The sequence below is a fragment of the Bradyrhizobium sp. BR13661 genome (genome assembly GCF_029892425.1).
Lineage (GTDB): Bacteria > Pseudomonadota > Alphaproteobacteria > Rhizobiales > Xanthobacteraceae > Bradyrhizobium.
In genome coordinates this window covers 1-44082 of record NZ_JARXWB010000049.1, presented here as the reverse complement: position 1 = coordinate 44082, position 44082 = coordinate 1, and the positions used below count along the sequence as shown (strand labels likewise).

The 44082-nt window shown below is 64.6% G+C and carries 39 protein-coding genes; 18 read left to right on the top strand and 21 right to left on the bottom strand.

The window, feature by feature from the left end:
* Positions 1-217 precede the first annotated feature (217 nt).
* Entirely contained in the window at positions 218-2044 is a 1827-nt protein-coding gene (gene typA / locus M2427_RS40035) for a translational GTPase TypA (RefSeq protein ID WP_280712232.1), read from the bottom strand.
* A gap of 293 nt (positions 2045-2337) precedes the next feature.
* Positions 2338-3111, bottom strand: a complete 774-nt coding sequence (locus tag M2427_RS40030) for a helix-turn-helix domain-containing protein (protein WP_280712231.1) — start codon at positions 3109-3111, stop codon at positions 2338-2340.
* A 186-nt stretch (positions 3112-3297) separates the two neighbouring features.
* Here M2427_RS40030 and M2427_RS40025 point away from each other — a divergent pair, with 186 nt between their 5' ends.
* On the top strand, positions 3298-3681 hold the full coding sequence (locus M2427_RS40025) for a response regulator (protein ID WP_280712230.1): 384 nt from the start codon (positions 3298-3300) through the stop codon (positions 3679-3681).
* Positions 3682-3694: 13 nt separating this feature from the next.
* Here the strand turns inward: M2427_RS40025 and M2427_RS40020 are convergent, their stop codons facing one another.
* Together M2427_RS40020 and M2427_RS40015 are read right to left on the bottom strand one after the other, a co-directional pair.
* Positions 3695-5242, bottom strand: coding sequence for an alkaline phosphatase D family protein (locus tag M2427_RS40020; protein ID WP_280712229.1), 1548 nt, complete (start codon positions 5240-5242; stop codon positions 3695-3697).
* A 107-nt stretch (positions 5243-5349) separates the two neighbouring features.
* On the bottom strand, positions 5350-6795 hold the full coding sequence (locus M2427_RS40015; protein WP_280712228.1) for a TAXI family TRAP transporter solute-binding subunit: 1446 nt from the start codon (positions 6793-6795) through the stop codon (positions 5350-5352).
* Positions 6796-6948: 153 nt separating this feature from the next.
* On the opposite strand from M2427_RS40015, the gene M2427_RS40010 reads away from it, so the two are divergent.
* Both M2427_RS40010 and M2427_RS40005 read left to right on the top strand, forming a co-directional pair.
* Complete coding sequence (locus M2427_RS40010) at positions 6949-7251, top strand: 4a-hydroxytetrahydrobiopterin dehydratase (RefSeq protein WP_280712227.1); 303 nt, start codon at positions 6949-6951, stop codon at positions 7249-7251.
* A gap of 89 nt (positions 7252-7340) precedes the next feature.
* The gene (locus M2427_RS40005; protein WP_280712233.1) at positions 7341-7724 is read left to right on the top strand and encodes a YkvA family protein; all 384 of its coding nucleotides are present in this window, start codon (positions 7341-7343) and stop codon (positions 7722-7724) included.
* 15 nt (positions 7725-7739) lie between these two features.
* On the opposite strand, the gene M2427_RS40000 is transcribed toward M2427_RS40005, so the two are convergent.
* From M2427_RS40000 to M2427_RS39990, 3 genes are all read right to left on the bottom strand, one after another.
* Complete coding sequence (locus M2427_RS40000) at positions 7740-8894, bottom strand: TAXI family TRAP transporter solute-binding subunit (protein WP_280712226.1); 1155 nt, start codon at positions 8892-8894, stop codon at positions 7740-7742.
* A gap of 18 nt (positions 8895-8912) precedes the next feature.
* Positions 8913-9746 carry a hypothetical protein gene (locus M2427_RS39995; protein WP_280712225.1) on the bottom strand — a complete coding sequence of 278 codons (834 nt, stop codon included), beginning with the start codon at positions 9744-9746 and terminating at the stop codon, positions 8913-8915.
* A 299-nt stretch (positions 9747-10045) separates the two neighbouring features.
* A complete protein-coding gene (locus M2427_RS39990; protein WP_280712224.1) occupies positions 10046-11020 on the bottom strand; it encodes an NADPH:quinone oxidoreductase family protein in 975 nt (324 codons plus the stop codon).
* A 222-nt stretch (positions 11021-11242) separates the two neighbouring features.
* On the opposite strand from M2427_RS39990, the gene M2427_RS39985 reads away from it, so the two are divergent.
* The 7 genes from M2427_RS39985 (at position 11243) to M2427_RS39955 (ending at position 19600) form a co-directional block, all read left to right on the top strand.
* On the top strand, positions 11243-12082 hold the full coding sequence (locus M2427_RS39985; RefSeq protein ID WP_280712223.1) for an SDR family oxidoreductase: 840 nt from the start codon (positions 11243-11245) through the stop codon (positions 12080-12082).
* Between the two features lie 114 nt (positions 12083-12196).
* The gene (locus M2427_RS39980) at positions 12197-12835 is read left to right on the top strand and encodes an invasion associated locus B family protein (RefSeq protein WP_280712222.1); all 639 of its coding nucleotides are present in this window, start codon (positions 12197-12199) and stop codon (positions 12833-12835) included.
* 182 nt (positions 12836-13017) lie between these two features.
* Positions 13018-14220 carry a 23S rRNA (adenine(2503)-C(2))-methyltransferase RlmN gene (rlmN, locus tag M2427_RS39975; protein WP_280712221.1) on the top strand — a complete coding sequence of 401 codons (1203 nt, stop codon included), beginning with the start codon at positions 13018-13020 and terminating at the stop codon, positions 14218-14220.
* A gap of 166 nt (positions 14221-14386) precedes the next feature.
* Positions 14387-14881 carry a hypothetical protein gene (locus tag M2427_RS39970; protein ID WP_280712220.1) on the top strand — a complete coding sequence of 165 codons (495 nt, stop codon included), beginning with the start codon at positions 14387-14389 and terminating at the stop codon, positions 14879-14881.
* A gap of 222 nt (positions 14882-15103) precedes the next feature.
* Positions 15104-15880, top strand: a complete 777-nt coding sequence (locus M2427_RS39965; RefSeq protein ID WP_280712219.1) for a phosphatase PAP2 family protein — start codon at positions 15104-15106, stop codon at positions 15878-15880.
* Positions 15881-15973: 93 nt separating this feature from the next.
* Positions 15974-17311: an argininosuccinate synthase gene (argG, locus tag M2427_RS39960; RefSeq protein ID WP_280712218.1), complete on the top strand. Its 1338-nt coding sequence runs from the start codon at positions 15974-15976 to the stop codon at positions 17309-17311.
* A gap of 438 nt (positions 17312-17749) precedes the next feature.
* A complete protein-coding gene (locus M2427_RS39955; RefSeq protein ID WP_280712217.1) occupies positions 17750-19600 on the top strand; it encodes an FAD-binding oxidoreductase in 1851 nt (616 codons plus the stop codon).
* Positions 19601-19691: 91 nt separating this feature from the next.
* On the opposite strand, the gene M2427_RS39950 is transcribed toward M2427_RS39955, so the two are convergent.
* The 9 genes from M2427_RS39950 to sdhC form a co-directional block, all read right to left on the bottom strand.
* Positions 19692-21959 carry an OmpA family protein gene (locus tag M2427_RS39950; RefSeq protein ID WP_280712216.1) on the bottom strand — a complete coding sequence of 756 codons (2268 nt, stop codon included), beginning with the start codon at positions 21957-21959 and terminating at the stop codon, positions 19692-19694.
* A 170-nt stretch (positions 21960-22129) separates the two neighbouring features.
* The gene (locus tag M2427_RS39945) at positions 22130-22372 is read right to left on the bottom strand and encodes a hypothetical protein (protein ID WP_280712215.1); all 243 of its coding nucleotides are present in this window, start codon (positions 22370-22372) and stop codon (positions 22130-22132) included.
* A 152-nt stretch (positions 22373-22524) separates the two neighbouring features.
* Positions 22525-22911 carry a VOC family protein gene (locus M2427_RS39940; protein WP_280712214.1) on the bottom strand — a complete coding sequence of 129 codons (387 nt, stop codon included), beginning with the start codon at positions 22909-22911 and terminating at the stop codon, positions 22525-22527.
* Positions 22912-22932: 21 nt separating this feature from the next.
* Positions 22933-23757 carry an FkbM family methyltransferase gene (locus M2427_RS39935; protein WP_280712213.1) on the bottom strand — a complete coding sequence of 275 codons (825 nt, stop codon included), beginning with the start codon at positions 23755-23757 and terminating at the stop codon, positions 22933-22935.
* A gap of 77 nt (positions 23758-23834) precedes the next feature.
* Positions 23835-25988: an ATP-binding protein gene (locus tag M2427_RS39930; protein WP_280712212.1), complete on the bottom strand. Its 2154-nt coding sequence runs from the start codon at positions 25986-25988 to the stop codon at positions 23835-23837.
* A 226-nt stretch (positions 25989-26214) separates the two neighbouring features.
* Complete coding sequence (locus tag M2427_RS39925) at positions 26215-26997, bottom strand: succinate dehydrogenase iron-sulfur subunit (RefSeq protein ID WP_280712211.1); 783 nt, start codon at positions 26995-26997, stop codon at positions 26215-26217.
* Between the two features lie 24 nt (positions 26998-27021).
* Entirely contained in the window at positions 27022-28857 is a 1836-nt protein-coding gene (sdhA, locus tag M2427_RS39920; RefSeq protein ID WP_280712210.1) for a succinate dehydrogenase flavoprotein subunit, read from the bottom strand.
* 5 nt (positions 28858-28862) lie between these two features.
* Complete coding sequence (sdhD, locus tag M2427_RS39915) at positions 28863-29267, bottom strand: succinate dehydrogenase, hydrophobic membrane anchor protein (RefSeq protein ID WP_280712209.1); 405 nt, start codon at positions 29265-29267, stop codon at positions 28863-28865.
* Positions 29264-29665, bottom strand: coding sequence for a succinate dehydrogenase, cytochrome b556 subunit (sdhC, locus tag M2427_RS39910; RefSeq protein ID WP_280712208.1), 402 nt, complete (start codon positions 29663-29665; stop codon positions 29264-29266). Before sdhC ends, sdhD begins: the two co-directional genes overlap by 4 nt.
* A gap of 519 nt (positions 29666-30184) precedes the next feature.
* Between sdhC and M2427_RS39905 the strand changes: the two genes are divergently transcribed.
* Positions 30185-31045: a sulfite exporter TauE/SafE family protein gene (locus tag M2427_RS39905; RefSeq protein WP_280712207.1), complete on the top strand. Its 861-nt coding sequence runs from the start codon at positions 30185-30187 to the stop codon at positions 31043-31045.
* 103 nt (positions 31046-31148) lie between these two features.
* Here the strand turns inward: M2427_RS39905 and M2427_RS39900 are convergent, their stop codons facing one another.
* The gene (locus M2427_RS39900; RefSeq protein WP_280712206.1) at positions 31149-32678 is read right to left on the bottom strand and encodes a malonyl-CoA synthase; all 1530 of its coding nucleotides are present in this window, start codon (positions 32676-32678) and stop codon (positions 31149-31151) included.
* Between the two features lie 114 nt (positions 32679-32792).
* On the opposite strand from M2427_RS39900, the gene M2427_RS39895 reads away from it, so the two are divergent.
* From M2427_RS39895 to M2427_RS39880, 4 genes are all read left to right on the top strand, one after another.
* Positions 32793-33554 (top strand): SDR family oxidoreductase, encoded by a 762-nt coding sequence (locus M2427_RS39895; RefSeq protein WP_280712205.1) that lies wholly within the window; start codon positions 32793-32795, stop codon positions 33552-33554.
* Positions 33555-33834: 280 nt separating this feature from the next.
* Entirely contained in the window at positions 33835-34389 is a 555-nt protein-coding gene (locus tag M2427_RS39890) for a fasciclin domain-containing protein (protein WP_280712204.1), read from the top strand.
* Positions 34390-34563: 174 nt separating this feature from the next.
* The gene (locus tag M2427_RS39885; protein WP_280712203.1) at positions 34564-35193 is read left to right on the top strand and encodes a cytochrome b/b6 domain-containing protein; all 630 of its coding nucleotides are present in this window, start codon (positions 34564-34566) and stop codon (positions 35191-35193) included.
* A gap of 14 nt (positions 35194-35207) precedes the next feature.
* A complete protein-coding gene (locus tag M2427_RS39880) occupies positions 35208-35990 on the top strand; it encodes a molybdopterin-binding protein (protein ID WP_280712202.1) in 783 nt (260 codons plus the stop codon).
* A gap of 39 nt (positions 35991-36029) precedes the next feature.
* Here the strand turns inward: M2427_RS39880 and M2427_RS39875 are convergent, their stop codons facing one another.
* Both M2427_RS39875 and M2427_RS39870 read right to left on the bottom strand, forming a co-directional pair.
* Positions 36030-37940 (bottom strand): tetratricopeptide repeat protein, encoded by a 1911-nt coding sequence (locus M2427_RS39875; RefSeq protein ID WP_280712201.1) that lies wholly within the window; start codon positions 37938-37940, stop codon positions 36030-36032.
* A gap of 115 nt (positions 37941-38055) precedes the next feature.
* Positions 38056-39237: a YbfB/YjiJ family MFS transporter gene (locus M2427_RS39870; protein WP_280712200.1), complete on the bottom strand. Its 1182-nt coding sequence runs from the start codon at positions 39235-39237 to the stop codon at positions 38056-38058.
* Positions 39238-39485: 248 nt separating this feature from the next.
* Between M2427_RS39870 and leuB the strand changes: the two genes are divergently transcribed.
* A complete protein-coding gene (gene leuB, locus M2427_RS39865; RefSeq protein WP_280712199.1) occupies positions 39486-40598 on the top strand; it encodes a 3-isopropylmalate dehydrogenase in 1113 nt (370 codons plus the stop codon).
* Between the two features lie 87 nt (positions 40599-40685).
* A complete protein-coding gene (locus M2427_RS39860; protein ID WP_280712198.1) occupies positions 40686-41321 on the top strand; it encodes a DapH/DapD/GlmU-related protein in 636 nt (211 codons plus the stop codon).
* Positions 41322-41389: 68 nt separating this feature from the next.
* Here the strand turns inward: M2427_RS39860 and M2427_RS39855 are convergent, their stop codons facing one another.
* Together M2427_RS39855 and M2427_RS39850 are read right to left on the bottom strand one after the other, a co-directional pair.
* Positions 41390-41776, bottom strand: a complete 387-nt coding sequence (locus M2427_RS39855) for a hypothetical protein (RefSeq protein WP_280712197.1) — start codon at positions 41774-41776, stop codon at positions 41390-41392.
* Positions 41777-41934: 158 nt separating this feature from the next.
* The gene (locus M2427_RS39850; protein WP_280712196.1) at positions 41935-42723 is read right to left on the bottom strand and encodes a hypothetical protein; all 789 of its coding nucleotides are present in this window, start codon (positions 42721-42723) and stop codon (positions 41935-41937) included.
* A gap of 116 nt (positions 42724-42839) precedes the next feature.
* Between M2427_RS39850 and M2427_RS39845 the strand changes: the two genes are divergently transcribed.
* On the top strand, positions 42840-43874 hold the full coding sequence (locus tag M2427_RS39845; protein ID WP_280712195.1) for an aspartate-semialdehyde dehydrogenase: 1035 nt from the start codon (positions 42840-42842) through the stop codon (positions 43872-43874).
* Positions 43875-44082 lie beyond the last annotated feature (208 nt).

Genomic DNA, 44082 nt, shown 5'->3' with positions numbered 1-44082 from the left:
GGAGACCGGGCCGGATCACGGCGTCAAGCGCCAAGGACCCAACGGCTTCCCGCCCACCGCCATCATGACAGACTTTCCACACACAGGGACCCAGGGTGATGTGCGGAAGGTGAGAACGTCTGGGCCCCGGCTCAGCAGCGCATCACCATAGCGCGTCGAAGACGCGCGTGACCGCGCTTTTGGTGCTGCGCTGCGTCCGGGGCACGAGACGGCGGCCTTACGCCACCGCTTCCTTGGCCTTTTCCGCACGCTTGCGCTCGTTCGGATCGAGATGCTTCTTGCGCAGGCGGATCGACTTCGGGGTGACCTCGACGAGCTCGTCATCCTCGATATAGGCGAGCGCCTTTTCCAGCGTCATGCGGATCGGCGGGGTCAGGCGCACCGCTTCGTCCTTCGAGGTGGTGCGGATGTTGGTGAGCTGCTTGCCCTTGAGCACGTTGATCTCGAGATCGTTGTCGCGGGTGTGCTCGCCGACGATCATGCCCTTGTAGACCTTCCAGCCGGGCTCGATCATCATCGGGCCGCGGTCTTCCAGCTTGAACATGGCGTAGGCCACCGCCTCGCCCTGGTCGTTGGAGATCAGCACGCCGTTGCGGCGGCCCTGGATCTCGCCCTTGTACGGGGCATAGCCGTGGAACAGGCGGTTCATGATCGCGGTGCCGCGGGTGTCGGTGAGCAGTTCGCCCTGATAGCCGATCAGGCCACGGGTCGGCGCGTAGAACACCAGGCGCAGGCGGTTGCCGCCCGACGGCTTCATCTCGACCAGCTCGGACTTGCGCTCGCTCATCTTCTGCACGACGACGCCGGAATGCTCCTCGTCGACGTCGATCACGACCTCCTCGATCGGCTCCATGGCGCCGCCGGTGGCTTCGTCCTTCTGGAACACGACGCGCGGACGCGACACCGAGAGCTCAAAGCCCTCGCGGCGCATGGTCTCGATCAGGATTGCGAGCTGCAATTCGCCGCGGCCGGACACTTCCATCGCATCCTTGTCCGACGCTTCGACGACGCGCAGAGCGACGTTGCCCTCGGCTTCGCGCAGCAGACGGTCGCGGATCATGCGGCTCGTCACCTTGTCGCCTTCGGTGCCGGCGAGCGGCGAGTTGTTGACGATGAACGACATCGACACGGTCGGCGGATCGATCGGCTGGGCCGGCAGCGGCACCTCGACGGTCGGATCGCAGAAGGTGTCGGCGACGGTGCCCTTGGTCAGGCCCGCGATGGCGACGATGTCGCCGGCTTCGGCTTCCTCGAGCGGCGTGCGCTCGAGACCACGGAACGCCAGGATCTTGGTGATGCGCCCGGTTTCAACCAGCTTGCCGTCGGCATGCAGCACCTTGACCTGCTGGTTCGGCTTGAGCACGCCGGACGAGATGCGGCCGGTGATGATGCGGCCGAGATAGGGGTTGGCCTCGAGGATGGTGCCGATCATGCGGAACGGGCCTTCCTCGACCTTCGGCGGCGCGACGTGGCGCAGGACCAGGTCGAACAGCGGCTCCATGCCCTTGTCCTGCGGACCCTCGGGGCTCTCGGCCATCCAGCCCTGCTTGGCCGACCCGTAGAGGATCGGGAAGTCGAGCTGCTCTTCGCTGGCGTCGAGCGCCGCGAACAGGTCGAACACCTCGTTGATGACTTCGGTCGGGCGCGCGTCGGGGCGGTCGACCTTGTTGATGACGACGATCGGCTTGAGGCCGACCTTGAGCGCCTTGGAGACCACGAACTTGGTCTGCGGCAGCGGGCCTTCGGCGGCATCGACCAGCACCAGCGCGCCGTCCACCATGTTCAGGATGCGCTCGACCTCACCGCCGAAATCGGCGTGGCCGGGCGTGTCGACGATGTTGATGCGGGTGTCCTTCCACTGCACCGAGGCCGCCTTGGCCAGAATGGTAATGCCGCGCTCGCGCTCCAGATCGTTGGAGTCCATCGCGCGATCAGTCACCTTCTGGTTCTCGCGGAACGTACCGGACTGCTGGAGGAGCTTGTCGACGAGGGTCGTCTTGCCGTGGTCGACGTGAGCGATGATGGCGACGTTGCGGAGATTCATGAGTGAGCTTCTTTGCGGTCGGACAATGGGTTAAGCGCGATCTCGCCGGTCAAGCCGGGACCTCTTCACGGACAACGCTGGAAACGTGGAAAACGGGGCCTGCTACGCCCAAAAAGGAAACCCGGCCATATCGACCGGGTAGCCTATGCGTTTGCGCCGCAATATAGGGAAAAAACGCCAAAAAACAATGCGTTCTTTCGGGGTTGGTTGATTGAATTTTGCCCGGGAATCCCCGGGGCTTAGGCGTATCCCGGGCCAAACCGGTCCTTTGTTCGCCGGGCCAGCCGTCCCGATCAGCCCTGGACAGTGCGGCCCGGCTCCTCGGTCGGATAGACCCCGCGCAGCACCTCCTCGAAGTGCATTTTCACGGCATCGTTGCAGAGGCAGGCACGCAAGCGCAGGCCGTCATGATTACGGACCAGGATCGAGCCGCGGCGGGTATCGAGCACGCCTTCGGCCTTGAACGATTGCAGCACGCGGCTGGCATAGCTGCGCCCGACACCGAGCAAGGTGGCGAGCTGCTCATGCGTGAGCGGCACGCTGCTTTCGTCGCCGGTGCGCTCCATCGCCGCGATGATCCATTTCGCCGTGCGCTGCTCGATCGAGTGGATGGCGTTGCAGGCGGTCGACTGGAAAATCTGCGCCAGCATGCAGTCGGCGTAGCGGGCGAAGATGTTGCGCAGCGAGACCGAGCGCGCCTTGGCTGCGTCCAGCTTGCCGACGTGAATGCGCGCAAAAGGGCCGCCGAATTTCACGCAGATGCGGGTATAGGCCGGCAGAAATCCCTCGCTGACGATGCCGCCCACCGCGCCCTCGCGGCCGACCAGAATGGTCTCGACGTCGCGGCCGTCCTCATTCGGAACGAGAAACGTCGCCAGCGACGGCCCGCAGGGAAAGTGCACGACCTGGACATCGTCGCCGGGATTGTAGAGCAGATGACTGGCGCTGACGTCGTCGACGGCAATATGTGGCGCGATCAGCGCATAGTCCGCTGCATTCAAACGCCGCAGCAGATTGTTGGCGGGGCGGCTTTCGATCTCGCTTGTCTTGCTGGTACGCGCATCCATGGCAAACTCCCTGTCCTCCTCTCGACACTAGCCAGTCCCGTCCACGGGCTGTGTGCACAAGTGGACAGACGTCAAAACTGTTCTGTGGTGAGTTTCGTTCCGGGAACCCTCGGATGCGCTGGGCGCAGGCATCGGCATGAGGCTGTCCAGATCGGTATAGAAATGCAGCCCTCGATAGCCAGGATCATGATACCTGTTACCCCGGACGGCACAGCCGACATGCCTGCCGATGTGCTGATCGTCGAGGACGATCCGATCATCGCCATCGACTTCGAGGATCGTCTGCTCGGCTTTGGCGTGGGAAGCGTGCGCACGGTGGGGTCGGTGGCGCAGGCGCTGCAAGCGATCGCAAGGCGCGCGCCCGACTTCGCGCTGCTCGATGTCGAGCTGATCCGCGAAAAGAGCTTTGCGATCGCCGAGCGGCTCGCAGCACTGGAGATTCCGTTCGTCTTCGTCACCGGCTATGGCGCGGAGACCGGTATCCCTGCGCAATTTGCCGCGCGTCCGCGGCTGCAAAAGCCGTGCTCCAGCGATGCGCTGGAGGCGGCGTTGCAGACCCGCGGCGCGTGACGGCGTGTCAGCGTCAGGCGAATTTCGGATCGAGCGTGGTCGACCACAGTGCGACGTCGGCGCGGTCGCGCAGCGTCACCGTCATCTGGCCCGAGGCACCATCGATCTTGACGTGACCGAAGAACTGCATGCCTGCTGACGGCGGCAGGTTCTGCTTGTCGAGGCCGGGCGCCTTGATGAAGCGCACCTCGGGGCCGAACGTGTTGTCGAGCTCGTTCGGACCGAACGTGCCGGCGTGCAGCGGACCCGAGACGAATTCCCAGAACGGCTCGAATTCCTGGAATTGCGCCTTGTTCGGATCGTAGTAATGCGCGGCGGCGTAATGCACGTCGGCCGTCAGCCACACCGTGTTCTTGATCGGCGCCATCTTGATGAAGCGCAGGATGTCGGCGATCTCGAGCTCGCGGCCGCGCGCCGGGCCGTCGCCTTGCGCGAAGGCCTCCGAGCCCTTCTTGTTGGTCGCATCATCATAGACGATTAGGCTGAGCGGCATGTCGGAGGCGATCACCTTCCAGGTCGCGCGCGAATTGAGCAGGCCACGCTTCAGCCAGGCCATCTGCTCGGGCCCGAGGAAGTAGCTGGCCGGGCCGTACTCGGTCTCGAGGTTGGCGCCGTTCGGGCCGCGATAGCTGCGCTCGTCAAGCACGAACACGTCGAGATGCGGGCCGTAGGAGATCTTGCGATAGACCCGGCCCGGCTCGACGATGCTCTCGCGCATCGGATACATCTCGTGGAAGGCGCGGCCGGCGCGGGCCGCGAGCAGCGAGATGTCACGCACCTTGTAAGTCGAGGGCAGGTCCTTCGACAGCGACCAGTTGTTGGTCACCTCGTGATCGTCCCATTGCACGAAGATCGGCACCTCGGCGTTGAAGGCGCGGACGTTGTCGTCGGTGAAATTGTATTTGTGCGCGGCGCGGTACTCGTCCAGCGTCTCGGCGACCTTGGCCTTCTCGGGGATGGTGACGTTCTTCCAGATCTTGCCGTCGGCAAGCTTCACTTCGGACGGGATCACGCCGTCGGCGTAGATGGTGTCGCCGGAATGCAGCAGGAAATCCGGCCGGTGCTTGCGCATGGCGTCGAAGGTGACCATGCCGCCGTCATCGGGATTGATGCCCCAGCCCTGGCCGGCGACGTCGCCACCCCAGACGAAGCTGACGTCGCGGCGGTCGGCCGGCGCGGTGCGGAAGCGGCCGACCACCGGCTCGCCTTCGACCGCGGTGTGGGCGAGATCGCGGAAGCGGACGCGATAGAAGATGTCCTGTCCGCCGGGCAGATTGTCCACCAGCATCTTCGCGGTGAAATCGCTCTCCGGCAGCGCCGCGATCGGCGGCAGCTTGCGGGCATCCTTGAAGGTATCCGTCGTCGCCACCTCGACCAGCATCTGCGCGGGCCGGTCGGTGCGCGCCCACACCACGCCGCCGTCGACGGTGACGTCGCCGGATTGCACGCCATGGGTGACCGACGGCCGGTCGGCCGCGCGCGACAGATGCGGCATCGCGAGCGCGCCGAGCGCACCGGCGCCGGTGGTGAGGAAACGACGGCGGGAGAATTTGATCTTCATGGGGGAGCCTCGATTGGCGCGAGGGACGGTCGCCATGCGGCGACCGCTACGATGAAGTCAGACGCTATATTGAGACAATGTGACGCGGCAATTACGCGCACAAGCGCTTATGCGTTGCCGGCGGCCCGGAATTGCGCGCCGGTGCGCTGCAGGTTTTGCGGCAGGCTAAGCAGCACCGCCTTGCGGTCGGCGACCGCGGCGTGGAATTGATCGAGCGCGATATTGAAGGCGGCCAGCGCACCTTCCTCGATGGCGCCATGATCGAAGCAGCGCAGCGTGTCGCGCAGGATCTCGTCGGCCTCGGCCTGCATCTGGTCGAGCTCGTCGGCGGTCTCGCTCTTGCGCGCTGCGGCCAGCATGTCGAGCAGGCGTTCGCGTAAGTGGCTGTTGTTGTCGCGCTCGTCCTTTTTCAGATAGCCCGCGAACCACGCGCCGAGCGAGCCCGTGGCCGAGAGCGCCATCAGGCTCCACCAGATGTAATCGCTGTATTTGTCGAGGAAGGTCTTTTCCTCGCCGTCGACGAAGGCGGCCGCGCCGGGATGGACGGGGATGACCGCATCCTTGTCGGTGTCGGGCGTCTCGATCTTCGCAGCCTGCGGGAAGTCGGTCAGCAATTGCTGGCGCACGGCGAAGAGCTGCCGGGTGAAGGCCGCAACCGTGGTCTCGGACAGGCCTTTCCGCGCCACGATGTGGTGCGAGAAGCTGATGGTCTTGACCTCGTCGTCGGGACGATCGGGCGAGCCGCCATAGGTGCCGGCGGGAATTTCCGAGGCTTCATAGACCGGATGGTTCTGCGCAATCGCATCGGCCGAATCGATCGCGAGAAATGTCGGTGTGCCCCCATCCTTAGCGGTGGCGGCGATCGCATCCGCCGTGATCTTGCTGCTGACGGGGCCGGCCGCGAGATAGACGTCCGCCTTCTGGGCCTTGATCGCCTCGGCGACTTCGCTCGCCGGGAATTGCACGATGTCGACCTTGGCGGGATCGACGCCGTATTGCTGCAGGATCACCTTGAGCAGATTGACGTTGGCCGGCGTGCGGCCAACCACGCCGACGCGATGGCCGGCGAGCTGCGCGATCTTAGTGATCTTCGCGCCTTTCCTCTTGCCCTTGCCCGGCACCGACCAGATCACCACGACGTTCTTGCGCAGCGTTGCGACGGCTTGCGCGTTTTTGGGGACGTCGAGATCGCCGCGAACGATGGCGAGATCGGCCTTGCCTTCGGCGAGCAGATCGGCGCTGGCGGTGGCGCCGTCGGTCTGGATCGGGCGCAGCCGCACAGAGCCCTTGCTTTGCGCAAAGGCCTGCGTCAGCGTCTGCACCACCTTGACGTCGTCGCTGTTGGCGGGACCGACTGCGATCTTCAGCGTCACTGGTCGCATTGCGAAATAATAGCCACCCACCAAGGCGCCGACGACGGCCAGCACCAGCGCTAGGGACACGAGTGCCGTCTTCCGCGCCGCGGATCGCGGCGAAGGCGGAGAGGGCATCTCGGCCAGGTTGGATTCCCCGGTCATCGATCTCCCGAACAGTCGCTTCAGGCTCAGTTTCATCTTGGCCGGCGATTTACGCCCGCAACTGTAGCAAATTTCTTGCCCCGAGGGGTTACATCTCCGTCATGGTTAGCGGATCGGCCCAAATCCGGTCTGGATCCCACACCGTAAGCACGGTGTTAGGGTAAAGTTCCCCTGAAAACGGAGGCGATCATGGCTGAACTTCTATCGGCGGATGCACGCAAGCAGGCACTGGGCACCCTCCCGGGCTGGACCGAGCTCCAGGGCCGCGACGCCATCGGGAAAACCTTTGTCTTCAAGGATTTCAACGAGGCCTTCGGCTTCATGACCCGGGCGGCGCTGGTCGCGGAGAAGATGGATCACCACCCGGAATGGCGCAACGTCTACAAGACGGTCGAGGTGGTGCTGTCGACCCATGATGCCGGCGGCGTGACGAAGCTCGATATCGCGCTCGCCACGGTGATGAACACGATTGCCAAGCTGACGCAGGGATGACGTCTTGCGGGCCACCGCCAAATCCCCATCTTGTGATCGTCGTCGGATGCGGCCTTCTGCCGCGCCGCCTTGAGCGGGAGTTTGCAAAGATGGCTGCCGAACACAGTGTCGGCTTCGAGCCGGCCGATCGGCTCGCGGAAGATCGTGACAGCGTGCGCCGCCGCTTCTGGCGCAAGCTGAAGCGCGTCGTTGCGCACCTGCCGTTCGCCGAGGATCTGCTCGCCGCCTATTACTGCGCGTTCGATCGCCAGACGCCGCGCCACGTCCAGGCGTCGCTGCTGGGCGCGATCGCCTATTTCATCCTGCCGTTCGACTTCATTCCGGACGTGATGCCGGTGCTCGGCTTCACCGATGATGCCGCGGTGCTCGCCACCGCCATTCGCATGGTCGCCAGCCATATCACGTCGGATCATCGCGACGCCGCCCGCGCCGCGCTGAAGCGCGGGGTGGATGAGGCGGAAGCGGCGCAATAAGACGGAAGAGATTCGCTATCTCTTCTCCGCCCGCGCCTTTTCCGCATCCCACGCCTGGAATTGCTTGAACAGCGTTTCCCTGTCCGCGTCCGATACTTTCGCTGCCGCGGGACTCTGTTTCAGGAATGCCTCGAAGCGCTGCTGCGTCACCGGCTCGACGCCGTGCCGGTCGAGCCATTGCTGCGCCACCGGCAATCGGCTCCAGCCCGCCAGCGGAGCCGCGAGCGACACCTCTTTCCATTTGGGATGGAAGGGCGGGTTCTGAAGCGCCGGGAATTTCGTGAAGAAGGCGTCCACGAACAGCGCGAGCTTGCGATAGCGCTCGGTGTTGGGCGCCCAATTGTAGGCCGCGAGCACCGCAGGCACCGCGATCGTGTCCACGCTCTCGCCGTCCTTGATCAGGTTGGGATAGTCCTTCGCGGTCAGCGTCGCCGGCAGATAGTCGTTCTGGAGCGGCTTTGCGTAGTCGACCTTCGCGAGATGGAAGCGGCCATCATTGCTGAAACTCGAGACCGACTTGTACGGCTTGCCGCCGACGACGATCACGGCGTCGATCTCGCCGGCCTTCAGCTTCTCCATCGCGATGCGCTGCTCGACATAGACGAATTTGGCCTTGATCCCGAGCCGTTCGAACACGGTCAGCGCCGTGACGAAGGTGCCGCCGTTCGGCAGGTCGACGCTGACCGTTTTGCCTTCGAGGTCTTTCAGCGTCGCCACCGATTTCGGCGCGATCACCTGCATCTCCTCATTGTAGAGCTTGGTCACATAGGTGAACTGCCGCTTGATGTCCTTGGCAAAACCCTTGCGTTCGAGGTAGTCGAGCGTATCGGCGCGCACGACACCGAGGTCGACGCCTTGCAGGAACAGGATGTCGGCGACGCTCTGCACCGAGCCGCGGCCGACGATCGGCAGCACGCGGATCTTGTTGCCGTCGTCGAGGACGGAGGCAAGGTCGGCGCCGAACTGAACATAAGTGCCGCCGATCGTGCCGGTGATCAGCGTCACGGTGTTGGCGTTCAGCGCCTGCTTGGTCGAGCTCGAGCCGAACTGGAAGATGGCCTTCAGGCTGTCGGAGACCTTGGCCGGATCATATTCGGTCTGCTCGGCGCGGGCCGCGAAGGCACAGATCGTCGTGATGGCGACAAGCGCCATTTTCAAAGCGTAACGCATGATGTCCCCTGAAGAGTTCTAGTTCGATAGCTGAGCCAGGCGCTGCTGCGCCTCAGGCGATCCGAGAGTTGCAGCCTTCTGGTACCAGTCGCGTGCCGCGCTCGCGTCGGCATTGACGCTGCGCGTGTCCCTGGTGCCGAGCACGGCTGGATCATAGGTCCGCGCCAGCAGAAGTGCGGCTGTCGCATCGCCCGCGCTGGCGGCACGTTCGAGCAGCAGCCGCGCGGCGGCGATGTCGCCAACGCCGAGGAGGTTCTTTGCGCGCGTCATCAGCCCTGTCAGTGTCTCGGCGTCGAGTGTCTTGACCGGCGAAGGTGGAGGCGGGGCGGGCTGCATCACGGCAACGGGCACAGGCGTTTGGGCTTGCAACGCACTCTGATAGGCGGTCGCGATCGCCTCACGGCTGGGCGGCGACGGGACCGGCAGGTTCTGCAGGTCGGCGCTCGCCAGCGTCGTGTTGGTGACGCGAGCGGAGTCCTTGAGCGGGATCTGCCGCACAACTTGCGGAGTGGCCGGTGCCGCGGGCTGGTCGGGCGCTGCGCCGCTCGCGCTGGCCGCGACGAGGCCGCGCAGATCGGATTGATACAGCGCGCCCAGGATTGCCAGCGCCGATATCGCCAGAACGGCGAGAGCGCGCGGGACGATTTTGGGGCGCAGCACCTGCGGCGCAAATTCGCGCGGGTCCGGCTCACCGAGCGGGTCGGACAGGAAAAGAGGAATCGGATCGTCCCTTGAAAGATCGGCGCGCTCGGCACGCGCGCGAATGTAGGACGCGGTCGACGGAAGTGGCGTGACGAGATTGGAGTCGAGCGCCCTCGACCCCCTGGACGGACGGGATGCCGTCGTCTCCATGGTGATGCTCCCCATTACTGACGCAACGCGAGGGCCTTCCCGGCTTCAGTCTTCTTGTTGTTGTCCAGAAGCGCCCCGCAAACTGGAACCCGTAAATCGCAATTCGAATCAGCCCAAAAGACGACGGCCGTTGGCGCGATCAGGGAGATATTTGGGTTTGATTGGGGCGAGGCGGCGGAGTGCACCGCAATTTCAGCGCGAATGATTGAAGAGAGAACAACGAAAATGGCCGGGACGAGCCCGGCCATTGAAACGATTTGAAACGGCAGTCGCCGCCGCCATCGGCGCGCCTCAGTCGTTCACGGATGCAGGATCACCTTGCCCATGGCCTGGCGTCCAGCGAGCACCTTCAGTGCGTCGGCGGTTTGCGCCAGCGGGAAGGTGCGGTCGACATGCGAGGAGATCTTTCCTTCCGCCGTCCACTTCACCAGCTTCTCGAGATTGGCGCGGTTCTTGGCCGGGTTGAGCCGGGTCCAGGCGCCCCAGAACACGCCACGGATATCGCAGCCCTTCAGCAGCGCGAGGTTCAGCGGCATCTTGGGAATGTCGCCGGCGGCGAAACCGATGACGAGGAAGCGGCCCTCCCAGGCGATCGAGCGCAGCGCCGCTTCCGCATAGGCACCGCCCACGGGATCGAAGATGATGTCGACACCCTTGCCGCCGGTGAGCTTTTTCAAGCCTTCTTTCAAATCTTCCTTGCCGTAGTTCAGCGTCAGCTCGGCGCCGTGTGCCTTGGCGAATTCGAGCTTCTCCTCGGACGAGGCGCACGCGATCACCTTCAGCCCCATCAGCTTGCCGAGCTCGCAGGCGGCAAGGCCGGTGCCGCCGGCAGCGCCGAGCACCGCGAGCGTCTCGCCCGGCTTTGGGCTGGCGCGGTCTTCCAGCGCGTGCAGCGCGGTGCCGTAGATGATGATGATGCCGGCCGCGCGGTCGTAGTCGAGGTTATCAGGAATCTTCACGATCCCTGCCGCCGGCAGCGCGATCTTCTCGCGCGCGCCATTGTGGCCGCAGGAGGCGACCACGCGATCACCGACCTTGAGATCAGTGACGCCGGGACCGATGCTCTCGATCACGCCCGCAACTTCGGCGGCGGGCGAGAACGGGAACGGCGGCTTGATCTGGTACTTGCCCTGAATCATCAGGATGTCGAAGAAGTTCAGCGCCGCCGCCTTGATCGCGATCACGGCCTCGCCGGGACCAGCCACCGGATCCGGCACATCGGCGAGCACGAGATCGTCGGGCTGGCAATATTGCGAGCAGAGGATGGCTTTCATGGCGGCACCTTGGGGCGTTTCGAGGTGAAGTTATGGTTGGCCCGTTTCTGCCGGATTTACCGCGGCCGGACAATCCAGATTCTTTGCTAGACGTTATGTTCGGCCTATCCTCGTCATTGCGAGCGAAGCGAAGCAATCCAGACTATTTCCGCAGGACGGATTCTGGATTGCTTCGCTGCGCTCGCGATGACGGAGTGCGTGGAAACAGCGAGGATTCAAACGATGTTTGAAACAGGTCTGCTCAAGGGAAAGCGCATCCTCGTCACCGGCGGCGGCTCGGGCCTCGGTGCTGCGATGGGACGCCGATTCCTCGCGCTCGGCGCCGAGCTCGTGATCTGCGGCCGCAAGCTCGACCGGCTCGAAGCAACTGCGAGCGAGATGCGCAGGGAGACCGGCGGCAAGGTCACGACATCAGCCTGCGATGTTCGCGACGGCTCCGCCGTCGACGCGATGATGGATGCGATCTGGCGCGAGGCGCCGCTCGACATCCTCGTCAACAACGCGGCCGCGACCTTCATCGCGCAGAGCGAGCATCTGTCGTTTCGCGCGGCCGATGCGATCCTGGCGCCGACGCTGCATGGCGCGATGTATTGCACGCTCGCAGCCGGCAAGCGCTGGATCGACGGCAAGCACGATGGCGTCGTGCTCTCGATCCTGTCGACCTCGACCATCACCGGCCGCGCCTTCACCGTCCCCTCGGCGATGGCGAAATCCGCGGTGCTGGCGATGACCAAGAGCCTCGCGGTCGAGTGGGGCCCGAAGGGCATCCGCACCGTCGCGATCGCGCCGGGACCGTTCCCGACTGCAGGCGCATCGGGACAGCTCCGCCCCGAGGGCCGAGACGAAGGCTGGACCACCCGCAATCCGATGGGACGGGTCGGCGAGCATAGCGAGCTTGCCGACCTCGCCAGCTTCCTGGTCTCGGACCGCGCCGGGTACATCAATGGCGAGATGGTGGTGATCGACGGCGGCGCGCATTTGCGCAGTTCCGGCGCCGAGGATTTGCTCCGCTGGACTGATACGCAATGGGCCGAGCAGCGCGCCGCGAGGTCCAAAGCCTGACCGTGTTTCCCCGCTAACTGCCTTCCCAAATTGAACTTTCCCGGCTATCCCTGCGCGGGGACAAATCGCCGCCGGGCCATCTTCCAGTCACAATATTGAGGGAACCACACCAGCATGTGGCGGGCGCTCTTTTTGGCTTTGATGATTGGCGTGACGGCGTGGGGATTGAGTGATTCCGCGCTGGCACAGTCGGCGCAACCTGCGCCGAAGGCTGCTGCAAAGCCAGCCCCGGCGGCCGCCGCCAAGACGGCGGCCAAGCCCGAGAGCAAGCCGGTCGCTCCTGCCGCGGCAGTTGCGGGTGGCGCGGAGCCAACGTTGATTGGCCAGTTCGGCACCTGGGGCGCCTATTCGGCGACACCCAACGGCAAGAAGGTCTGCTTTGCGCTGGCCAAGCCCTCGTCGTCGAAGACCAATCCGCCGAACCGGCCGCGCGATCCCGCCTATGCTTTCGTCTCGACCCGGCCGGCCGAGAAGGTGAACAACGAAGTCTCGGTCATGATCGGCTACGCGCTGAAGCCGGGCTCGGAATCCTCGGTCGAGGTCGGCGGCGCTGCGTTCGCGATGTATACGCAAGGCGACGGCCTCTGGATCAAGAACGCGGCCGAGGAGGAGCGGATGGTCGAAGCCATGCGCAAATCCGCCGACCTCGTGGTCAAGGGCGTTTCGGCCAAGGGGACGGAGACGACCGACACCTTCTCGCTGAAGGGCCTCGCCCAGGCGCTCGACAAGATCGCCCAGGATTGCAGACGATAAGCTTGCCGGCGTTAAGGCTGCGGTCGATAAGGTCGCAATCGGCGGTTCCGGTTGCTATATAAGCCCGGTTCCAGATTTCTTCCGTCATTCCGGGGCGATGCGAGCATCGAACCCGGAATCTCGAGGTTCCGGGTTCAGCTCTTCGAGCTGACCCGGAACGACCACAGCAATTAGGCCTATCAATGCAACCGACGACCGAGCCGCGCGACGCAATCCTGGTGGAGAAAACTCCACTCGAAACCTATGTGCCGCCGGCGAAGCCATCGCTGATCGGCCTGTCGCGCACCGAGCTTGCCGATCGGCTCGGCGAGATCGGCGTCGCGCCGGCGCAGCGCAAGATGCGCGTGCAGCAACTGTGGCACTGGCTCTATTTCCGTGGCGCCCAGAGCTTCGACGACATGACCTCGATCTCGAAGGGCATTCGCGCCGAGCTCGCGCAGCATTTCACCGTCGATCGGCCCGAAGTCGTGGCCGAGCAGATCTCCAACGACGGCACCCGCAAATGGCTGCTGCGTCTGCCGAGCGGCGACAATGTCGAGCGCGCCCATGAAGTCGAGTGCGTCTACATTCCCGAGACCGACCGCGGCACTCTCTGCGTCTCCTCGCAGGTCGGCTGCACGCTCAACTGTTCTTTCTGCCACACCGGCACGCAACGCCTGGTGCGCAACCTCACTGCCGGCGAGATCGTGGGCCAGATCATGGTCGCGCGCGACCGCCTCAATGATTGGGCCGATCGCGAGGACGGCACGCGCCGGGTCACCAATGTCGTGATGATGGGCATGGGCGAGCCGCTCTACAATTTCGACGCGGTGCGCGATGCGCTCTTGATCGTCGGCGACAATGAAGGCATCGGCATCTCCCGCCGCCGCATCACGCTGTCGACCTCGGGCGTGGTGCCAAACATCGTGCGCGCCGGCGAGGAGATCGGCGTCATGCTGGCGATCTCGCTGCATGCCGTGCGCGACGAGCTGCGCAACGAGCTGGTGCCGCTCAACCGCAAATATCCGATCAAGGAGCTGCTGCAGGCCTGCCGCGATTATCCCGGCGCCTCGAACGCGCGCCGCATCACCTTCGAATATGTGATGCTCAAGGGCGTCAACGATTCGCTCGACGATGCAAAATTGCTGGTGAAGCTGCTCAAGGGCATTCACGCCAAGATCAATCTGATCCCGTTCAATCCCTGGCCCGGCACGGCCTACGAATGCTCGGATTGGGACCAGATCGAAAAGTTCTCCGAGTATATTTTCAACGCCGGCTATTCCTCGCCGGTGCGCACCCCGCGTGGCCGCGACATCCTCGCCGCCTGCGGTCAGCTCAAGTCGGAGACGGAGAAGCTCAGCGCGCGCGAGCGACAGGCGCTGCGCGCCATGGCGATGACGGATTGATCATGCGCACGGTCTCCGCGCGCGTCATGGCCGGGCTTGACCCGGCCATTTATGTTTTGAGTTCGTCATTCCGGGGCGCGCGAAGCGCGAACCCGGAATCTCGAGATTCCGGGTTCGGTGCTACGCACCGCCCCGGAATGACGGTGGGACTCAAAGGGGCTGCCAGATGTCCCTGATCGGCCGCCTCATCGTCATCTTCTTCGGCTTTCTCGCTGCCTGTTTCGTCGGCGGCATGATCGTCGTCGTCGCACTGCTGTTTCCGGAGTTCGCCGATCTCGGCGCGGGTCCTGTCGACCAGGGCACGATCGACATCCTGCTCGGCTTCGGCTTCATCTTCGTCTCGGGTTTCGCGCTGGTGCCGGCGGCGGTGATCGTTGCGATCACGGAAGCGCTCTACATCCGCAGCGCGCTGGCCTATGCCGTCGGTGGCGGCCTTGTTGGCCTCGCCTGCTATCTCGGGCTGATCCCGTTCCACCCTGACACGTTCCAGTTTGAAGGCATCGTGCGTCGGCATCTGGAGATCATGACCGGTGCGGGCATCGTCGCCGGCGCCGTCTACTGGCTGATCGCCGGCCGCAACGCCGGCGCCTGGCGCATCCCGTCACCCCCGCGCCGGCCGCCTCCGCCGCTGCCGTCGAACTCAAGGCCGGATGCGCGGTGACACTTTCTTACCCTCCCCTGGAGGGGGAGGGTCGCTTCACATTGAGCGTAGCGAAAATGTGAAGCGGGGTGGGGTGACGGTCTCTCCGCGTCGAACAGTCCCAGTGTTGAGAGATCACCCCACCTCGCTCGCGCTGCGCGCGATCGATCCTCCCCCTCCAGGGGAGGATGAGTACTTCCGATGGGGTTTCCATCCCCGTCCCACTCCGCTAAACCGCGCGCCATGAACCGGACCGGACTCTTCATCGCCCTGGCGCTGTGGCTCGTGATCGGCGTCGTTTTCGGCCTCTATCCCGAGCTCGATCTCAAGCTCGCGGCGCTGTTCTTCGATCCCGCGACCAAAACCTTTCCGATCAAGCTGAACGAATGGGCCGGCTTTGCGCGCGACGCTGCGATGTGGGTGTCCTGGGCCTTCGTGCTGCCGTCGCTGGTTGCGCTCGTGGTCAAGATGATCAGGCCCGATCGTCCCTTGATGGTGTCGGGCCGCGCGATCGTGTTCCTGCTGGTCACGATCATCCTGTCGGCCGGCATCCTCACCAACCTCACCTTCAAGACCTATTGGGGCCGGCCGCGGCCGGTGGTGGTGACCGAGTTTGCCGGCGACCAGCAATTCGTGCCGTGGTGGGATCCGCGCGGCGATTGTACGCGCAACTGCTCGTTCTTCTCCGGCGAAGGCGCCACCGCGTTCTGGACGCTGGCACCGGCCGCGCTCGCGCCGCCGCAGTGGCGGCCGCTCGCCTATGCCGGCGCGGTGGTGTTCGGCGCCGCGACCAGCGCCCTCCGCATGGCCTTTGGCGGGCACTTCTTCACGGATGTTGCGACCGCCGGCCTCGTCACCTTCGTGGTGATCTGGTTCGCTTTCGCGTTTGTCTACCGCTGGCCGCGGACCCGGTTCTCGGACGAGGCAGTCGATGCCGCCCTGACCCGGCTGAACATGCCGGCCTACCGGCTCCGCAAGCGCCTGTTCGGCCGCAAGACGGGCCCGGCGCCGTCGATCTGAGCCATTAAATGCGTGCCGAGGCCTGCGAAATTTGATATTCGCGCGGTCAAACCATCCCATCTGTCAGCCCCTTGAGACCCGATTGGAAGCGCCATGACCACGATCCTGAAGAGCCTGCCCAAGGGTGAGAAAGTCGGTATCGCTTTTTCGGGCGGTCTCGACACCTCGGCGGCACTGCTCTGGATGAAGCAGAAGGGCGCGCGCTGCTACGCCTATACCGCCAATCTCGGCCAGCCCGATGAGGCCGATTACAACGAGATCCCGCGCAAGGCGGAAGCGTTCGGCGCCGAGAAGGCCGTGCTGGTCGATTGCCGTATGCAGCTCGTCCACGAGGGCATTGCCGCGATTCAGTCCGGCGCCTTCCACATCTCGACCGGCGGCATCACCTATTTCAACACCACGCCGCTCGGGCGCGCTGTCACCGGCACGATGCTGGTCGCGGCGATGAAGGAAGACGGCGTCAACATCTGGGGCGACGGCTCGACCTTCAAGGGCAACGACATCGAGCGCTTCTATCGCTACGGCCTGCTGACCAATCCATCCTTGCGCATCTACAAGCCCTGGCTCGACCAGCAGTTCATCGACGAGCTCGGCGGCCGCGCCGAGATGTCGGCCTTCATGACCGCGCAAGGCTTCGCCTACAAGATGAGCGCCGAGAAGGCGTATTCGACCGACAGCAATCTGCTCGGTGCCACGCATGAGGCGAAGGATCTCGAAAGCCTCGACAGCGGCATCAAGATCGTCAACCCGATCATGGGCGTGCCGTTCTGGCGTGACGACTGCGTCGTGAAGGCCGAGACGGTCGTCGTGCGTTTCGAGGAAGGCCAGCCGGTCGCGCTCAATGGCAAGACCTTCTCTGATCCCGTCGCGCTGTTCCTCGAGGCCAATGCCATCGGTGGCCGCCATGGCCTCGGCATGAGCGACCAGATCGAGAACCGCATCATCGAGGCCAAGAGCCGCGGCATCTACGAGGCCCCCGGCATGGCGCTGTTGCACATCGCCTATGAGCGCCTCGTCACCGGCATCCACAACGAGGACACCATCGAGCAGTACCGCATCAGCGGCATGCGCCTCGGACGTCTGCTCTATCAGGGGCGCTGGTTCGACTCGCAGGCCCTGATGCTGCGCGAGACCGCGCAACGCTGGGTCGCGCGCGCCGTCACCGGCGAGGTGACGCTGGAGCTGCGCCGCGGCAACGACTATTCCATTCTCAACACCGAGAGCCCGAACCTCACCTATGCGCCTGAAAGACTCAGCATGGAGAAGGTCGAGGACGCGCCGTTCACGCCGGAGCACCGCATCGGCCAGCTCACCATGCGCAATCTCGACATCGCCGACACGCGCGCCAAGCTCGGTCTCTATGCGAAGACCGGACTTCTCTCGGGCAGCGAAGGCTCGCAGATCTTCCGGCTCGAGAGCGACAAGGACTGAGACGTCTCGTGTCCCGGACAAGCTGCAACGCGCAAGCGTTGCGGCGCCGAGCCGGGACCCAGGATCCATCCGCAGTTTCGCTTTGGCTTCTGGGCCCCGGCTCTGCAGCGCCTAAAGCGCGTTTACGCGCGTCTTCGACGCGCTATGGCGCTGCGTCCGGGGTACAAGAACATCAAACAAGAATGGCCGGGATCCCTCCCGACCATTTCGCATTTGTGGGTAGTCGCCTCAGCGCGGCGGCGCGGAGCCGGGACGCTGACGGCAGCGCATCATGGCGTGCTGTGGAGTGTCGGCGCGCGCGTCAGTCTTGCGTGTGTGATAAAAGTATGCAACCTTGGCGTCATTAGACTGGCAATGTCCTCGCGCAAAATCGCCCAAGGCAACGGCTGATCTTCCCGCGTGAGATGCGTCGGCGTCGACGAGCGAGGAGGGTTCACCATGGCGCTCCCTGTTTTCTCCTGCCCCGTTCATGTCATGGGGGATCTGTCCTACTGGTGGTATGTCTATCAGTACGCGACGACGTCGAACCCCGCTGCAAACATGTCACCTGCGGCCATCATCTGCCCGCAGCACCCCAACGCGGACACCGACGTCAAGAGAGCGATACAGTACGCCGCCGCCAACGGCATCGGGATCGCGGTGCGAACGGGCGGCCACGCCTATTCCGGAACTTCGTCGACATCCAGCAACAACATCCAGCTCGATCTGAGCGGAGCCTACAACGACTGGGATTACGACGCGCAGACTGGCCTGCTGCGCCTCGGCATCAGCTACTCGCTGCTGGAGTTCAACACCAGGCTGCGGCAAGCCGGCCTCTTCATGCCGACCGGCCAGTGCTACAACGTGCATGTCGGCGGTCATGTCCAGACCGGCGGCTACGGCCAACTGGCCCGCGCCTTCGGATTGTTCAGCGACCAAATCGTGTCGTTCGAGATATTCCTGGCCGACGGCACCAAGAAGACGGTTGCCGTCGACAGTGCCGTGCAAGCGGACAAGGATCTCTTCTTCGCAGTGCTCGGCGGCGGCCCCGGCAACTACGGCATAGTCACCCACGTCACGATCCGCCCGCGCAAGGATGCGGATCACAAATATTCGCGCGCGTACAAATACGTCATTCCGTACGATCCGAGCCTCGACCATGGCGTCCTCGTGCAACTGTTCGATCTGGTCCGGGAGTGGGAGAACGCGCCGGGCGACTATGATTTCTGCTTCACGGTCGCGTCCGCGGAGGACGAGTTCCTTGAGAACTTCCTGGGCGTCGCTTCGCGCGACGATTTCATGATCACGTATTTCGGGGGCAAGAACGCGCCGTCGCCCCTGAGTGCCCTGCTGGTCTATTTTCAGTACTCCAACATCGACAACAGATCCGACACCTATGACCCTTCGTGGTGCCAGAAGATCAAGACGATCCTCGCCAGCGCGAAACATGGTTCGACGGCCTGGGAGCGATTGAAGGAGTGGGCCGAACAGGAGCTCATCGATCTGTCGACCACGCTGCGCGATGACGGCGTCATCACACCGATCTCGCAAAGCGTCACCGAGCTCTGGACTTACCATGGCACGCGCGAATTCAACTATCCGTTCCTGAAGAATGGCCAGGTTACCGACAAAGTTGCCACGCCCGACTGGTCCGAATGGGCCGCGACCCGGATCGACAAGATGGTCGGACGCAGCGGCGATGGACTCATGGTGTTCGTCCAGTGCCAGAATTTTGGCGGCGCGAATTCAGCGGTCACGAAGAATGGCCAGCGTAAGCAAACGGCTTACGCATGGCGCGACACCACCATCGGCTACAATATGGACGTCTTCTTCAACACGAGCAGGAAGAACGCCTCGGAGCTCGCGGCGGAATGGCAGGACGCCAACATCTCCGAAGGCGTCGGGCCGAACGGCAAGTTCTCTGCGGACGATCACCGCTGGTTCTGGGCCAGCCACGGTGACCTCGACATGAGCAAGGTCTGGCCGTTCTACTATTCCAAGAGCGACTATGAGAAGTGTTGCAAGGTGAAGCAGACGGTCGACCCGAATGGCATTTTCACCGCCAACACCTTTGTTGTGGGCTACACGCACCAAACGGCGCCGAAGCATCTTGCCGCTTCGCCGGGTGATGCAGCCATCGCGCCCCAGGCCGGCGAGATACCGGACGACGAGACATACGCCAGGGCGCGCGCCGCCGCCGCCGTGTTGCGGGCCCGGGAAAAAGGCATCGCCACGATCCAGCTGCTGCGGCGCGGGGCCGGACGTCGAAGCGACAGGTCGTTGCCCGACGAAAGCCTGCCCCGGAGCTGATTCGGCGAGAGCACGCGGCTGGTGTCCGAAGCGACCGCAAACAAAAATGGCCGGGATTGCTCCCGGCCATTTTGCATTGGTGGATGTCGCCTCAGCGCGGCGGCGTGGTACCGGGCGGGGGCGGCGGCAGCGAGGCCGTACCACCGTTGAGCAGCGGCGTGATGCGGCGGATGGTGACGCGCCGGTTGATCCGGCTCGGGCCGTCGGTCTGCTCCTTCAGGTACTGCCTGCCGTAGCCCTGCGACGTCAGGTTCTCGGCGGGCACGCCGAATTGCTGGGTCAGCAATTCAGCCGCCGACTGCGCGCGGCGATCCGACAGCGACAGATTGTCGACGTCGTTGCCGACCGCGTCGGTGTGGCCCTCGATCAGGAACACCTCACGCGGGTTGGCCTGGATCGCACGGTTGAGGCCGTCGGCGATCGTCTGCAGCCGCGCCGCCTGGTCCGGCGGAATGGTCCACGATCCCGTCTCGAAGTTGATCGTGTTGACGTCGATGCTCGGCATCGTCATGCGGACATTCGGTGAGTAGCGGATCTCGTCGAGCGAGTAGCGCCGCTCGATCCGCTGCACCGGTGGGGCCCGCATCGTCTCGTAGATCACGTCAGGCGTGGCCTCCTGGGCGTCGACGATGTAGCGATCGTAGGGGATGCTCACGATCGGCGGCGGCACGTCGACATAGAAGCCGCCGACCGCGCGCGGATCGCGATAGCTGTTGTCGATGATGATGATCTCGCGCCCGCCGGGGTCCCTGCGGATGCGACGCAGCAGCGACCCGTCCGGGCCGACCACGGTGATCACCTCGCTGCCGTCAGGACGGATCACGACGGTGCGGGTCTCGCCGCCGATGGTCTCGGTGCGAATGTCGCGGGCGCCGTAGCGGAAGCGATAGAGATCGTTGCCGCGGACATATTCCTGCCCGCCCGGATCGCGGATGATGATGCGATCCGGCTCGGTGTAGACGGTGCGGCCGCCTTCGACGATCTCCTGCCGCTGATTGCGGTAGTCGGCGATGGTGGCACCGATCACGGCACCGGCCACCACGCCTGCACCGAACGCAAGCGGTGTCAGGTCACGCTGCTGCGGGCGCGGCGGCGGCGGCAGCGGCGTGGTGGTGGTAGGCGCGGCGCGGAAGGCCGGCGCAACGGTCGGCGGCGCGTACTGAGCCTTGTCGGCCGGCGGAGCTGCCGCCGGCGTGGCGGGCACGACAGTCGGCGCCGCGACACCGGGCGGAGGAGCCGGAGGACGCGGCACGGCACCCGCCTGTGGTGTGGTGGGCGGCGTTCCGGCAGCGGGCGCGCCGGCCGGCGGCGCTCCAGCAGCAGGCGCACCTGCAGGCGGCGTTCCACCCTGACGTCCGGGAGGTGTCGTTGTCGCGCCACCGGGCGCGGGCGTTGCCGACGGAGCCGGCGTTGGCGCCGGTGCTCCCGCAGCCGGCGGAGCGCCAGGACGTCCGGGAGGCGTGGCGCCGGGCGCCGGCGTTGCGGTCGGGGCAGGAGACGGAGACGGAGACGCCGTCGGGCGGGGCGACGGCGCAACGGGCGTCGGCGTCGGCGTTGCCGCCGGGGCCGGCGTTGGCGCCGGTGCTCCCGCAGCCGGCGGAGCGCCAGGACGTCCGGGAGGCGTGGCGCCGGGCGCCGGCGTTGCGGTCGGGGCAGGAGACGGAGACGGAGACGCCGTCGGGCGGGGCGACGGCGCAACGGGCGTCGGCATCGGCGTTGCCGCCGGGGCCGGCGTTGTCGTGGGCGCAGGCCGCACCGCAGGGGCTGCGGACGGCGGTGTGGCTGCGGCCGGCGGAGATGTCGGGGTGGGCGCCGGATGCGTCGGTGTTGCCGTGGGCGCCGGGAGGGGCGCTGTCGGAGCATGCTGCTGCGGAGCCGGCGGGGGTGGCGGAGGCGGTGTCGGCGCATGCTGCTGCGGGGCCGCGGCCGGAGGCGGCGTCGGCGCCTTGGGTGCGGCAGGCGGTGGAGGCGGCGGAGGTGCCTGATGGGTCGCGGGCGGCGGCGGAGGTGGAGGCGGCGGCGCCGGGTGTGTCGGCGCAGCAGCCGGAGGAGGCGGGGCGGGCGGATGCGGCGGCGCAGCCACAGGGGGCGGTGCGGCCGGTGCCTTGGGCGCAGCAGGTGGCGGCGGCGGCGGTGGCGGTGGTGGCGGTGGTGGCGCCGCCGGGCGCGCGGCGGGCGGCGCCGGCGGCGCCTTCGGCGCTTCCTTCGGAGGCTGCTTCGGTTTTCCGTCAGGGCCTAATTCTGGCTGGGCCTGCGCGACCACGAGCGGCGGCGCGCTTTGCGCGTGCGATGCGGAGCTTGCGAATTGCATCGCGGTCAGGGCCGTCGTGGCAAGCAGCACGAAACGAAGGTTGGTCATGTCGAGAAATTCCCCGGAAGGTTCTTTGACGAGTGAAGTGGGGTGATGAACAGCTACGCGTTAGGCCGGATTGTGGCGGGTGAAGACATTGCGTCGCGATTTATTTCTGCATGCAAATCATGTCACGCGAACAACGTTCATTGCGCATTCAGGCGTGAGTCGCAATCGCATCACATCTGATCCTGCGACGAATTGGCATCCGTCGCGGGGTTCGGTGCGACCGGACCGCTCGGTCCGCGCGATGGAATCTCCTCAGGCCCGCGCCCCGGCAATTCATCGGGCGGCGGTGATTCGCCGGGCTCGCGCACCGGCGGCGCAATCTCGGGCTGCGGATTGCCCGGCGGAATTCCGGGCGGCGGCTCGGTCGGCGTGCCCGGTGTCGATGGCGGTATCTCCGGCGGTTCGATCGGCATCGGCATCACCGCGACCAGTTGTCAGGAGAACAACAACGATGATCTTGCGCCGATGTTCCGAGAGCATGATCCGGAAAAGTGTGCAGTGGTTTTCCCTCCCGACAAACGCGGAACGCGTTTGCGCGGAGATCATGCTCAAACAACAACCGGCACTATTCCGGCGTGTGGCAGACCGCCTCGATGTTGTGGCCATCAGGATCCAGCACGAACGCGCCGTAATAATTCGCGTGATAATGCGGGCGAACGCCGGGCGGCCCGTTGTCGCGGCCACCTGCGGCCATCGCAGCCTTGTAGAACGCATCGACCGTCGCGCGGTTCTTTGCTGATATCGCGACATGCACCGGCTTGTTCATCGCGCCTTTGCCGTCGATCCAGAAATCCGGCTTGCCACCGGCGCCGAATCCGGCTGCCGCGGCGTGACCGGTCTGCGCTTCCGTGACTTCCATGATCAGGCTGTAATCGAGCGGCGCCAGTGCCTTGCTGTAGAACGCTTTCGCCGCCTCGTAGTCGGAGACGGAGAGGCCCAAATGATCGATCATCGCATCCTCCGTGGTTGGCCGTCAGCGCGACAGGAACGTGTTGCTTCTTGTCTTGCGCGCGACGGCGAAGCCGCGCGCGACCATGTCAGCGATACAATCCTGCTGCCATTCGTTTTGTGACAGATGCTCGATCACGACTGCGCGCGGCCACAGCGATGGCGGCGCGTCGCGAAAGAAGCCGATCAGCACGCGGTCCTCAAAGCCCTCGACGTCGATCTTGAGCGAATCGACCTGTGTGACACCGGCTTCATCGAGGATCCGCGTCAGCCGCAGCGACGGCACCTTGATGGCCTCCGCGCTAGCCGCGCCGGTAACGACATGCGTGGCGCCGAGATTGCCGCCGCCGCTTTCGATCATCAGCTCGCCGTCGGCATCGCCGGCGGCAGCCTGCACCAGGCGCACCTGCGTCGCCTTCGATGCGGCATGGTTGAATGACAGCCGCGCGAATGTGAGGGGATGCGGTTCGATCGCGACCACCTTGCCATTGGCGCCGACCTGCCGCGCCATCACCAGCGCGAAGGTGCCGACATTGGCGCCGACGTCGACGAACGTGCCGCCGGCCTGCGTGTGCTTGCGCAGGAAATCGAGCTCGTCGATGTTGTAGTCGGGGTTGAACAGCGCGCCGCGTTCGGTGGCGCTGCCCTGATGATAGAAGCGGAACGAGGCGCCCTGATATTGCACGTCAACAGGGCCGCCGCGCAGCAGATTGACCAACCGCGACATCCACGGACGGAATGCGCCGCGCTTAAGGCCCGATCCCTGCGCGAGGCGGATCATCGCGGCCTGCGCAGTGTTCGGTGCAAACGCACCGAATGGCGCGGTCGAAAGGTCGTTGTCGGGCGTCAAGCAGGCGGTCCTCGTTGCAGGCGGCGCATGCATAGCCGGTTTTGCCGGGGACTCCAACGCTGCGCCGCGCGAGAAATTTACTCCGCGGCGCCGTTGCGCACCCGCCGTGGCCGCGCAGCGTGATGCAGCACCCGCGACAGCTCCTCCATCGAATAGGGCTTTTGGACGAGCTCGAAGCCGGCGACACCGTCCTGCGACAGGGCCTGGCTGTAGCCGGTGGTCAGGACAACAGGGACGCCGATGCCGCGGTCGCGGATCGCCTGTGCGAGATCGAGTCCGGTCATGCCGGGCATCACGACGTCGGAGAACACCACGTCGAAGCGATCGGGATCGCCGAGAAGCTCGGCGAGCGCGTCGGTGGCATTGTCGACCAGCGTGATGCTGTAGCCGAGCTCGGTCAGCCCGTCGGCGGCGAAATTGCCGAGTTCGATATTGTCCTCGACGACCAGGACCGACATGCCGCTGCCGGCGACTGCGGGCGCCGTGGTTGGCGCCGGGCTCCGCGGCAACAGATCGGCCGGCACGCGCGGCAGATAGAGCGAGAAGGTGCTGCCCTGGCCAACCTCGCTCATGACCGTTACTTCGCCGCCGGATTGCCGGGCGAAGCCGAATACCTGCGACAGGCCGAGGCCCGTGCCCTGGCCGACCTGCTTGGTGGTGAAGAACGGCTCGAAGATCCGGCCCAATTGCGCGGCGGGAATGCCGATGCCGGTATCGCTGACGGCGACGCAGACGAATCCAAGATTCTTCAAGATCGGGCTGCCCGAGAGATGCGCGAGCGTGTCGGGGACGGTCGTCGCCGCGTGCACCGTAAAGACGATTCGGCCCCTGCCTTGCATGGCATCGCGCGCGTTGGTGGCCATGTTGATCAAGGCCGTCTCGAACTGGCCGGCATCGGCGCTGACGAGGCAAGGCTCTGCCGGCAATTGCATGACGATCTCGATCGCCGGGCCGAGCAGCGTGGCGAGCATGTCGCGCAGCGACTGCATGCGCTCGCCGACATCGAACACTTCCGGTTTCAAGGTCTGGCGCCGGGCAAAGGCCAGCAGTTGCGACGTCAGCTTGGCCGCGCGCGCGACCGCCTCCGCAATTGCGTTGGTGTAGCGCTTGCGCCGCTCCTCGCTCAGTTGCGGCCGGTTCAACAGATCGACCGACGCTCGGATCACGGTCAGGAGGTTGTTGAAATCATGCGCGACGCCGCCGGTGAGCTGGCCCAGCGCCTCCAGTCGCTGGCTGTGCTTGAGCGCCTCCTCGGCCTCGCGCCGCTTGGCAGCTTCGAGCTGGAGATGCTGGGTGCGCCGGAAGGCGAAGGCGAGCAGGATGAACAGCAGCGCGGTCGCGGGCAGGCCGAACACCAGGTGCTGGCTCATGGTGGCGAGCCAACGCGCGCGGATCGCCGAGGTCTCGAGGCCGGCGCTGACATAGATCGGATATTCGGCGACGCGCCGGTAGCCGATGCGCCGCTCGATGCCATCAGACGGCCAGGCGATGGTCATGAACCCATGGTCGGGATGAACCGAGATGCTCCGCCCGACCGGGCCGTTCGGATCGAGCTGGAACTCGCGGTTGAGCCGCGGGAAATGCGCCAGCAGCACGCCGTCGGTGCGCCCCATCGCGAAGAAGCTGCCGGGGTCGGTGCCGATCCTGGCATAAAAGCTCTCGAAATATTCCGGCAGCACGGAGGCCTGGATCACGCCGGTGAAACTGCCGTCGTCGGACCAGCGACGGCGGCTGACGCCGAAGAAGCGCGCGCCCTGGTAGGGCGGACGCGGCGTCAGCGAGGCGCCGATATAGGTGCCGATGGTCTGGTCGACATGGGCGTAGAAGTAATCGCGGTCGGCAAAAACCTGCTCCGGCGGTGGTGAGGCGAGACTGTTGACCAGCGATTTCCCGTTGGCATCGAAGATCCAGGCCGATTTGAGCTGCGGCAACGAATCGGCGAGCTGCTTCAGGCGCCGGTGCAGCGCAGGCTCCCGCGAGCGGATGACGTCGTCGGGAAGGTCGCGCACGACCTCGTTGAGCTCGGCGAGGCTCCGGTCGATGGTCTCGAACACCTTGAGCGCATGCTCATGCGCGATTTCGAGCGAGCGATCGATCTCGCGATCGGCGACGTCGAGCGTCGAATTGTAGGAGATCGTGGAAGCGAAGACGAACAGCGCGACCGGCAGCGTCAGGGATGCCGCCATCATCCACTGCAAGAGTCTCAGCGAGTTGCGTTGTGCGCCCTGCACGGTCGCTCCGGTCCCAGACCGGAGAGCTTACTTGAACTTCCCGCCGGGAAGGAAGCAGCTTGTGGCGTGAACCTTCGGTTGTATTTTGCCGGTTCGCCCGCGCCGCGGTTCGTGGCAAATTTGAGTCAACCCGAATTTGAGTCGAACCAAATTTGAGTTGAACCAGGGCTGTCGAGGGGAACGACGCCCCGGCCGGAGCGGCCGGGAACCGTCGCAGGACATCCGCCTAGATCTGGCGCTCGACCATCTTGAGCTTGAGCTCGGCGATGGCTTCGGCCGGGTTCAGGCCCTTCGGGCAGGCCTTGGCGCAGTTCATGATGGTATGGCAGCGATACAGCCGGAACGGGTCCTCGAGATTGTCGAGCCGCTCGCCGGTGGCCTCGTCGCGCGAATCGGAGACCCAGCGGTTGGCCTGGAGCAGGGCGGCCGGACCGAGATAGCGGTCGCTGTTCCACCAATAGCTCGGGCACGAGGTCGAGCAGCAGGCGCACAGGATGCACTCGTAGAGGCCGTCCAGCTTCTCGCGGTCCTCGTGGCTCTGGCGCCACTCCTTCTGCGGCGTCGGCGAGGTCGTCTTCAGCCACGGCTCGACCGAGGCGTATTGCGCGTAGAAATTGGTCAGGTCAGGGACGAGGTCCTTCACCACCGGCTGGTGCGGCAGCGGATTGATCTTCACCGCGCCGTCCTTCACGTCATGCATCGAGCGGGTGCAGGCCAGCGTGTTCTGGCCGTCGATGTTCATGGCGCAGGAACCGCAGACGCCTTCGCGGCAGGAGCGGCGGAAGGTCAGCGACGGGTCGATGTGGTTCTTGATCCAGATCAGGCCGTCCAGCACCATCGGACCGCAATCATTGGTGTCGACATAATAGGTGTCGACGCTCGGGTTCTTGCCGTCGTCGGGATTCCAGCGATAGACGCGGAATTCGCGAACGTCGGTCGCGCCCGCGGGCTTCGGCCAGGTCTTGCCGCCGGATATTTTCGAGTTCTTCGGAAGTGCGAATTCAACCATTCGATGAGGGCCTTCGCTGTTCGCTCAATACACGCGCGCTTTGGGCGGGATGTACTGCACGTCGTTGGTCATGGTGTAGTCGTGAACCGGGCGATACTCGATCCTGACCTTGCCCTTGTCGTCGAGCCAGGCCAGCGTGTGCTTCATCCAGTTCTTGTCGTCGCGCGCCGAGAAGTCCTCGCGGGCATGCGCGCCGCGGCTCTCGGTGCGGTTGGCGGCCGAGTTCATCGTCACCACCGCCTGCGAGATCAGATTGTCGAACTCGAGCGTCTCGACCAGGTCGGAATTCCACACCAGCGAGCGGTCGGACACCGCAATGTCGGTGATGCCGCTGTGGACCTTCGCGATCAGGTTCTGGCCTTCGCTCAGCACTTCGCCGGTGCGGAACACGGCGCAGTTGTTCTGCATCACGTGCTGCATGCCTTCGCGCAGCTTCGCGGTCGACGTGCCACCCGAGGCGTAGCGATAATGGTCGAGGCGGCCGAGCGCGAGATCGGCGGAGTTCGCCGGCAGCTCGGGCTGCTTGGCGTTCGGCGTCAGCTTTTCGGCAAGACGCAGCGCCGCGGCGCGGCCGAACACGACGAGGTCGATCAGCGAGTTGGAGCCGAGGCGGTTGGCGCCGTGCACGGAGACGCAGGCGGCTTCGCCGATCGCCATCAGGCCGGGGATGATGGCGTTGTCGTCGCCGTCCTTCTTGGTCAGCACTTCGCCGTGATAGTTCGTGGGGATGCCGCCCATGTTGTAGTGCACGGTCGGCACGATCGGGATCGGCTCGCGCGTCACGTCGACATTGGCGAAGATCTTGGCGGATTCGGAGATGCCCGGCAGGCGCTCGGCGAGCACGGCGGGATCGAGATGGTCGAGATGCAGGAAGATGTGGTCCTTCTTCTTGCCGACGCCGCGACCTTCGCGGATCTCGATGGTCATCGCCCGCGAGACGACGTCGCGCGAGGCGAGGTCCTTCGCCGACGGCGCGTAGCGCTCCATGAAGCGCTCGCCTTCGGAGTTGACGAGATAGCCGCCCTCGCCGCGGGCGCCCTCGGTGACGAGACAGCCCGAGCCGTAGATGCCGGTCGGGTGAAACTGCACGAACTCCATGTCCTGCAGCGGCAGGCCGGCGCGCAGCACCATGCCGCCGCCGTCGCCGGTGCAGGTATGGGCCGAGGTGCAGGAGGCGTAGGCGCGGCCATAGCCGCCGGTCGCCAGGATCACGGTCTGGGCGCGGAAGCGGTGCAGCGTTCCGTCGTCGAGCTTGAGCGCGATGACGCCGCGGCAGGTGCCCTGGTCGTCCATGATCAAATCGATGGCGAAGAATTCGATGAAGAACTCGGCCGCATGGCGAAGCGACTGGCCATACATCGTGTGCAGCATGGCGTGGCCGGTGCGGTCGGCGGCGGCGCAGGTGCGCTGCGCCTGGCCCTTGCCGAACTCCATGGTCATGCCGCCGAACGGACGCTGGTAGATCTTGCCGTCCTCGGTGCGCGAGAACGGCACGCCCCAATGCTCGAGCTCGTAGACCGCGTCGGGCGCGTTGCGCACCATGTATTCGATCGCGTCCTGGTCGCCGAGCCAGTCCGACCCCTTCACGGTGTCGTACATGTGCCAGCGCCAGTCGTCCTTGTGCATGTTGCCGAGCGAAGCGGAGATGCCGCCCTGCGCCGCGACCGTGTGCGAGCGGGTCGGAAACACCTTGGTGATGCAGGCCGTCTTCAGGCCGGCTTCGCTGCAGCCGACCACGGCGCGCAGACCCGCGCCGCCGGCACCGACCACGACGACGTCATAGGTGTGGTCTTCGATCGGATAGGCTTTGCCGTTGGTGGCGGGAGCGCCGTTGCCCTTGCCATTCGTCTCGTTGGCCATGGGGTTTACACTCCGGATGAGAGCTTGATGATCGCGTAGATCGAGGCGAGCGCCACGGCGATCGAGAAGAAGTTGTTGAGCATGATCGAGACGAGCTTCAGCTTCTCGTTATGGACGTAGTCCTCGATCACGACCTGCATGCCGATCTTCATGTGCCAGGTGCTGGCGACGATGAAGAGCAGCATGATCACCGCGATCGGCAACGAGCCGAGGATCACCTTGGCGCCGGCCTGGTTGCTGCCGAGCGTCATCATGATGATGACGATCACCGGGATCATCAGCAGCGTCATCGCGACGCCGGTGAGGCGCTGGCGCCAGAAATCGGAGGTGCCCGAATGCGCGGCGCCGAGATTGCGGACCCGGCCAAGCGGGGTGCGCATGCTGCGCTTCGGCGTATCTGACGCGCTCATCGTATACCTCCGATCGCGTAGGCGATGATCCAGATCAGGATCGTCAGCGCGATGCCGCCGATCAGGGCGGCCCAGGTCAGCGCTTCGCGTTCATTGGCCTTGAAGCCGAAGCCGAGGTCCCACACGAAGTGCCGGATGCCGCTCAACATATGGTGCATCAGCGCCCAGGTGTAGCCGAACACGATCAGGCGGCCGATGATGCTGCCGGTGAAGGCCTGCACGTTGGAATAGGCCGCGGCCGAGCCCGACGCCGCTGCGATCAGCCACCAGGCCAGCAGCAGGGTCCCGACGTAAAGCGCGATACCGGTGGCGCGATGGACGATGGACAGCGCCATCGTCAGCGTCCAGCGGTAGACTTGCATGTGTGGTGAAAGCGGTCGTTCGATCCGTGCGGTCATGGGCTTTTGATGTTTAAGGCGGCCCAGCAGGGGGCGCGCGGGGATCGCGAAAGGTCGGCTCTATTTACGGAGTCGATTTGCCCTGCGCAATCACCAAATCGCCATAAATCGAACCTGCGTTCAGCTCTAGACCCTTGATGAACCAAGCCCAATCAGGGGCTTGGTATACCAGCTCGGTGGTGCACCGACAAAGGATCGAATCTATATTCATCCATTGGCGCGATCCGCGAGGCGCATTGAAATTACTATTGGAACGGCTCTAACCCGCCGACCGGCCGCTCCGGTTCGAACTAGTCAGTTCATGACGCCAAAACCTATGGAGGCAGCCGAGTCGCCGCTTCAGATTTCCGCCCTGCGCATCGATTTTCCGCAAGACGGAGGATATGCGCGCGCTGCATTCCACCCCAGCCGGAAACTCCGGCGCGTCGACCGCGCAAATCGGATCACCTACAGGCTCAAAAGGCACCTCACTCCGAATGGCTGACTCGGAGAGAGCTTGCGGCCGAGGGGACAATCCGGGTGATCGCAGGTCTTGATATCAAGGAACTCGTGGAGCTCGCGCTCCTGCTGATCGCAGTCGGCGCGCTGTCTGGATTTCTGGCGGGCGTGTTCGGCATCGGTGGCGGGGCGATTCTTGTGCCGGTGTTTTACGAATGCTTCCGCATCGCCGGCGTGCCGCTGGACGTGCGCATGCCGCTTTGCGTCGGCACCTCGCTCGCGGTGATCATCCCGACCTCGATCCGTTCGTTCCAGGCGCATTACAAGCGCGGCGCCGTCGATATGACGATCCTGCGCGTGTGGTGGCTGCCAATCGTCATCGGCGTCGTCGCCGGCAGCGTGATCGCGCGCTACGCGCCGGAGCGGCTGTTCAAGATCGTGTTCGTCGCCGTCGCCTACTCCGCGTCCGCCCGTCTCATCTTCGGTCGTGACAGCTGGACGCTCGGCGACGACCTTCCGCAGGGCCCGCTGATGCGCATCTACGGCTTCTGCGTCGGCATTTTGTCGACGCTGATGGGCATCGGCGGCGGACTGTTCTCGAATCTCTTGATGACGTTCTACGGTCGTCCGATCCATCAGGCGGTGGCGACGTCATCGGCGCTGGCGGTGCTGATCTCGATCCCCGGCGCGCTCGGCTACATCTACGCCGGCTGGCCTGCGGCTGCGACGTATCCCGGCGTCTCAGCGCTGCAAATCCCGTTCGCGCTCGGCTACGTCTCGCTGATCGGCGCCGTGCTGGTGATGCCGATGAGCCTCGTCACCGCGCCGCTCGGCGTGCGAGCCGCGCACGCGATGTCGAAGCGGACGCTCGAGGTCGCGTTCGGGTGTTATCTGTTTCTCGTGGGAAGCCGGTTTGTGATGAGTTTGGCCGGCGGGCAATGAGCGTTGGCATCGTAGGGTGGGTTAGCCTTGCGATTGCGCGAAGCGCAATCCGCGGGGCTAACCCACCCTATGACTTCGTTCGCAAGAACTGCGAGCGATCCCCTCACTTCTCCGCGTAAATATCCTTGTACGTATCACGCAAGATGTTCTTCTGCACTTTGCCCATCGTATTGCGCGGCAGCTCGTCGACGACGAAGACGCGCTTGGGCATCTTGAATTTTGCCAAACGCCCGTCGAGTGCCTTCAGCACCGCGGCCTCGGTCACGTCGGCGCCTTTGTTGCAGACCAGCACGGCCGTGACGCCCTCGCCGAAATCGGCATGCGGCACGCCGATCACGGCGGACTCGATCACGCCGGGCATGGCGTCGATCTCGGTCTCGATTTCCTTCGGATAGACGTTGAAGCCGCCCGAGATCACCAGATCCTTGCCGCGGCCGAGGATGTGGACGTAGCCCTTGTCGTCGATCTTGCCGAGATCGCCGGTGATGAAAAAGCCGTCCGGCCGGAATTCCGACTTGGTCTTCTCAGGCATGCGCCAATAGCCTTTGAACACGTTCGGGCCCTTGACCTCGATCATGCCGATCTCCTCGCGCGGCAATTCCTTGCCTGTCTCGGGCTCGGTGACGCGCACGGTGACGCCGGGCAGCGGAAAGCCGACCGCGCCGGGGACGCGCTCGCCGTCGTAAGGATTTGACGTGTTCATGTTGGTTTCGGTCATGCCGTAGCGCTCGAGTACGGCGTGGCCGGTGCGATCAGACCATTCGCGGTGGGTCTCTGCGAGCAGCGGCGCCGAGCCCGAGATGAACAGGCGCATGTGCTTGGTCGTCTCCTTCGACAAAGCGGGATTCTGCAGGAGCCTCGTGTAAAAGGTCGGCACGCCCATCAGCACCGTGGCGCGCGACATCAGCTTGATGATCAGGTCCGGATCGAGCTTCGGCAGGAAGATCATCGAGGCCCGCGAGAACAGCGTCACGTTGGTCGCCACGAACAGGCCGTGCGTGTGGTAGATCGGCAGCGCGTGGATCAGCACGTCCTTGTCGGTGAAGCGCCAGTAGTCGACGAGCGAGAGCGAGTTCGACGCGAGATTGTCATGGCTGAGCATCGCGCCCTTGGAGCGGCCGGTCGTGCCCGAGGTGTAGAGGATCGCGGCGAGATCGTCGTTGGCCCGCAAGACGGTGGTGAATTCGCTGCTCGCCTTGTCGGCGGCTTCCGTCAGCGAGCCCTTGCCGTCAGCGCCTAGCGTCTCGACCCTGGCCTTTACCTTGGCGGCGATCGGGGCGAGGCCCTCGGCCTTCGCGGGATCGCACACCACCAGGGCCGGTTCGGCATCGCCGATGAAGTAATCGAGCTCGTTGAGCGTATAGGCGGTGTTGAGCGGCAGATAGACCGCGCCGGCCCTGACAGTGCCGAGATACAGCACGATATTGGCGACGGACTTTTCGACCTGCACCGCAACGCGGTCGCCGGGCTTCACGCCGCGCGCGACCAGCACATTCGCCATTTGGCCTGCCCGCGCGATCAGATCGCCGTAGCTGATATGGACGCCGTCCTGCGTCTCGATCGCGAGACGTTTGGGATCGTCGAGGCCGTCGAACAGGCGGGAAAACAGATTGGCGTTGGCAGCTGGGTTCATGCAAGATTTCCTCGACCGCAAGGCTTGTACGACACGGCTCGTACGACAAGGCCGGTCAAAACCGAGGGCTGGATTAGCAAAAACCGCCCCAATGAAGCAACGGAGACAGTTTGCATGACCAAATCTGGGAAACGCGTGGCCTGGGTCACCGGCGGCGGCAGCGGGATCGGGGAGGCCGGCGCCGAGGCGTTGGCGGCCGACGGCTGGACGGTGGTGATTTCCGGCCGGCGTAAGGACGCCCTGGATGCCGTGGTTGCGAAGATCGTCAAGGCCGGCGGGACCGCCGAGGCGATTGCGCTTGATGTGTCCAACGCGGACCAGGCCCAGAAGGCCGCCGATCAGATCGTCGCCAAGCACGGCCGCATCGACCTGCTGGTGAACAATGCCGGCATCAACGTCCCCAAGCGCAGCTGGAAGGACATGGAACTTGAGGGCTGGGACAAGCTCGTCCAGGTCAATCTCAACGGCGTGCTCTATTGCATGCGCGCGGTGCTGCCGACGATGCGCAAGCAGCAGGACGGCTCGATCATCAACGTCTCGTCCTGGGCCGGCCGCCACGTCTCGAAGATGCCGGGCCCGGCCTACACCACGACCAAGCATGCGGTGCTGGCGCTGACCCATTCCTTCAACATGGACGAATGCGTCAACGGCCTGCGCGCCTGCTGCCTGATGCCCGGCGAGGTGGCGACGCCGATCCTGAAGCTGCGCCCGGTGGTGCCGAGCGAGGAGGAGCAGGCGAAGATGCTGCAATCCGAGGATCTCGGCCGCACCATCGCGTTCATCGCGTCGATGCCGCCGCGCGTGTGCATCAACGAGCTGCTGATCAGCCCGACGCATAATCGCGGGTTCATCCAGACGCCGAACAACAGGGATTGAGTTGCTCCACCCGCGCCTCATCCACCGCTGTCGTCCCGGATCTGCGCTTCGCTTGTCCGGGACGACGGCGGAGTTCGTAGCGCGCTTGCGGACCCCACGGCCACCCCGCCCGATAGTTTCACCCATCACAAAGAATTTTTCCTCGAAACCCCTTCGCGCACCCTCCCGTAATTCGGTCCAACGACGCGCTGCTGCTTCACGCCAAACTGTCGCAGACGCCGTTGTTGCCCCAACGCAAACGCCGGCGAGTGCCGGTCACATCGAAATCGGGAGTTTCTCCATGTCGAAGCGCATTGCCTATCTCGCCGCCGCTGCCTTCAGCGCGCTGGCCATCACCGCGACCGTCATCGCGCCCGCCCGCGCCGAGGAAAAGACCGTCATGGTCGGCGGCGCCGCGATGTTCCCGTCCAAGAACATCGTCCAGAACGCCGTCAACTCGAAGGACCACACCACGCTGGTTGCGGCCGTGAAGGCGGCCGGTCTCGTCCCGACGCTGGAAGGCAAGGGCCCGTTCACGGTGTTCGCGCCGACCAATGCCGCGTTCGGCAAGCTGCCGGCCGGCACCGTCGACACCCTGGTCAAGCCCGAGAACAAGGCGACCCTGACCAAGATCCTCACCTACCATGTCGTGGCCGGCAAGCTCGAGGCCTCCGACCTCACCGACGGCAAGAAGCTCAAGACCGTCGAGGGCGAGGAGCTGACCGTCAAGAAGCAGGACGGCAAGGTCTGGATCGTCGACGCCAAGGGCGGCACCTCGATGGTGACGATCTCCAACGTTAACCAGTCGAACGGCGTGATCCATGTGGTCGACACCGTGCTGATGCCGGCGACGTAACACTACACAGTCCTGTTTCATCCCCCACAGGATGTGGCGAAACAGCGAGCCGGGGAGACCCGGCTCGCTTTATTGTGACCGCCAGGGCAGGCGATTCGTTGTGGCGCCTGGCGTAACGAAGGCAGGCTATCAGGCGTATAATCATCGACACACGACGTTCAGGACGGAACCACCATGTCGAGCCTTACCGTGACCGACGAGCAGATCAGCGCCATCAAGCCCAAGGTGATCCAGCCGGTCTGGGTCCGGGTGATGCACTGGACCAACGCGTTCGCCATGATCCTGATGATCATGTCGGGCTGGCAGATCTACAACGCCTCGCCGCTGTTCGACTTCCGCTTCTCCCACGACATCACGCTGGGCGGCTGGCTCGGCGGCGGCCTGCTCTGGCATTTCGCGGCGATGTGGCTGTTGATGATCAACGGCCTCGCCTATCTCATCACCGGTTTTGCCTCGGGTCGCTTCCGCAAGAAGCTGCTGCCGATCACGCCGGCGGGCGTGCTCCACGACATCAGGGCGGCCCTGACCTTCAAGCTCAGCCATGACGATCTCAGCGTCTACAATTACGTGCAGCGCGCGCTCTATGCCGGCATCATCGTGGTTGGCGTGCTCATCGTGCTGTCCGGCCTGTCGATGTGGAAGCCGGTGCAATTGCATTGGCTGGTGACGCTGTTCGGCGACTATCCGACCGCGCGCTACGTCCATTTCTTCTGCATGGCCGCGATCTGCGCCTTCCTCGTCATTCACGTGTTGCTCGCGCTGCTGGTGCCGAAGAGCCTGCGCGCGATGATCATCGGTCGCTGAGAAGGAGCATCATCATGGCCAAGCGCTCATTCCTGATCCCCGGCGTCGACAAGCGATTGCTGATCAAGGATTCTCTCAAGGTGATGCCCGATCTCACCCGCCGCCGCTTCATCGCGGGTGGTGCCAGCCTCGGCGCGCTGACCTTGCTGACCGGATGCGACGTGGTCGATTCCTCTTCGGCCGATGCACTGCTGACGAGGATCTCGAAATTCAACGATGCCGTGCAGGATTTCATCTTCAATCCCGATGCGCTGGCGCCGACCTTCCCCGAGAGCGCGATTACAAAGCCGTTCCCGTTCAACGCCTATTACGATCTCGACGATGCGCCCGAGGTTGACGGCAAGGCCTGGAAGCTCGAGGTGCGCGGCCTCGTCGATGTCAAGAAGTCCTGGACGCTGGACGAGCTCTATAAGCTGCCGCAGTTCACGCAAGTGACCCGACATATCTGCGTCGAAGGCTGGAGCGCGATCGGCAGCTGGACCGGCACGCCGCTGCGCGATTTCCTGAAGCTTGTCGGCGCCGACACGCGCGCGAAATATGTCTGGTTCCAGTGCGCCGACAAGGATGGCTACAACTCACCGCTGGACATGCGCACCGCGCTGCATCCGCAGACGCAGATGACGTTCAAGTTCGGCAACGAGATTTTGCCCCGAGCCTACGGCTTTCCCATGAAGATCCGCGTGCCGACAAAGCTCGGCTTCAAGAACCCGAAATACGTGGTCTCGATGGAAGTCACCAACGACTACAAGGGCGGCTATTGGGAAGACCAGGGATATAATTCGTATAGCGGGAGTTAGATTTCCGCAGTGAAAGTGGCGGTGCGAGGCTCAGCCCTGTCACCCGCCAGCTGCGCACCATTCGCGCCACATGGTACGAAAGGCGGCCTCGAGCTGACGGGTGAACCGCGGACCGTCGCACAGCGGTGATGCCGCGAGCCGGCCGCGAAGGCCGGTCCGCAGCACCGCGAGCGCGGACAGGTCGGCAGCGAGCCGCGCGGCGGTCGCAATGTAATCCTGCGACCGCTCCGTCACGAGGTCCTGCAATCCGACCTGGCTCAGCATGCTGGCCCCGACCCGTCCCGCGTGCCGGTCGCCGGCAAGCGTCACGACGGGAACGCCCATCCACAGCGCTTCGCAGGTCGTCGTCGCGCCATTGTAAGGAAATGTGTCGAGCGCGATGTCGACCTCACCATAGACGGCGAGATGATCCGCCGCCGTCGGCAATTTTCCGATCAGCCTCACACGGTCGCTGGCAATCCCACGGTGCTCGAGCAGCCTCAGCACCCGCCTGCGCATTTCGGGATCGAGCAGCCGGGTCGACTTGAGAATGAGATGAGAGCCGGCGACCTCCTTCAAGACGCCAGCCCAGGCGTCCAGCACCTGATGGTTCACCTTGGCGAGATTGTTGAAGGATCCAAATGTCACGAAACCATTGCGCTCTGCCGGCAGCCTGCTCACGTCCGGCGCCGCAACCGGCGCGGTGTAGCAATGAAAACCGTCGGGCAGCCGGAATAGCCTTTCGGACGACGCGGAGTCGGCCGCGCCTGGCGGATCGACGATCGGATCGGTGAGCCGGTAGTCGATCGCGGACAGGCCGGTCGTGTCGGGATATCCGAGCCACGTCACCTGCAGCGGAGCGGGTTTGCGGGCAAAAACCTCCAGCCTGTGGCCATAAGTATGACCCGACAGGTCGACGAGAATGTCGATTGCGTCGGTGCGAATCTGGGCGGCGAACTCGCTGTCGTCGAGTCCTGTGGTCGAGCGCCAATGCGCTGCGTGAGACCTGAAAAAACCGGTCTGCTCGTCCTCGTCCGTACATCCCGAGTAGCAGAAGGTCTCAACGGATGCGGCATCATGGTTGAGGAAGATCGCAGAGAGGAAATATCCGACCGAATGCATCCTGAAATCCGCGGACACGTATCCGATGCGCAGCCGGCGTTCCGGATCGCGCAGGTTCGGCCAGTCGGCGAACCGCGGCGTTTGCGCGTGAAAGCTCTCAACTTCCCGCGCGCTGTTGCGCAAGATGTCCGGCGCGAATTCGCGGTCGTAATGCAGATGCATCAGCAGTGAAGAAAGATGATTACGGAAATTCGTGCGAAGCTGCGCCGCAAATCGAAATCGCTCAGCGGTGTCCGCGTCGCAGCCAAGCGGCGGACGTTCGTCCCTCCCGCATGCCAGATAGGCTTGAGTGAGCCGTGGATCGCGAGTCGTGGCGGCCTCGATGGTCGTGACCACCTTTGCAAATTGGCGCTGGCATTCGCCCAACGCCATGTCCGCTGGCGACAATGAGGCATCCAGGCTTAGATCCAGTGCAAGGGCCTGGCCGAAGCATTTCTGCGCTTCATCCATCTCGCCGGTTTCCGCCAGACAGTCACCGAGGTTGCGCCAGGCAACGGCATAGTCCGGCAGCAGCGCCAACGCCTTCCGGTAATGCGCGATGGCCGACGTCCTGTCTCCGAGCGAGTGCAGGGAGTCCCCGAGATTGTTCCATATCTGGGCGAGATCGGGCCGAAGCGCCAGCGCCTTCCGATATTCCGCCACCGCCTCGGCGAAGCGGTGTTGGTCCTTGAGCGCGATGCCAAGATTGTTCAGCGCTTCCGGAAAGTCGGGATGGATTGCGATGGCGTTCCGATAACGGCCGACCGCGGCTTCGAGCCGTCCTTCCTGATGGTGCCAAAACGCTTCGAACAGAGCCTTTTCGGCTTCGGGTGGCGCCCCTGGAGCCGCCTGCTGCGCTGTTGCCGTCATCGCCTCTGCCAGTTCGCCACCATCGAAATTGGCCGAACCTACCCAAATTGTGTGACGGTCCGGAGTAGGTGCGGGCGCCGATCCTGTCGCGGGCTTGGAGCGTCCGATTTGCCGATTATCGAGCCAACCGCCCCTGAAACGCCGCCAGAATCGCTCCCAGCGCCAGCAGCGCCGCCGACACGTTCAGTGCGTAGCTCAGGCTCCCCAGCGCATCGGTGATCGCGCCGACCACGATCGGTCCGAGCGTCTGTCCGACGCCGAACGAGATCGTCATCGCCGCGATCGCGCGCGGCCACACCTCCGGCGGATAGTTGAAGCGCACGAAGGCGGTGGTCGAGCCGACGACGGCGAAGAAGGCAACGCCGAACACCAATGCAGAGGTCGCAAGCCACGCGGTCGAATGCCCGAGCATCGGCAGGCCGGCACCGATCGCGTTGGTGCCGAGGATGATGGTGGTCGCAAGGCCGCCGCGGTCGAGCGCGAGCACACCTCGCCAGACCCAGGGCGTCACGAACGCGCTCATGCCGATCAGGCCCCAGAATGCGGCCTGCGCCGCCGCACCGCCGCCGCCGTCGCGCACATAGGCGATCATGAAGGTCATGTAGGCGATGTAACCGGCGCCGAACAGGAAATAGGACGCGAGGTAGATCAGCACGGGAACAACGGCGAAGGCGGCGTGGCTGCCTTCGGAAAAGCGCGCGCCGCTCTCGATCCGGACCAGAAACAGCGGCACCGTCATCACCGCCGAGAGCAGCGTCAGCGCCCACCAGACGATCCACCACGAGCCCGGGCCGAAATGCTGCAGCGTGAACGGTGCAATCAGCCCGGAGGAAAGGATGCCGATGCCAGGCCCGGCATAAAACAAACTCAGCAGGAAATTGGCCCGCTCGGGGCGCGACTGCGCGATGGTTGCGGCCAGCGCACCGCCGGCAACGAACCCGGCCGCGGCCCCGAGACCGAGCACGAGGCGCGCCAGGCTCAGCGCGATGAAATTGCCCGTCAGCGCGCAGGTGGCGAGCGCGGCGAGGCAGGCGAGGGTTCCGCCGCGGATCGCCGCCGCCCAGCCGACGCGCTGGATCAGCCGGGACGCAAAAAGCGCGCCGACGAGGTAGCCGACGGCGTTGATGGTGTTCATGAACCCGGCCGCCGAATAGGACCAGCCGAGGTCCTCCCGCATGTCGGGCAGCACCAGCGCATAGGCAAACCGGCCGATGCCGAGCCCGACGGTCGCGGCCAGCGACAAGGTCAGGATCAGCCGCGCAGGATGTGCGACGGGTGGGCGGTCTGGGGCAAGCAAGGGGGTACTCCGGCGGCCGCCAGTGTGGCAGGCCCTGCCCCCTTTGCACAGCCGCGGCGCGGCAATGGTGTCTTGCCAAGCGCGCAACGCCGCTCTAGCACTCCGGCCGTCCCGTCATTCCGGGGCGCGCCATTTTTGGCGCGAGCCCGGAATCCATTTCCCCGCTGGCGCTGTGGCCCGATGGATTCCGGGCTCGCTCGCTTTGCTCGCGCCCCGGAATGACGCCCCAGGATTGAGAGGAAACTGATATGGCGACCCACAAATTGCTGCTGCTCCCCGGCGACGGTATCGGCCCGGAGGTGATGGGCGAGGTGAAGCGGCTGATCGATTGGCTCAATTCATCAGGGATCGCCAAATTCGAGACCGATACCGGCCTCGTCGGCGGTTCGGCCTACGACGCCCACAAGGTGTCGATCTCGGAAGGAGACATGGCCAAGGCGATGGAGGCCGACGCCATCATCTTCGGCGCGGTCGGCGGTCCGAAGTGGGATGCGGTGCCGTACGAGGTTCGCCCGGAAGCCGGCCTCTTGCGCCTGCGCAAGGATCTCGCTTTGTTCGCCAACCTCCGCCCGGCCGTCTGCTATCCGGCGCTGGCGGACGCTTCGAGCCTGAAGCGCGAAGCGGTCGAGGGCCTCGACATCATGATCGTGCGCGAGCTCACCGGCGGCGTCTATTTCGGCGAGCCCAAGACCATCACCGATCTCGGCAACGGCCAGAAGCGCGCCATCGATACCCAGGTCTACGACACCTATGAGATCGAGCGCATCGGCCGCGTCGCCTTCGAGCTTGCCCGCAAGCGCAAGAACAAGGTGACCTCGATGGAGAAGCGCAACGTCATGAAGTCGGGCGTGCTCTGGAACGAGGTCATGACCGCCGTCCACAAGCGCGAATATCCTGATGTCACGCTCGAGCATCAACTCGCTGACTCCGGCGGCATGATGCTGGTGAAATGGCCGAAGCAGTTCGACGTCATCGTCACCGACAATCTGTTCGGCGACATGCTGTCCGACATCGCGGCGATGCTCACCGGCTCGCTCGGCATGCTGCCCTCGGCCTCGCTCGGCGAAGTCGACGTCAAGAGCAGGAAGCGCAGAGCGCTCTACGAGCCCGTGCACGGTTCGGCGCCTGACATCGCAGGCCAAGGCCTCGCCAATCCGATCGCGATGATCTCGTCCTTCGGCATGGCGCTGCGCTATTCCTTCGACATGGGCGATCTCGCCGACAAGGTCGACGCCGCGATCGCAGCCGTGCTCGCCAGCGGCCTGCGCACCGCCGACATCAAGTCGGAAGGCACGACCGCCGCCTCGACCACGCAGATGGGCGAAGCGATCCTCAAGGAATTGCAGAAGCTGCACGCGTAAGGATTGGTGCTGTCATTCCGGGATGGTCCGAAGGACCAGACCCGGAATGACAGCTTTCAGCTTCAGTTGCGCACTCGGAGCCACCGCATGGATTTACCCCGCCCCAAGATCGCGGAAACCTTCATCCATGAAACGGTGCGCCAGCGCGAGGCGCAGATCGGGCGGCGCTGCGAAATTCTCAGCCATAGCCGCATCGAATATGCCTCGCTCGGCGACTACTCCTATCTCGGCGAGCATTGCGACGTTGCCGGTGCGGTGATCGGCAAGTTCTGCGCCGTCGCCAATTCGGTGCGGATCGGCGCGCCCAATCATCCGATGGGCCGTGCCTCCCAGCATCGCTTCACCTACGTCCCCGAATATTACGAGGCCACGGCAACGCGTGACCGCGACTTCTTCGCGGATCGCCGCGGCGACCGTGTCATCGTCGGCAATGATGTCTGGATCGGCCATGCCGCGATCCTGCTGCCGGGCGTCTCGGTCGGCGACGGCGCGGTGATCGGTGCGGGCGCGGTCGTCAGTCGCGATGTGGCGCCCTACACCATCGTTGGCGGCGTTCCCGCGCGCGCCATTCGCAAGCGCTTCGATGATTCCGTGGCAGAGAGCCTGCGCCGCATCGCCTGGTGGGATTGGCCGGATGAGCTGATCTTCGCGCGCCTCGCCGATTTCCGCTCCGAGGCGATCGGGGAGTTTTGCCGGCGCTACGATCCGGCGGGCAACACGTAAAACGAATCTCGCACAAACAATAAAGGCCGGGCGTGAGCCCGGCCTTTTGATTCGGTCGTGATGTCCGCTCAGTACAGCGGGAAATTCTGCGGATAGCCGCCGACATCGGCCGGCGTCGCCAGCGGCTGGCGATCGATCGGGCGGTTGAGGTTTTCGCGCGCGAAGGACGGGTAGCCCACGGCCGGCGGGAAGGCGTAGTCGCTGAACTTGCGATCGCCCGGATTGACCTCGGTGCCGCCGTCGAGCCAGGAGCGCTTGCTCACGTAAATACGGGTGCGACCCTGCTGGTAGACCGCATTGGGACCACCGGCGCCGTAGATCGGCCGGCCGCGATCGTCGTAGCGCTGCTTGGTCTTGGTATCGGCCGAGGCCGGCGCCGCGAAGGCCATCGCAACCACGGCGCCCGCCGCAAGCAATGTCGCCAGTTTGTTCGCGGCCAGGAAATTGAAGCTCATCACGTCCCCTTCAGGCGGCAAGCCGCCAGTCGATTTCAACCCTCATACTAGCCCGGCCGGGGTGGCCGCAACTAGGTCAATTCAGTCACACCGCGCCGGAATAATTGTTTCCGTCGGGAAAAATTGCATGAATACCAGCGACTTGAGCTTGATGCTGCTCAAAGTGCGCCGCGCAATTGCGCATTCGCCGCGCCCAGCAGCCAGTCCGCCGAGCCGCCGGGCTCGCAGGAGCGGCGCTTCAGCTCCGCATGGGCGAACATCTCCGCCAGCTTCGGCTCTTTGCCCGAGGTCAGCAGCGTCAGGCGGTTGAGCGTGCAGGCGATCGCCGCGCGCCGGGCCGGCAGCGTGCCGCCCTGGCAGGAGAAGCCGGAGATCTGCAGTGCCGGCTCCTCGTTGCGCTTGAGGTAGCCGAGGCAGGAGGGTGCCCGCTCGGCCATGCCGGTCGGCTGAAACAAGGCGACAGGGCCGAACTTGGTGTCGATCAGGCCGGCCTGCTCGAGCACGGTGGCCGCATCCAGGCCCATCCGGACGGCGAGGCCCGAGACCGCCGGGCGCGTGACGTCGAATTCGCTGCCTTCCCGGTAAATCTCGATCTCGGCCACTTGCGTGTCGGCATCGCCAGTCCAGCGCATCACGTCGCGGCGGCCGCCTTCAGGGTGCCGAAAGATGGTATAAGAGGCTGGTTTCTCTGACGAATCGAGTTTGGCGACGGCGAAGGCCGGACGCGAGCGGGAGGCCTCGGACCACAGCAGCTTCTCCGCGGTCACGTCGTCACGCAGGTCAGGCAGCTGACCGAGCCCAGCAAGGGCGAGGATGGCAAACAGGGCGAGCGTCCCCACATAGGCGAACAGGCGCGCCAGCGTGCCGACCACTTCGTCGGCGAAATTGGCGAGCGCCAGATGGATCTGGGTGGGGCTAACGGCCGTGCTGGCCTCAGGCGACTGCATCCATGGCCTTCAGGCATGGTCCAACGTTGTCTTGAGGCTTTTTCTCGCATAGAAGCGCTGCTCTTCCTGTTTAAGCACTAGCTTCAGGAACGGGCTTTTTCATCGGAGAGTGAACGATGGGTTACAAAGTCGCAGTCGTCGGCGCGACCGGCAATGTCGGACGGGAAATGCTCAACATTCTCGATGAGCGCAAATTTCCCGCGGACGAGGTCGTGGCGCTGGCGTCACGCCGCAGCATCGGCGTCGAGGTCTCCTATGGCGACCGCACCCTGAAGGTCAAAGCGCTCGAGCATTACGATTTCTCCGATGTCGACATCTGCCTGATGTCGGCGGGCGGCTCGGTGTCGAAGGAATGGTCGCCGAAGATCGGCGCCGCCGGCGCGGTCGTGATCGACAATTCGTCGGCCTGGCGCATGGATCCCGACGTGCCGCTGATCGTGCCCGAGGTGAACGCGGCCGCGACCGAAGGCTTCAAGAAGAAGAACATCATCGCCAACCCGAACTGCTCGACCGCGCAGCTCGTGGTCGCGCTCAAGCCGCTGCACGACAAGGCTGTTATCAAGCGCGTCGTGGTCTCGACCTATCAATCGGTGTCGGGCGCCGGCAAGGATGCAATGGACGAATTGTTCTCGCAGACCAAGGCCGTCTACACCAACCAGGAACTGGTCAACAAGAAATTCCCGACGCGCATCGCCTTCAACGTCATCCCCCACATCGACGTCTTCATGGAGGACGGCTACACCAAGGAAGAGTGGAAGATGATGGCGGAGACCAAGAAGATCCTTGATCCCAAGATCAAGCTCTCCGCGACCTGCGTGCGCGTGCCTGTGTTCGTCGGCCATTCCGAGGCCGTCAATATCGAGTTCGAGAACCCGATCAGCGCGGACGAAGCGCGCAACATCCTGCGCACGGCGCCGGGCTGCCTCGTTATCGACAAGCACGAGCCCGGCGGCTACGCCACGCCCTATGAAGCGGCCGGCGAGGATGCCACCTATATCAGCCGCATCCGTGAGGACGCGACGGTGGAGAACGGTCTCGTGCTGTGGTGCGTGTCGGACAACCTCCGCAAGGGCGCCGCCCTCAACGCGATCCAGATCGCGGAGGTCTTGATCAACCGCAAGCTGATCAGCGCCAAGAAGAAGGCGGCTTAAGGAGCTCTCTCCTGTCGTCCCGGACAAGCGCGCAAAGCGCGCGCAGATCCGGGACCCATAACCACAGGACGTGGTTTGGTGAGAAGCTGGTAACTCCGGGTCTTCGCAAAACGATTGCTGCGGCGTATGGGTCCCTGTGTGTGGAAAGTCTGTCATGATGGCGGTGGGCGGGAAGCCGTTGGGTCCTTGGCGCTTGACGCCGTGATCC

Excerpts from the sequence above, each read along its gene's own strand:
- typA (WP_280712232.1), bottom strand. The coding sequence starts at position 2,044 with ATGAATCTCCGCAACGTCGCCATCATCGCTCACGTCGACCACGGCAAG.
- M2427_RS40030 (WP_280712231.1), bottom strand. The coding sequence starts at position 3,111 with ATGGATGCGCGTACCAGCAAGACAAGCGAGATCGAAAGCCGCCCCGCC.
- M2427_RS40025 (WP_280712230.1), top strand. The coding sequence starts at position 3,298 with ATGATACCTGTTACCCCGGACGGCACAGCCGACATGCCTGCCGATGTG.
- M2427_RS40020 (WP_280712229.1), bottom strand. The coding sequence starts at position 5,242 with ATGAAGATCAAATTCTCCCGCCGTCGTTTCCTCACCACCGGCGCCGGT.
- M2427_RS40015 (WP_280712228.1), bottom strand. The coding sequence starts at position 6,795 with ATGAAACTGAGCCTGAAGCGACTGTTCGGGAGATCGATGACCGGGGAA.
- M2427_RS40010 (WP_280712227.1), top strand. The coding sequence starts at position 6,949 with ATGGCTGAACTTCTATCGGCGGATGCACGCAAGCAGGCACTGGGCACC.
- M2427_RS40005 (WP_280712233.1), top strand. The coding sequence starts at position 7,341 with ATGGCTGCCGAACACAGTGTCGGCTTCGAGCCGGCCGATCGGCTCGCG.
- M2427_RS40000 (WP_280712226.1), bottom strand. The coding sequence starts at position 8,894 with ATGCGTTACGCTTTGAAAATGGCGCTTGTCGCCATCACGACGATCTGT.
- M2427_RS39995 (WP_280712225.1), bottom strand. The coding sequence starts at position 9,746 with ATGGAGACGACGGCATCCCGTCCGTCCAGGGGGTCGAGGGCGCTCGAC.
- M2427_RS39990 (WP_280712224.1), bottom strand. The coding sequence starts at position 11,020 with ATGAAAGCCATCCTCTGCTCGCAATATTGCCAGCCCGACGATCTCGTG.
- M2427_RS39985 (WP_280712223.1), top strand. The coding sequence starts at position 11,243 with ATGTTTGAAACAGGTCTGCTCAAGGGAAAGCGCATCCTCGTCACCGGC.
- M2427_RS39980 (WP_280712222.1), top strand. The coding sequence starts at position 12,197 with ATGTGGCGGGCGCTCTTTTTGGCTTTGATGATTGGCGTGACGGCGTGG.
- rlmN (WP_280712221.1), top strand. The coding sequence starts at position 13,018 with ATGCAACCGACGACCGAGCCGCGCGACGCAATCCTGGTGGAGAAAACT.
- M2427_RS39970 (WP_280712220.1), top strand. The coding sequence starts at position 14,387 with ATGTCCCTGATCGGCCGCCTCATCGTCATCTTCTTCGGCTTTCTCGCT.
- M2427_RS39965 (WP_280712219.1), top strand. The coding sequence starts at position 15,104 with ATGAACCGGACCGGACTCTTCATCGCCCTGGCGCTGTGGCTCGTGATC.
- argG (WP_280712218.1), top strand. The coding sequence starts at position 15,974 with ATGACCACGATCCTGAAGAGCCTGCCCAAGGGTGAGAAAGTCGGTATC.
- M2427_RS39955 (WP_280712217.1), top strand. The coding sequence starts at position 17,750 with ATGGCGCTCCCTGTTTTCTCCTGCCCCGTTCATGTCATGGGGGATCTG.
- M2427_RS39950 (WP_280712216.1), bottom strand. The coding sequence starts at position 21,959 with ATGACCAACCTTCGTTTCGTGCTGCTTGCCACGACGGCCCTGACCGCG.
- M2427_RS39945 (WP_280712215.1), bottom strand. The coding sequence starts at position 22,372 with ATGCCGATCGAACCGCCGGAGATACCGCCATCGACACCGGGCACGCCG.
- M2427_RS39940 (WP_280712214.1), bottom strand. The coding sequence starts at position 22,911 with ATGATCGATCATTTGGGCCTCTCCGTCTCCGACTACGAGGCGGCGAAA.
- M2427_RS39925 (WP_280712211.1), bottom strand. The coding sequence starts at position 26,997 with ATGGTTGAATTCGCACTTCCGAAGAACTCGAAAATATCCGGCGGCAAG.
- sdhA (WP_280712210.1), bottom strand. The coding sequence starts at position 28,857 with ATGGCCAACGAGACGAATGGCAAGGGCAACGGCGCTCCCGCCACCAAC.
- sdhD (WP_280712209.1), bottom strand. The coding sequence starts at position 29,267 with ATGAGCGCGTCAGATACGCCGAAGCGCAGCATGCGCACCCCGCTTGGC.
- sdhC (WP_280712208.1), bottom strand. The coding sequence starts at position 29,665 with ATGACCGCACGGATCGAACGACCGCTTTCACCACACATGCAAGTCTAC.
- M2427_RS39900 (WP_280712206.1), bottom strand. The coding sequence starts at position 32,678 with ATGAACCCAGCTGCCAACGCCAATCTGTTTTCCCGCCTGTTCGACGGC.
- M2427_RS39895 (WP_280712205.1), top strand. The coding sequence starts at position 32,793 with ATGACCAAATCTGGGAAACGCGTGGCCTGGGTCACCGGCGGCGGCAGC.
- M2427_RS39890 (WP_280712204.1), top strand. The coding sequence starts at position 33,835 with ATGTCGAAGCGCATTGCCTATCTCGCCGCCGCTGCCTTCAGCGCGCTG.
- M2427_RS39885 (WP_280712203.1), top strand. The coding sequence starts at position 34,564 with ATGTCGAGCCTTACCGTGACCGACGAGCAGATCAGCGCCATCAAGCCC.
- M2427_RS39880 (WP_280712202.1), top strand. The coding sequence starts at position 35,208 with ATGGCCAAGCGCTCATTCCTGATCCCCGGCGTCGACAAGCGATTGCTG.
- M2427_RS39875 (WP_280712201.1), bottom strand. The coding sequence starts at position 37,940 with ATGACGGCAACAGCGCAGCAGGCGGCTCCAGGGGCGCCACCCGAAGCC.
- leuB (WP_280712199.1), top strand. The coding sequence starts at position 39,486 with ATGGCGACCCACAAATTGCTGCTGCTCCCCGGCGACGGTATCGGCCCG.
- M2427_RS39860 (WP_280712198.1), top strand. The coding sequence starts at position 40,686 with ATGGATTTACCCCGCCCCAAGATCGCGGAAACCTTCATCCATGAAACG.
- M2427_RS39855 (WP_280712197.1), bottom strand. The coding sequence starts at position 41,776 with ATGAGCTTCAATTTCCTGGCCGCGAACAAACTGGCGACATTGCTTGCG.
- M2427_RS39850 (WP_280712196.1), bottom strand. The coding sequence starts at position 42,723 with ATGCAGTCGCCTGAGGCCAGCACGGCCGTTAGCCCCACCCAGATCCAT.
- M2427_RS39845 (WP_280712195.1), top strand. The coding sequence starts at position 42,840 with ATGGGTTACAAAGTCGCAGTCGTCGGCGCGACCGGCAATGTCGGACGG.